At 60.6% G+C, this 55,307-nt stretch carries 58 protein-coding genes and 1 pseudogene (1 of these 59 running past the window's edge); 31 read left to right on the forward strand and 28 right to left on the reverse strand.

The features are described from left to right. Positions 1-124: 124 nt before the first annotated feature. A complete protein-coding gene (locus K9B32_RS04685) occupies positions 125-1,321 on the forward strand; it encodes a winged helix-turn-helix domain-containing protein (RefSeq protein ID WP_224560763.1) in 1,197 nt (398 codons plus the stop codon). Positions 1,322-1,341: 20 nt separating this feature from the next. Then, positions 1,342-1,911: a hypothetical protein gene (locus tag K9B32_RS04690; RefSeq protein ID WP_224560764.1), complete on the forward strand. Its 570-nt coding sequence runs from the start codon at positions 1,342-1,344 to the stop codon at positions 1,909-1,911. Between the two features lie 7 nt (positions 1,912-1,918). Here K9B32_RS04690 and ribB read toward each other — a convergent pair whose 3' ends face one another. The 3 genes from ribB to K9B32_RS04705 form a co-directional block, all read right to left on the reverse strand. Then, positions 1,919-3,022 (reverse strand): 3,4-dihydroxy-2-butanone-4-phosphate synthase, encoded by a 1,104-nt coding sequence (ribB, locus tag K9B32_RS04695; protein WP_224560765.1) that lies wholly within the window; start codon positions 3,020-3,022, stop codon positions 1,919-1,921. Positions 3,023-3,032: 10 nt separating this feature from the next. After that, positions 3,033-4,130 (reverse strand): chorismate synthase, encoded by a 1,098-nt coding sequence (gene aroC / locus K9B32_RS04700; protein WP_224560766.1) that lies wholly within the window; start codon positions 4,128-4,130, stop codon positions 3,033-3,035. 162 nt (positions 4,131-4,292) lie between these two features. Continuing rightward, complete coding sequence (locus K9B32_RS04705; RefSeq protein WP_224560767.1) at positions 4,293-7,463, reverse strand: EAL domain-containing protein; 3,171 nt, start codon at positions 7,461-7,463, stop codon at positions 4,293-4,295. 246 nt (positions 7,464-7,709) lie between these two features. On the opposite strand from K9B32_RS04705, the gene K9B32_RS04710 reads away from it, so the two are divergent. Next, entirely contained in the window at positions 7,710-7,970 is a 261-nt protein-coding gene (locus tag K9B32_RS04710; protein WP_007793168.1) for a DUF1344 domain-containing protein, read from the forward strand. Between the two features lie 6 nt (positions 7,971-7,976). Here the strand turns inward: K9B32_RS04710 and K9B32_RS04715 are convergent, their stop codons facing one another. The 4 genes from K9B32_RS04715 to K9B32_RS04730 all read right to left on the reverse strand — a co-directional run bounded on the left by K9B32_RS04715 (position 7,977) and on the right by K9B32_RS04730 (position 11,467). Continuing rightward, positions 7,977-8,567 carry a histidine phosphatase family protein gene (locus tag K9B32_RS04715; RefSeq protein WP_224560768.1) on the reverse strand — a complete coding sequence of 197 codons (591 nt, stop codon included), beginning with the start codon at positions 8,565-8,567 and terminating at the stop codon, positions 7,977-7,979. A gap of 84 nt (positions 8,568-8,651) precedes the next feature. After that, positions 8,652-9,470, reverse strand: coding sequence for an enoyl-ACP reductase FabI (gene fabI, locus K9B32_RS04720; protein ID WP_007793163.1), 819 nt, complete (start codon positions 9,468-9,470; stop codon positions 8,652-8,654). A 123-nt stretch (positions 9,471-9,593) separates the two neighbouring features. After that, a complete protein-coding gene (locus K9B32_RS04725; protein ID WP_224560769.1) occupies positions 9,594-10,763 on the reverse strand; it encodes a DnaJ C-terminal domain-containing protein in 1,170 nt (389 codons plus the stop codon). Positions 10,764-11,008: 245 nt separating this feature from the next. Next, positions 11,009-11,467, reverse strand: a complete 459-nt coding sequence (locus tag K9B32_RS04730; RefSeq protein WP_224560770.1) for an RT0821/Lpp0805 family surface protein — start codon at positions 11,465-11,467, stop codon at positions 11,009-11,011. Between the two features lie 66 nt (positions 11,468-11,533). On the opposite strand from K9B32_RS04730, the gene pdxH reads away from it, so the two are divergent. Next, the gene (gene pdxH / locus K9B32_RS04735) at positions 11,534-12,154 is read left to right on the forward strand and encodes a pyridoxamine 5'-phosphate oxidase (protein ID WP_007793154.1); all 621 of its coding nucleotides are present in this window, start codon (positions 11,534-11,536) and stop codon (positions 12,152-12,154) included. A 20-nt stretch (positions 12,155-12,174) separates the two neighbouring features. Here the strand turns inward: pdxH and K9B32_RS04740 are convergent, their stop codons facing one another. Continuing rightward, positions 12,175-13,227: a polysaccharide deacetylase family protein gene (locus K9B32_RS04740; RefSeq protein ID WP_224560771.1), complete on the reverse strand. Its 1,053-nt coding sequence runs from the start codon at positions 13,225-13,227 to the stop codon at positions 12,175-12,177. A gap of 225 nt (positions 13,228-13,452) precedes the next feature. On the opposite strand from K9B32_RS04740, the gene K9B32_RS04745 reads away from it, so the two are divergent. Together K9B32_RS04745 and K9B32_RS04750 are read left to right on the forward strand one after the other, a co-directional pair. Beyond that, positions 13,453-14,733, forward strand: coding sequence for a D-alanyl-D-alanine carboxypeptidase family protein (locus K9B32_RS04745; RefSeq protein ID WP_224560772.1), 1,281 nt, complete (start codon positions 13,453-13,455; stop codon positions 14,731-14,733). After that, positions 14,723-14,995 (forward strand): pyrophosphatase, encoded by a 273-nt coding sequence (locus K9B32_RS04750; protein ID WP_411969678.1) that lies wholly within the window; start codon positions 14,723-14,725, stop codon positions 14,993-14,995. The genes K9B32_RS04745 and K9B32_RS04750 overlap by 11 nt, the downstream gene beginning before the upstream one ends. Positions 14,996-15,003: 8 nt before the next feature. On the opposite strand, the gene K9B32_RS04755 is transcribed toward K9B32_RS04750, so the two are convergent. The 3 genes from K9B32_RS04755 to K9B32_RS04765 form a co-directional block, all read right to left on the reverse strand. After that, positions 15,004-15,501: a GNAT family N-acetyltransferase gene (locus K9B32_RS04755; RefSeq protein ID WP_224560773.1), complete on the reverse strand. Its 498-nt coding sequence runs from the start codon at positions 15,499-15,501 to the stop codon at positions 15,004-15,006. A 19-nt stretch (positions 15,502-15,520) separates the two neighbouring features. After that, positions 15,521-16,936, reverse strand: a complete 1,416-nt coding sequence (gene tldD / locus K9B32_RS04760) for a metalloprotease TldD (protein ID WP_224560774.1) — start codon at positions 16,934-16,936, stop codon at positions 15,521-15,523. Between the two features lie 85 nt (positions 16,937-17,021). Further along, positions 17,022-17,609, reverse strand: a complete 588-nt coding sequence (locus K9B32_RS04765) for an invasion associated locus B family protein (protein ID WP_007793136.1) — start codon at positions 17,607-17,609, stop codon at positions 17,022-17,024. Between K9B32_RS04765 and K9B32_RS04770 the strand changes: the two genes are divergently transcribed. The 7 genes from K9B32_RS04770 to K9B32_RS04800 all read left to right on the forward strand — a co-directional run bounded on the left by K9B32_RS04770 (position 17,608) and on the right by K9B32_RS04800 (position 23,266). After that, positions 17,608-17,949, forward strand: a complete 342-nt coding sequence (locus K9B32_RS04770) for a hypothetical protein (protein WP_224560775.1) — start codon at positions 17,608-17,610, stop codon at positions 17,947-17,949. The two genes, K9B32_RS04765 and K9B32_RS04770, sit on opposite strands and share 2 nt — an antisense overlap. Next, positions 17,946-18,839: a cytochrome c oxidase subunit II gene (gene coxB / locus K9B32_RS04775; RefSeq protein WP_224560776.1), complete on the forward strand. Its 894-nt coding sequence runs from the start codon at positions 17,946-17,948 to the stop codon at positions 18,837-18,839. Before K9B32_RS04770 ends, coxB begins: the two co-directional genes overlap by 4 nt. Before the next feature lie 18 nt (positions 18,840-18,857). After that, positions 18,858-20,561, forward strand: coding sequence for a cytochrome c oxidase subunit I (gene ctaD, locus K9B32_RS04780; RefSeq protein WP_224560777.1), 1,704 nt, complete (start codon positions 18,858-18,860; stop codon positions 20,559-20,561). Between the two features lie 69 nt (positions 20,562-20,630). Beyond that, positions 20,631-21,587, forward strand: coding sequence for a heme o synthase (locus tag K9B32_RS04785; protein ID WP_132588475.1), 957 nt, complete (start codon positions 20,631-20,633; stop codon positions 21,585-21,587). Further along, on the forward strand, positions 21,587-21,727 hold the full coding sequence (locus K9B32_RS04790; protein ID WP_224560778.1) for a hypothetical protein: 141 nt from the start codon (positions 21,587-21,589) through the stop codon (positions 21,725-21,727). The genes K9B32_RS04785 and K9B32_RS04790 overlap by 1 nt, the downstream gene beginning before the upstream one ends. Further along, positions 21,724-22,329 carry a cytochrome c oxidase assembly protein gene (locus tag K9B32_RS04795; protein WP_037082775.1) on the forward strand — a complete coding sequence of 202 codons (606 nt, stop codon included), beginning with the start codon at positions 21,724-21,726 and terminating at the stop codon, positions 22,327-22,329. The genes K9B32_RS04790 and K9B32_RS04795 overlap by 4 nt, the downstream gene beginning before the upstream one ends. Before the next feature lie 58 nt (positions 22,330-22,387). Beyond that, positions 22,388-23,266 carry a cytochrome c oxidase subunit 3 gene (locus K9B32_RS04800; protein WP_007793120.1) on the forward strand — a complete coding sequence of 293 codons (879 nt, stop codon included), beginning with the start codon at positions 22,388-22,390 and terminating at the stop codon, positions 23,264-23,266. A gap of 62 nt (positions 23,267-23,328) precedes the next feature. Here K9B32_RS04800 and K9B32_RS04805 read toward each other — a convergent pair whose 3' ends face one another. After that, a complete protein-coding gene (locus K9B32_RS04805) occupies positions 23,329-23,970 on the reverse strand; it encodes a chloramphenicol phosphotransferase CPT family protein (protein ID WP_224560779.1) in 642 nt (213 codons plus the stop codon). A 131-nt stretch (positions 23,971-24,101) separates the two neighbouring features. On the opposite strand from K9B32_RS04805, the gene K9B32_RS04810 reads away from it, so the two are divergent. The 6 genes from K9B32_RS04810 to K9B32_RS04835 all read left to right on the forward strand — a co-directional run bounded on the left by K9B32_RS04810 (position 24,102) and on the right by K9B32_RS04835 (position 28,700). Next, positions 24,102-24,485 (forward strand): DUF983 domain-containing protein, encoded by a 384-nt coding sequence (locus tag K9B32_RS04810; RefSeq protein WP_224560780.1) that lies wholly within the window; start codon positions 24,102-24,104, stop codon positions 24,483-24,485. Continuing rightward, positions 24,478-25,227 carry an SURF1 family protein gene (locus K9B32_RS04815; RefSeq protein ID WP_224560781.1) on the forward strand — a complete coding sequence of 250 codons (750 nt, stop codon included), beginning with the start codon at positions 24,478-24,480 and terminating at the stop codon, positions 25,225-25,227. The genes K9B32_RS04810 and K9B32_RS04815 overlap by 8 nt, the downstream gene beginning before the upstream one ends. Before the next feature lie 62 nt (positions 25,228-25,289). Continuing rightward, positions 25,290-26,291 (forward strand): 4-hydroxy-3-methylbut-2-enyl diphosphate reductase, encoded by a 1,002-nt coding sequence (gene ispH / locus K9B32_RS04820; protein WP_224560782.1) that lies wholly within the window; start codon positions 25,290-25,292, stop codon positions 26,289-26,291. 108 nt (positions 26,292-26,399) lie between these two features. Next, positions 26,400-27,365 carry a homoserine kinase gene (locus tag K9B32_RS04825; RefSeq protein ID WP_224560783.1) on the forward strand — a complete coding sequence of 322 codons (966 nt, stop codon included), beginning with the start codon at positions 26,400-26,402 and terminating at the stop codon, positions 27,363-27,365. Then, a complete protein-coding gene (gene rnhA, locus K9B32_RS04830) occupies positions 27,362-27,802 on the forward strand; it encodes a ribonuclease HI (protein WP_007793101.1) in 441 nt (146 codons plus the stop codon). The genes K9B32_RS04825 and rnhA overlap by 4 nt, the downstream gene beginning before the upstream one ends. A gap of 94 nt (positions 27,803-27,896) precedes the next feature. Then, positions 27,897-28,700 carry an endonuclease/exonuclease/phosphatase family protein gene (locus tag K9B32_RS04835; RefSeq protein ID WP_224560784.1) on the forward strand — a complete coding sequence of 268 codons (804 nt, stop codon included), beginning with the start codon at positions 27,897-27,899 and terminating at the stop codon, positions 28,698-28,700. A gap of 68 nt (positions 28,701-28,768) precedes the next feature. On the opposite strand, the gene fdhA is transcribed toward K9B32_RS04835, so the two are convergent. Further along, complete coding sequence (fdhA, locus tag K9B32_RS04840) at positions 28,769-29,959, reverse strand: formaldehyde dehydrogenase, glutathione-independent (protein WP_007793093.1); 1,191 nt, start codon at positions 29,957-29,959, stop codon at positions 28,769-28,771. A 256-nt stretch (positions 29,960-30,215) separates the two neighbouring features. On the opposite strand from fdhA, the gene K9B32_RS04845 reads away from it, so the two are divergent. Beyond that, positions 30,216-30,524 carry a Dabb family protein gene (locus tag K9B32_RS04845; RefSeq protein WP_007793088.1) on the forward strand — a complete coding sequence of 103 codons (309 nt, stop codon included), beginning with the start codon at positions 30,216-30,218 and terminating at the stop codon, positions 30,522-30,524. A 34-nt stretch (positions 30,525-30,558) separates the two neighbouring features. Here K9B32_RS04845 and K9B32_RS04850 read toward each other — a convergent pair whose 3' ends face one another. The 5 genes from K9B32_RS04850 to K9B32_RS04870 all read right to left on the reverse strand — a co-directional run bounded on the left by K9B32_RS04850 (position 30,559) and on the right by K9B32_RS04870 (position 34,732). Further along, on the reverse strand, positions 30,559-31,458 hold the full coding sequence (locus K9B32_RS04850) for a metal ABC transporter solute-binding protein, Zn/Mn family (RefSeq protein ID WP_224560785.1): 900 nt from the start codon (positions 31,456-31,458) through the stop codon (positions 30,559-30,561). Positions 31,459-31,475: 17 nt separating this feature from the next. Further along, positions 31,476-32,348, reverse strand: a complete 873-nt coding sequence (locus K9B32_RS04855; protein WP_224560786.1) for a metal ABC transporter permease — start codon at positions 32,346-32,348, stop codon at positions 31,476-31,478. After that, entirely contained in the window at positions 32,345-33,085 is a 741-nt protein-coding gene (locus K9B32_RS04860; protein WP_224560787.1) for a metal ABC transporter ATP-binding protein, read from the reverse strand. The genes K9B32_RS04855 and K9B32_RS04860 overlap by 4 nt, the downstream gene beginning before the upstream one ends. 260 nt (positions 33,086-33,345) lie before the next feature. After that, on the reverse strand, positions 33,346-33,831 hold the full coding sequence (locus K9B32_RS04865) for a peroxiredoxin (RefSeq protein WP_007793077.1): 486 nt from the start codon (positions 33,829-33,831) through the stop codon (positions 33,346-33,348). Between the two features lie 64 nt (positions 33,832-33,895). Continuing rightward, positions 33,896-34,732, reverse strand: coding sequence for a protein-disulfide reductase DsbD domain-containing protein (locus K9B32_RS04870; protein ID WP_224560788.1), 837 nt, complete (start codon positions 34,730-34,732; stop codon positions 33,896-33,898). A 139-nt stretch (positions 34,733-34,871) separates the two neighbouring features. Here K9B32_RS04870 and K9B32_RS04875 point away from each other — a divergent pair, with 139 nt between their 5' ends. Continuing rightward, positions 34,872-35,477, forward strand: a complete 606-nt coding sequence (locus tag K9B32_RS04875) for a YqgE/AlgH family protein (RefSeq protein ID WP_007793069.1) — start codon at positions 34,872-34,874, stop codon at positions 35,475-35,477. 134 nt (positions 35,478-35,611) lie between these two features. After that, complete coding sequence (locus K9B32_RS04880) at positions 35,612-36,667, forward strand: putative zinc-binding metallopeptidase (RefSeq protein ID WP_224560789.1); 1,056 nt, start codon at positions 35,612-35,614, stop codon at positions 36,665-36,667. Between the two features lie 14 nt (positions 36,668-36,681). On the opposite strand, the gene K9B32_RS04885 is transcribed toward K9B32_RS04880, so the two are convergent. The 4 genes and pseudogenes from K9B32_RS04885 to thrC all read right to left on the reverse strand — a co-directional run bounded on the left by K9B32_RS04885 (position 36,682) and on the right by thrC (position 42,959). Further along, a complete protein-coding gene (locus K9B32_RS04885) occupies positions 36,682-39,594 on the reverse strand; it encodes a sensor domain-containing phosphodiesterase (RefSeq protein ID WP_224560790.1) in 2,913 nt (970 codons plus the stop codon). Beyond that, positions 39,591-40,205 carry a GNAT family N-acetyltransferase gene (locus K9B32_RS04890; protein ID WP_007793062.1) on the reverse strand — a complete coding sequence of 205 codons (615 nt, stop codon included), beginning with the start codon at positions 40,203-40,205 and terminating at the stop codon, positions 39,591-39,593. The genes K9B32_RS04885 and K9B32_RS04890 overlap by 4 nt, the downstream gene beginning before the upstream one ends. 28 nt (positions 40,206-40,233) lie before the next feature. Continuing rightward, a complete protein-coding gene (locus K9B32_RS04895; RefSeq protein WP_224560791.1) occupies positions 40,234-41,532 on the reverse strand; it encodes a M16 family metallopeptidase in 1,299 nt (432 codons plus the stop codon). 3 nt (positions 41,533-41,535) lie between these two features. Next, a pseudogene (thrC, locus tag K9B32_RS04900) lies at positions 41,536-42,959 on the reverse strand (threonine synthase). 228 nt (positions 42,960-43,187) lie between these two features. On the opposite strand from thrC, the gene K9B32_RS04905 reads away from it, so the two are divergent. Further along, on the forward strand, positions 43,188-43,835 hold the full coding sequence (locus K9B32_RS04905) for a hypothetical protein (RefSeq protein WP_224560846.1): 648 nt from the start codon (positions 43,188-43,190) through the stop codon (positions 43,833-43,835). 55 nt (positions 43,836-43,890) lie between these two features. After that, entirely contained in the window at positions 43,891-44,811 is a 921-nt protein-coding gene (locus K9B32_RS04910) for a diacylglycerol/lipid kinase family protein (RefSeq protein WP_224560793.1), read from the forward strand. Between the two features lie 56 nt (positions 44,812-44,867). Here the strand turns inward: K9B32_RS04910 and K9B32_RS04915 are convergent, their stop codons facing one another. The 3 genes from K9B32_RS04915 to K9B32_RS04925 all read right to left on the reverse strand — a co-directional run bounded on the left by K9B32_RS04915 (position 44,868) and on the right by K9B32_RS04925 (position 47,437). Beyond that, positions 44,868-45,737: an MBL fold metallo-hydrolase gene (locus tag K9B32_RS04915; RefSeq protein WP_224560794.1), complete on the reverse strand. Its 870-nt coding sequence runs from the start codon at positions 45,735-45,737 to the stop codon at positions 44,868-44,870. Positions 45,738-45,940: 203 nt separating this feature from the next. After that, a complete protein-coding gene (locus K9B32_RS04920) occupies positions 45,941-46,630 on the reverse strand; it encodes an HAD family hydrolase (protein ID WP_224560795.1) in 690 nt (229 codons plus the stop codon). A gap of 120 nt (positions 46,631-46,750) precedes the next feature. Continuing rightward, complete coding sequence (locus tag K9B32_RS04925; protein ID WP_224560796.1) at positions 46,751-47,437, reverse strand: ArsR/SmtB family transcription factor; 687 nt, start codon at positions 47,435-47,437, stop codon at positions 46,751-46,753. Positions 47,438-47,509: 72 nt separating this feature from the next. Between K9B32_RS04925 and K9B32_RS04930 the strand changes: the two genes are divergently transcribed. The 4 genes from K9B32_RS04930 (at position 47,510) to K9B32_RS04945 (ending at position 50,138) form a co-directional block, all read left to right on the forward strand. Beyond that, positions 47,510-47,839, forward strand: a complete 330-nt coding sequence (locus K9B32_RS04930) for an NIPSNAP family protein (protein WP_224560797.1) — start codon at positions 47,510-47,512, stop codon at positions 47,837-47,839. Continuing rightward, complete coding sequence (locus K9B32_RS04935) at positions 47,836-48,189, forward strand: antibiotic biosynthesis monooxygenase family protein (RefSeq protein ID WP_224560798.1); 354 nt, start codon at positions 47,836-47,838, stop codon at positions 48,187-48,189. The genes K9B32_RS04930 and K9B32_RS04935 overlap by 4 nt, the downstream gene beginning before the upstream one ends. 173 nt (positions 48,190-48,362) lie before the next feature. Beyond that, positions 48,363-49,493: a site-specific DNA-methyltransferase gene (locus K9B32_RS04940; protein WP_224560799.1), complete on the forward strand. Its 1,131-nt coding sequence runs from the start codon at positions 48,363-48,365 to the stop codon at positions 49,491-49,493. A 177-nt stretch (positions 49,494-49,670) separates the two neighbouring features. Continuing rightward, complete coding sequence (locus K9B32_RS04945; protein WP_224560800.1) at positions 49,671-50,138, forward strand: DUF6790 family protein; 468 nt, start codon at positions 49,671-49,673, stop codon at positions 50,136-50,138. Here the strand turns inward: K9B32_RS04945 and K9B32_RS04950 are convergent. From K9B32_RS04950 to mutY, 3 genes are read right to left on the reverse strand one after another with little or no spacing between them, the layout of a single operon-like run. Next, positions 50,126-50,491, reverse strand: a complete 366-nt coding sequence (locus K9B32_RS04950; protein ID WP_224560801.1) for a nuclear transport factor 2 family protein — start codon at positions 50,489-50,491, stop codon at positions 50,126-50,128. The two genes, K9B32_RS04945 and K9B32_RS04950, sit on opposite strands and share 13 nt — an antisense overlap. A 2-nt stretch (positions 50,492-50,493) precedes the next feature. Continuing rightward, entirely contained in the window at positions 50,494-51,102 is a 609-nt protein-coding gene (locus K9B32_RS04955; protein WP_224560802.1) for an HAD family hydrolase, read from the reverse strand. Positions 51,103-51,105: 3 nt separating this feature from the next. Further along, the gene (gene mutY, locus K9B32_RS04960) at positions 51,106-52,197 is read right to left on the reverse strand and encodes an A/G-specific adenine glycosylase (RefSeq protein WP_224560803.1); all 1,092 of its coding nucleotides are present in this window, start codon (positions 52,195-52,197) and stop codon (positions 51,106-51,108) included. A 97-nt stretch (positions 52,198-52,294) separates the two neighbouring features. On the opposite strand from mutY, the gene K9B32_RS04965 reads away from it, so the two are divergent. The 3 genes from K9B32_RS04965 to K9B32_RS04975 all read left to right on the forward strand — a co-directional run. Continuing rightward, a complete protein-coding gene (locus tag K9B32_RS04965; protein ID WP_224560847.1) occupies positions 52,295-52,783 on the forward strand; it encodes a DUF721 domain-containing protein in 489 nt (162 codons plus the stop codon). Positions 52,784-52,950: 167 nt separating this feature from the next. Further along, entirely contained in the window at positions 52,951-53,643 is a 693-nt protein-coding gene (locus K9B32_RS04970) for a DsbA family protein (protein ID WP_224560804.1), read from the forward strand. 78 nt (positions 53,644-53,721) lie between these two features. Continuing rightward, positions 53,722-55,307, forward strand: the 5' end (the start) of a protein-coding gene (locus tag K9B32_RS04975; RefSeq protein WP_224560805.1) for a chromosome segregation SMC family protein. Its footprint extends 1,876 nt past the window's final position; the window shows 1,586 of its 3,462 coding nt (coding positions 1-1,586); the start codon lies at positions 53,722-53,724; its stop codon lies off the right edge, out of view.

A 55,307-nucleotide genomic window follows, 5' to 3' on the forward strand; every position in this document is an offset into this window, starting at 1 on the left:
CGTTCTATAACGAATTTCGCACTTTGAAAGCTCAAAATCTCGCAATGAATGCCGGCTGCTCCTACCTGATGATCGTGCCAACTTATCGGGTGGCTAGGAACATTTTCCGTTCTATGATGCGCACATGACGAATCTCATTTCGAATTCCGATGCCCGCCGCATATTCCTCGCCAAGCAGGGTCTGGGCGCGCCGCCGAACAAGGCGTTAACGAAGGCCGGCCTGCTGGAACTCATCCACGAGATCGGCTTCGTGCAGGTGGACAGCATTCAGACGGTGGAGCGGGCGCACCACCAGATCCTGTTTTCCCGCAACCAGACTTACAAGCGCGAGCATCTGACCGCACTTCTGGAGAAGGAAGGCTCGCTTTTCGAGCACTGGACGCATGACGCCTCGATCCTGCCCAGCGCCTTTTTCCGGTACTGGAAACACAAGTTTCGCCACGAGGAAGAGGTGATCGGAGAACGCTGGCGAAAATGGCAGGGCGAGGGGTTCGAACACGCCTTCGACGAGACATTTGAGCGGGTCGCTCGCGACGGAGCAATCATGGCCCGCGAGATCAAGGCGGATGGGCACGTTTCCGGCGGCTGGTGGAACTGGCATCCCAACAAGACGGCGCTCGAATATTTCTGGCGCACCGGCAAGTTCGCCATCGCCGGACGCTCCAACTTCCAGAAGATCTATGATCTGGTCGAGCGCGTCATTCCCGCCGAATTCCACGAGCCAGAAGTCAGCCGTGAGGAGTTTGTCGACTGGGCCTGCCGCAGTGCGCTGACGCGCCTGGGCTTTGCAACGCATGGCGAGATCGCCGCTTTCTGGGATCTGCTGTCGCCCGATGAAGCGAAAGCATGGGTCAACGCGCATCGCGACGAGTTGACCGAGGTTCTGATAGAGCCGGCGCTTGGCGGCAAACCGCGAGCCTCCTGGGCTTTCCTGGATCTGCTGACGAGCCTTCAGGCCTATCCCGATGCGCCGCCACGCGTTCGCGTGCTGAGCCCCTTCGATCCGATGATCCGTGACCGTAATCGCACTGAACGTCTGTTTGGTTTCTTCTATCGCATCGAGGTGTTCGTGCCCGAACCCAAGCGGGAATACGGCTACTACGTCTTCCCGCTTCTGGAAGGCGACAAGCTGATCGGTCGCATCGACATGAAGGCCGATCGCAAAGGCGGAACGCTGGACGTGAAGCGACTGTGGCTGGAGCCGGGTGTGAAGGCTGCGGCCGGGCGGCTCGAAAGGCTGGATGCCGAACTGGAGCGCGTGGCAAAGTTTGCGGGACTGGAGAAGGTCGTGCTGCTGGATGGGTGGTATACAAAGAGCTAGATGAAAGGCTAGACACAGCGATGCTCGCTTTCGTCAAGGTTCGCCGTATTCTTCGATTTTTTTCAGTGGTCGCCGCGCTGGCCGGATGCGCCGCCGCCTACGTCGCATATCTCAAGAGCTACATCACCTCGATAAGTCCCGACGGTATTGTTTCCCTGGGAAACTATCGGATGCTGCGCGATCCGCATTACGATGTCTCATTTGGGTTGCTGCACGGCCTTGAAAGATGGCCGGATGCTGAAAGCTGTGCGCAGCGAGACTCCTTCGAGATCGATTGGAGCCGTTTCCGTACGGAGTGGGATGCACAAATCTGCCTATTCCGGATACTGGATACCTTGGGAGGTCCGGAGCAAGGGGTGGCTTGGCTGAGTGCGCAGCATCTAAAATACAACGATTACACGCGCATTCTACCAAACGGTTCTGATCGCACGCTCAGCTTCGCATGCACCAAGCATACCGAGAGCTGTAGCAGCCTTATAGCGCAGTGGCGGCGCTGGTATTACATTCTGGAGCCTTATGCGTACGACTTCTCGATAACCTATCGCAACGATCGTCTCGTCAATATTGAGATCTTCGCCAACACTATCTAGATGAATCTCAGCAAATCTCCGTATTGGTGATTTTGATCCCAAAGCCCTCGAGGCCGACGTAGTGACGCTCGCGGCTGGTGAGCAGCTTGATCGACGTGACGCCGAGGTCCTTGAGGATCTGTGCGCCGAGGCCGATCTCCAGCCATTCGCTTTCGCGGCTCTTGGCTTCGGTGTGGGATTCGCGACCCTGGCTACGCGTCTTGCGGCCGTTGTCGTAATGGCCGACGCCGACGGAGCCTTCGCGGAGATAGACGATGATGCCACGGCCTTCCGCGGCGATCTTCTGCATGTAGTGATCAACCGGGCTCCGCTTCCCGAAGAGGTCCTCCGCGACGTTTTCGGGGTGTAGGCGCACTGGAATATCGATGCCGTCGCGAATGTCGCCAAAGACAACGGCGAGGTGCTGCATCGGATCCCATGGGAGCGAGTAGGTATGGGCTTTGGCCTTGCCGAAAGGTGTTTCGATATCAAAGCTGGCGCCGAGTTCGATCAGCGTTTCCTTCCGCTGGCGATAGGCGATGAGGTCGGCGACCGACACGAGCTTCAGGCCGTGCTTTTCGGCGAATTCGACCACCTGTGGTCCGCGCGTGACAGTTCCGTCATCATTGACCAGCTCGCAGATCACGCCGATCGGCGGAAGCCCGGCAAGCTTGCAGAGATCGACGGCGGCTTCGGTGTGGCCCGAGCGCATGAGCACGCCGCCTTCGCGCGCGACCAGCGGGAAGATGTGGCCCGGACGCACGAAGTCCCCGGCGCCGACATTGGGGTTGGCCAGGTTGCGAACAGTCAGCGTCCGGTCATCAGCGGAAATGCCCGTCGTCGTGCCGTGCTTGAAATCGACCGAAACGGTGAAGGCCGTCGTGTGGGCCGAGTCGTTTTCGGCAACCATCGCATTCAGATTGAGCCGGCGGGCTTCTTCCTTCGGCATCGGCGTGCAGACGATACCGGAGGTGTGACGCACGATGAAGGCCATCTTCTCCGCGCTGCAGTGAACAGCCGCAACGATCAGGTCGCCTTCGTTCTCACGGTCGTTGTCATCCATCACCACGACGATTTCGCCGGCCTCGAAGGCCCGGATCGCATCGACGACGCGCTTCTGATCGTAAGGCATGTCAGTGTTCCTATTTCAGCCGGCCGGTCTGGCCGCGGTCACGGAGATAGTGGTCGGCAATGGCGCAGGCGACCATCGCTTCGCCGATCGGCACCGCTCGGATGCCGACGCACGGATCGTGCCGTCCCTTAGTGCGGATATCAACGTTGTTACCGTCGGCATCGATCGACTGGCGCTCGGTCAGAATCGACGAGGTCGGCTTGATGGCAAAACGCGCGATAACAGGCTGGCCGGTCGAAATGCCACCGAGGATACCGCCGGCCTTGTTCGAGAGGAACAAAGGTCTGCCGTCATTGCCCATGCGCATTTCGTCGGCGTTTTCCTCGCCGGTGATTTCGGCGGCTTCGAAGCCGTTGCCGATCTCCACGCCCTTGACGGCATTGATCGACATCAGCAGCGAGGCGATATCCTGATCGAGCTTGCCGTAGATCGGCGCACCCAGACCTGCCGGTACGCCTTCGGCCACGACCTCGACAACGGCGCCGATCGACGAGCCGTTCTTGCGGATGCCGTCGAGATATTCTTCCCAGACAGGAACGATCTCAGGGTCCGGCGCAAAGAACGGGTTCTGATCGACCTGATCCCAATCCCAGTTCTGGCGGTTGATTTTGTGCTTGCCGATTTGCACCAGCGCGCCACGCACCTTGACGCCAGGCACGACGAGACGGGCAATGCCGCCGGCTGCCACGCGTGCAGCCGTTTCGCGGGCCGACGAGCGGCCGCCGCCGCGGTAGTCGCGGATGCCGTACTTTACATCGTAGGTATAGTCGGCATGGCCGGGCCGGTACTGTCGTGCGATCTCGCCGTAATCCTTGGAGCGCTGGTCGGTGTTCTCGATCATCATCGAGATCGGCGTGCCTGTTGTGATCATCGTCTCGCCGTCGGTGTCCAGCATGACGCCGGACAGCACCTGGACGAGATCGGCTTCGCGACGCTGCGTTACAAAGCGCGACTGGCCGGGCTTTCGCTTGTCGAGCCAGACCTGAATGTCCTCGAGCTTGAAACGCAGACCGGGAGGGCAGCCGTCGACGACGCAGCCCAGCGCCGGCCCGTGGCTCTCACCCCAGGTGGTTACGCGGAAGAGATGACCGAATGTGTTGTGCGACATGTGTCCCGACCGGATCACGCCAACCGGTCGTCACCGGCAGCGTCCTTCATCTGAAAAATGCGCGACACTCATAGGCCAAAAAGACGCAGCGGCAAAAGCCTTTCTTTGCTCGAAACCGTCAACGAAAGGAAATGGTGTTTCCGCTGATTGTAAACGATGGCCTCAGGAGGCGATACTCCAGGAGCTTCCGATTGCCATTTGCGCGAAGTCCGCGAAGGACAGCGGGCGCGAGAACGCGTAGCCCTGCAGAAGGTCGCAGCCGAGTTCGTGGAGCAGGGTGGCGTGAGCCGCCGTTTCGACGCCTTCTGCTACCGTCTCTACTCCGAGCGAGCGGGCGATCTCGATGATCGAGCTGACCAGCGCGCGCTCCTGCGGCGAATTCATGATCGGCTGCACCAACTGCCTGTCGATCTTGAGCCGCTTCGGTTTGAGCTTGAGGAGACTGACGATCGACGTGTGACCGGTGCCGAAATCGTCGATCTCGATGTCGATCCCAAGCGCCTTGATCCGCTCGAGGTTATGGGTGGCCACATCCTCGCTTTCGTCGAGAAAGATCGACTCGACCAATTCAAAGGAAAGTTCGCCGGGCCGGATTTGCAGGCCGCTTAATGTCTCGACCAGTGTCTCGTCATGCAGCCGTCGCGCCGAAACGTTGACCGAAATCTTCGGAACGGAGACGCCCCTTGCTGTCCAGCGCATCTTGTCCTTCAGCGCGGTGTCGAGAACGATGCGGTCAAGGGTTTGGACGACGTTGATCTCGTCGGCGATCTTCAGAAATTTGTCCGGCGTCAGCAGTCCCCGGGACGGATGTTGCCAGCGAACCAGGGCTTCGACGCCGGTGAGTTGCATCGAGCGCGCTGAGAACTGCGGCTGATACCAGGCGGTAAACTCGCCGTTCTCGATGCCGGCAAGGATCTCGTCGGCCAGGCGCTTGTTGTTTATGATGTCGGCTTGAAGATTGTGGCTGAAGAATTCGTGGCGGTTCCGCCCCTGGCTCTTGGCGCGGTAAAGGGCGATGTCGGCGTTGATCAGCACTTTGCGGGCATCGACGTGGATGCCATTGGCGAGCGCAATGCCGATGGAGACGCCGCAACGGCAGGCGAACCCTTCGAAGTCGATCGGCTGGCGCATCTGCTCGATGATGCGGTCGGCCAGCGCCGACATATCGGCATCACTGGCGTTGAGCGCCAGAATGACGAACTCGTCGCCGCCGATACGCGCGACAAGGTCACCACCGCGCAGGTTCCTCGACAGCACTCGCGACGCGTGGACCAGCATCGCATCGCCGGCGGCATGGCCGAGCGTGTCGTTGATCTCCTTGAACCTGTCGAGGTCGATGTGGAGGATGGCGAACTTCTGCCGCTCACTGCGGCCGTCGAGCGTCAGCCTTTCAAGCGCGATATCAAGTTTGCGGCGGTTGGCGAGCGCCGTCAGCGGGTCGTGCAGCGAATTGTGCTCGATGCGGTTCTTGGCGATCTCGAGCTCGATGTTCTTGGCGATCGCCTCGTCCTTGGCCGCCTCGAGCTGCGCGGTCATCAGAGCATCTTCGGTGACATCGAAGGCGACGCCGATGATCTTCAGTTTGCCGCTGGGGGTCTGGTGAACCTTGCCCGTCGAACGAACGTAGCGTATCGCGCCGTCTTCCGTCGGGACACGGCAGATCAGGGTATGAGTGTCGCCAAGTTGCTTGAAATGGCGAGCGCTCTCGACCGCCAGTCCCCTGTCTTCAGGCAAGATACAGGAAAGCCAGACCGGTTCGGTCATGAACCCGGCCCTTGGCGTCAACCCATAAAGCTCGTGCATCCGCTCGTCCCAGATCGAGCCTTCGTCGCCGAGCGTCGCTTCCCAGATGCCGCACTGATAGGAGTCGAGCGCGAGATCCAGCTTACCGGAGAGCTCGGAGAGCTCCGCCTCGCGCCGTGACAGTTCGTCCAGCGCCATTTCGAGTTCGGCATTCTTAATGTCGCTGACATCCTTCGCCTTGCGCAGCGTTTCAGCCGCTTCCGCGTCGGCGGTGACATCCCAGACGATGCCGATGGTTTTGTCGTCGCCGGCCGCGTCCGTGTAGAAGGAGCCGACGGAGCGCAGATGTCGGACAGTGCCGTCCTCGGCTACGACCCGGTATTGTGTTTCATAGGCGGAGCCGGCGACGTTATAGTTGAAGAAGTGGACTTCGGCGATGTGCCGGTCTTCGGGAACGATCGCAGCAAGCCAGTCTTCCAGCGAATGACTGCCGTCTTCTGCCGGTTTACCGTGGAGCGCTGCGGCCCGGGCATCCCAGAACAGGGTATGCCCGTGGTCATGCAGTTCCCATATGCCGATATTCGAGGATTCCAATGCTAGATTGAGGCGCTGCGACAGCTTCAGCAGCGTCGCCTCGCGCACCTTGAGCTGCTCGATGTTGCGGTTGCGCTCGCCGAGCAGCAGGGTCGCAAAGAAAACCGGGACGACCGTGATGCAGCCGGCGGCGGCGATGATCAGGCGAAGCGTTGACTGGTTCTCGGGAAGAGCATTCCAGCCGGTCTTTGGGACCGCCGCAATCTGCCAGCGCCCGCCGGCAAAGGCGATCTTTCTCGTTATCGGTTGCTTCTCGCGCAAATCCTGCGCGCCGAAGAAGGGCGTAGTCGAGTCCGCCGTAGCGAGGTCGCGTACCGCGATCGAGAGGTGGTCGAGGTGGGGATACTTCTCCTGATTCTCGCTGTTGCGCGCCGGCCGCAAGCCGGTGCTCTGATAGAACATGTCTGCGTCGATCATGACCTCGACCGCGCCCCAGACCCGGCGTTGCCCATTCTCCTTCACGAAGACAGGAAAGAAGATCGCGAAGGCTTCCGTGCCGTCGGCCACCGTGATCGGGCCAGAGAAGCGTGCCTGCTGCGGGCCGGCGGTGCGCATCACCGACTGACGCGCGGCAAGAACGTCGCGGACATCTTTCCCGATTCGGCCTTTCCCGGCCTGTGGCGGATAGACGGCGCCGACGATGAAATCCGGTGCGACGGCAATATTCAGGAAGTGGGGGTTCTGGATGAGCAGCCAGTTGATCTGCCGCTCCATCTCCTCGGCATTTACGCTCGAATTGACGGCAACCATGTTGGCCAGGTCGCGAACGACCGTGATGTCCATGTTGATCTGCGCAGTCATCCGCGCCCGAATCAAACTTACTTCGTTTTCCGTCCGTATCGTCAGTTCGCGCAGATGAGCGGCAGTATTGGCACGGTCCAGCCCGAAGCCGACGATGACAACAACAACAGCAACAAGGCTGGAAATCAGGAGGGCTAGGCGTGTATGCCTGAAGACGCGCCGCAATGTGTTGCTGTCTTTAAGGCGGAATAGCAAAACCCAGTCTCCCATGTTCGAGGACGACTGTAGAGAGAAGCCGTTAATTTACGATTGCCCGAAAATACCCGTTGCCGGACGCGGAAACGTACTGGAAATGCAATTAATGAACCGATGCCGTTACTGTTAAAATACTCTTCACCAATTTGGCGCGGCAAGTCATTCTTCAGGGCAAATTTCGCCATATTCGGGAGGTTATCTGTGCGCAGTTGGATTATCGAGTCGTGTTTTCGAGGGAATGCTGTCATGCGCTTCGTAGTAGCTACGCTTTTGGCCACTGCCAGTTTCTTGTCGCCGATCAGCGGATTTGCCGAGAGCGCGGACGTCGAGGCGACGATCAAGAAGGTCGATGTGACAAATCTCAGCCTCACGCTTGACGACGGAAAAACCTATCAGGCACCGGAAGAATTCAATTTCGAGGGGCTGAAGGCGGGCGTGAAGGTTATCGTCTTCTACACCGAGGTGGATGGCAAACGCGTCATCAACGATCTCGATATCGTCCAGTAATCAGGCCTAGATCCAGCCAATCAATCCGTTGTTCCGATCGATTTTCAGGATGCGATCCTGTGGGATCTCGCCTTCGGCGGCCTCATCCTTGGGCAAGGCGGCAATCGTCCTGAAGAGACTGCGTATGACGCCGCCGTGGGTTACGCAAACCGTCGGTTTGTCGATGGAATTCAGCCAGGATGCCACGCGCCAGGACATGATTTCGTAGCTTTCCGCGTCGTCTCCCGGCGGAATGAAATCCCATTTGTTGAGATTGCGCTCGGTGACGCGGTCCCGGGCAGTGGCCTTCAGTTCCTTGATCGTGAAGCCTTCCCAGTCCCCGAAGGACACCTCGACCAGGCGCTCGTCGGTTCGATAGTCTTTCGATGGAAGACCCATCGCCTCGCGCATGATCTCCATCGTGGCGCGGGTGCGCGCCAGCGGGCTTGCTACAAAATCGAAGGGGATTGCTTCGACCTTGAGGATTTCTGCGAGGTCGATACCGTTCTGCCACGCCTGCGCTCTGCCGATGGCGTTGAGCGGAATGTCTTTCTGCCCTTGCAGGCGGCGTTCGGCGTTCCAGTCTGTCTGGCCGTGTCTGACGACGTAGATAAGCAATGATCGGCTCCGTTTAGGGCACGCAACCCCTCAATCGCTGTCGCGAAGAAAGGGGTCGCGAGCGCGACGCAGCAAAGAGTGCGATCAGTCCTTTATGACGGAAATGTCCGGCGCGTCTACCGCCTTCATGCCGATGACGTGATAGCCGCTGTCGGCGTGGTGGACTTCGCCAGTGACCGAGCGCGACAGATCGGAAAGCAGGTAGAGGCCCACGTCGCCGACCTCTTCGATCGTTACTGTCCGACGCAGCGGCGCATTGTATTCGTTCCACTTAAGGATGTAACGGAAGTCGCCGATGCCTGATGCTGCAAGCGTCTTGATCGGGCCGGCGGAAACAGCGTTGACGCGAATGTTCTTCGGTCCGAGGTCGACGGCCAGGTACTTCACGCTCGCTTCCAGTGCTGCCTTGGCAACACCCATGACATTGTAGTTCGGCATGACCTTCTCGGCGCCATAGTAGGTGAGCGTCAGCATCGAACCGCCGTCCGTCATCAGCTTCTCGGCGCGACGCGCGACCGAGGTGAACGAATAGACGGATATCTGCATCGTCTTGGCGAAGTTGTCAGCCGACGTATCGACATAGCGGCCCGTCAGCTCGTCCTTGTCCGAGAAGCCGATCGCGTGAACGATGAAGTCGATCTTGCCCCACAGCTTTTCGACATGGTCGAAGACCGCATCGATGGTCGACTCGTCGCTGACGTCGCAATGTCCGGCAAGAACGCCGTTTACCTCCGCAACCAAGGGCTCAACGCGCTTCTTCAGTGCATCGCCCTGGTAGGTAAAGGCGATTTCGCCGCCTTGTGCATGAATAGCCTTGGCAATACCCCATGCAATCGAACGATTGTTGGCAACGCCCATGATGACGCCGCGCTTGCCTGACATGAGGCCTGTTGCCTGAGCCATATTTTGCCCCCTAAGGAATTCTGATCGGTCCTGCCTATGGCATAGGCTGCTAATCGGTTCAAGATTGGCAGCAATCATCAACTGTTAGGGACCGTAACAAAGGGTGCGCGTGTCACCAAAATTTCACAGAAACAGCCCGTTCTTCATGCTCCGCATCAGATCCGTGACTTTGTCGTCGGGTTTTTCCCACAACATAATACGCAGTTCGACGACGAGATCGCCCCTGCCGCCGTCCGTGTTCGCCAACCCCTGACCCTGAATCTGGATGGTCTTGTCGGAGCCCGACCAGGCGGGAATCGTGACGGTGACGGGACCATTGGGGCCTTCAATACGCGCTTCGGTTCCGAGCACCGCATTCTCGATCGTTACCGGCAGCACCGTGTGCAGATCGAAGCCATTGACCGTAAACCGTTCATCCGAAGCAATGTGGATGCTGACGACAGCATCGCCGCGCTGCAAACCGGCGAGCTTGTGGCCCTGACCCTTCAGACGGATCTGATGACCTTCCGTCGTGCCGGCCGCCAGCGCAAATCCGGCGTCACGACCTTCCCCGAGGTCGACGGAGACCCAGCTGCCTTTGATGACCTCATCGACTGTGACGGTCTTCGTTACGAACTGGTCTGGCGCTTTTTCCGGCGCGGCAGCGCTGCCGCCGGTAAAGCGGCGAACGAGCGATGTCAACAAGCTAAGCGGCTGCATGACCGCGGAGGCCTGAGTGGTCGCGTCCTCCGCAGCTTGCTGTTCAGCCTCGGCGTTGGCTGCATCCGGCTGTTTGTCTGCACTCGCAGTTTCCGCCTCCGGCCGCTTCGAAGCACCGGCGGCGGCAAAACCTTGGGCGCGGCCGCCACCGGCGGCAGCGCGTGCCTGCGTGCCGAAGATACGCTCGATCATTTCTTCTGGCGGCTCGGCCGTACCTGTCTTCCGCTGCTTGGCGGCGTCCGCCGCAGCCTTCTGCGCGGCGACGCGCGCAAGCTCTTCCATAACGCGCTCGGCATTGGCCTGAGCGGCCTTTGCACGTGCGGCAGCTTCGCGAGCTGCCTGACGCTGTTGCATGATCGTGTTCTCGTTGGCCTTGGCTTCTGCCATGCGCGCGGCATTGTCGAAGAGGCTCCGCTTCTTCGGATCTTTCAGCATTTCATAGGCACGGCCGATCTCGGCAAAGCGGGCGCTCGCCGTCGGGTCGCCCTGATTGTGATCAGGGTGAACCGCCTTGGCCATATTGCGCCAGGCTGCCTTGATTTCGTCCTGCCCCGCGTCCCGCTTGACGCCCAAAATCTTATAAGGATCGCGCATGTCCCAAACCGCCGGTGTCCGATGCGGTGTGCCTGTCCTCTGCCCTAGCACCCCGAAGCCTCTCACTTGGCGCCCAGCCTCATCCACAGGAAGAAACCGTGCGCACCTGAGGCGGATTGTCGATAGAAGTTGCTAATCAGTTCTTATTCGACGTGGGAGACGTCTCGCTTTTGCGCCGAATGGTTAGCCTTTTGCTAAACATCACGAGAGAACGGAGCGCGCGTTAAGCATGCTCGGCACGGCGTTCAGCTTTCCGGTTGGAAACTCATGAGCTGCCAGTTTCCGCCGCCGACCAGGCAGGTCTTGCCGTAGAAGTTTGCGATGCCGACATAGGAATGCCGCGACGTGCGGAACTGGCGGCAAACCTTGCCGGAATCCGTATTCTCGACGATCGTATCGATGACGCCGGCGCTGCCGGTGGACGCGTTTGCCCAGGGAAGGGGACGGCCCTCCAGCCGTTGGATATCAGCTGAGGTCACGGCGTTGCCGACGGTCATTTCGTCGGAGATCGAGTCGCTCGTCGGCGCGGGCTGCGGCACGGTGCCCGTTGCAACCGACCGATCGACCTTCGAGCTGCTGAATAGATCCAAACCGCTGGAAATGCAGCCGGAGAGGGAGAGCACCGCCGCACCGACAATGCAGAAGGCCGCGCTGCGACGCAGCAGACCCTTTGTATCACGATCTGACTTTGCTATGACTTCCACCCTGCGTCCTGTCCAGTAGCCAAAGGCTGGGCAAATTTCGAATAAACCCGGGGCATTCGAGCTAATATGTCGGCAAATGAGTTAACAAGCGGTGACTTCACCGAACGAAACGAACCGTTCGATCTTTTTGCCGAGTGGTTGAAGGAAGCGGAGGCTTCCGAGATCAATGACCCGAATGCGGTAGCGCTTGCGACGGTCGATGAGGACGGCCTTCCCAATGTCCGCATGGTTCTCCTTAAGGGATTCGATCATGAGGGCTTTGTCTTCTACACGAATTTCGAGAGTCAGAAAGGCCAGGAAATCCTCGGGCAGAAGAAAGCGGCCATGTGTTTTCACTGGAAAACGCTGCGGCGGCAGGTTCGTTTGCGCGGACCTGTGGAAATCGTGAGCGACGAGGAAGCCGACGCTTACTTCAAGACGCGAGCCCGCGGCAGCCGAATCGGTGCCTGGGCATCCAAGCAGTCGCGGCCGCTGGAGAGCCGATTCGCGCTGGAAAAAGCTGTAGCCGAATACACCGCCCGATATGCAATCGGGGAGATCCCGCGTCCGGCGCATTGGTCAGGCTTCCGGATCCGGCCGGTATCGATCGAATTCTGGAAGGACCAGAAATTCCGCCTGCACGACCGCATCGAGTTTCGCCGGCCTTCGCCAGAAGGCGATTGGACGAAGGTCCGCATGTATCCCTGATCAGGCATCAGCAGGAGCGTTCACGCGCTGTCTGGTATAAACCGGAACGGAATACCGGAGGCAAGGCCGGACACGTATCGCACGTTCTGATAAAGACCGTTGATCGAGAGTCTCGGCAGATAGGTGATGCTGCCGAGCGAGCGCTGGGTGACGACACCGGGTTGGGTCGTCACCGCGATATTGAAACCGACTTCGCGTGCGATGGCTGCCTGCCTCTGCGTTGCCGCCTCGCGTGTGCCGTAAGGGTAGGCGAAGGAGCTTGGTCGGTTACCGGTGATCGCAGCAACGTAGTCCCGGGACGCCTCCATCTCGTCGCGAACCTCCGGGTCGGAGAGTCGCGACATCGCCCTATGGCTGATTGTGTGCGCGCCGAGCGAGACAAGAGGGCTTGCCTCGAGGAGATTGAGTTCCGCCGGGGTCATGACGAGATCGTCGACGATTTCGTCCGGATCGATTTCGTGCTTTCGCGCCACTAGATCGATGGCTGCGACGGCGGCGCTTTCGTCATGTCGATGAAGATGGTTGGTGATGCGCGCGAAAACGCGCTCCTTTGCATCAGTCGTCGTGACGTCGAGCATCTCGTGGCCGCTGCCGAAATCGAAGCCGAGCTTCTCCTCCTTGCGTAGAAGTGCTGCAAGCGTCTCCCACCAGATCGTGTGCGTGCGTTCGGCAAGGCCCTTGGCGACGAAGACGGTAAAAGGCGCCTCATACTTTTCGAAGATCGGCAGGGCGTAGACGAGATTGTTGCGGTAACCATCATCGAGCGTGAAGGCAGCAAAGGGTTGACTGGACCCGGTTTGCGAAAGCAGTGTCGGAATCTCGGCAAGCGCCACGAAGCGATAACCGTCGCTCTTCAGGCGATCGAGGACGAGATCGAGGAATTCCGGCGTGATTTCCAGATGCGCATTGGGCTCGAACGTGGTCTCTTCGTGTGGACGGACATGGTGGAGTGTGAAGATGGCGCCAAGTCCGCGAGCGCCCCGCATCACGCCGGCTGCGCGCAGGAGATTGGCAGTCTCAAGACCGCTTGCAATCGCAATCCGCTTCGCAAGCTTTTTGACGCTCGCCGTCATCTCATTCGCCCGCTGGTTTCCGGAGCGGCGAAACTAGCAAGCCCGGGGTTAAGTCTTGCTGAATGAGGATTTTTGAGTGTCCTCTTTACGGGATTTTCACTATGAAGGATAAAACTTGTCAAAAATCATACCAGTCGCCGCAAAGTCGCGCCACATTGGCGGCTTCTGTAGCGGAACGGGACAAATCCGAATGGCGCCGGCTATTCGTTCATCGAGGGGAATTGCATGAAGAAGCTGTTGGCCGCGATTATGACCGCGACGCTCGTCGTTGCGGCGCCGTTGACGGCGATGGCCGGCAGCGCCTCCCTCATATTGGACGCCCGTACCGGCAAGGTGCTCAGCGCCGAAAATGCCGACGTCCTGAATCACCCTGCTTCGCTGACGAAGATGATGACCATCTACATGGCATTCGAGGCGATAAACCGCGGCAAGCTCAGCTGGAACACACCGCTTGTCATGTCGAAATACGCCGCCTCGCGTCCGCCGACGAAGCTTGGCGTTCGCGCGGGCGATTCCATTACGGTTCGCGATGCGATCCTCGGCATGATCACCAAGTCGGCCAACGATGCCGCCGCCGCCATGGCCGAGAAGCTCGGTGGTTCGGAAAGCAACTTTGCCCGCATGATGACGCAAAAGGCCCGGCAGCTCGGCATGAACCGCACGGCTTTCTATAATGCGTCCGGCCTTCCCGATGGCCGGCAGGTCACCACGGCGCGCGACATGTCCACGCTTGCCGTGGCGCTGATGCGGAATTATCCAAGCGAGTATCGCCTTTTCTCGACAGCCAGCTTCAATTTTCGTGGGCGCACGATCCGCGGTCATAACAACCTGATGTACCGCTACCAGGGCATGGATGGCATCAAGACCGGCTACACCAACGCATCCGGCTTCAATCTGGTCAGCGCTGTAAAGGACGGCAGCCGCCGCCTCGTCGGTGTCGTACTTGGCGGCCGCACCGCCCGCAGCCGCGACGCCAAGATGGCGGGTCTGCTCGACAAGTATCTCGGCCGTGCGTCAACCGGCGGCAAACTGGTTGCAAGCGTCAATACGCACCAGCAGGTGGAAGTTGCTTCTGCGGCTGATGACAGCGACATGCCGATCCCGGAAACTGCGCCGCGCACAAATGAACTCTCGCCCAAGGCGCTCGGCTATCTGAGCGATGCGACGGTTCCGATGGAGCGTCCGTCCGCTCTCGGAGAAATAACCAACGCCGGCAAACCCGCCGCCAAATCCGCAGGCGCGCCGTCTGCTTCCGGCGACTGGCAGATTCAGATCTCGGCCGCATCGAGCGACGATGCCGCCCGCGCCCTTCTTGCCCAGGCCAAGGCTGAAGGTGGTGCGGCGCTGAAAGCCGCGTCGCCCTATACCGAGGCTGTCGGCAATGGCGCCAACAAGGTCTATCGCGCTCGCTTCATCGGATTCCAGAGCCGTGAGGCGGCTACATCTGCCTGCGATGCCCTAAGACAGCGCTCCTACGACTGCATGCTGCTGCCCGATCACGGCTGATCCATCTCGACTTTCCAGCAGAATCAGGCGCGACGCGGACTGGTTTCTGCTGAAGCTTCAAGAGGAAATCGGCGAACTCACCCAGGCTTGGAACCGGGTCAGCGGCAGAGGGCGTCGGAAAGGCAGGTCGGATGAACAACTGGCTCGCGACCTTGCTGATGAAACGGCCGATGTCCTCGGCCACATCGTGCTTTTCGCGCACAGGAACGATCTGGATCTGGCGGCGGCGGTCAAGCGCAAATGGCTCTTCCAGCTCGAGTAGGGCCAGACCTAAGCTGCGGTGATCCCGCGCCGATAGAATTTGGTATCCACGGCCATCAGCGGAAACGATCGCGGAAGCTCGCTTTTCGAAACTTCGGAAAAGCCGTTCTTTTCGTAGAAGCGATGCGCGGCGAGGAACTTGTCGGTCGTTCCAAGGAAGATGTCCTTGATCCCATGATCTTCTGCGTGCGCCACCAGTTGCGCCAGAAGCCGTGCCGCGACGCCGTGTTCACGACCGCGCACCTCAGCCGCGACAAACATCTTGCGCAATGCCGTCTGATCGTTGCCGATGTCCTTCAGCCCGATCGTGCCGACGATCTGGCCGTCGCGTACGGCAACCCAGAACTGACCTTTTCCGGACTGATAGAAATCGGAAATGACGGCAAGATCCGGCTGATCGTCAGCCGTAATCGCAATACCGAATTCCTCGCGCTGGATCGGCAGGATCACCGAGAAAACATCATCGATATCGGAGGCGACGAAAGGTCTGATTTCGATTTGGCTCATCGCCGCTCCTCGTTCTCGACTAAGCCTTCGTGCCGCCGACGGTCACCTGATCCATTCTGAGGTGCGGTTGGCCGACGCCGACCGGAACCCACTGTCCGGCCTTGCCGCAATTGCCGATCCCGGTGTCGAGCTTCATGTCGTTGCCGACCATTGAAACGCGCTTCATCGCCTCCGGGCCGTTGCCGATCAACATTGCGCCCTTGATCGGTGCACCGATCTTGCCGTTGTCGATCAGATAGGCTTCGGTGCAGCCGAACACGAACTTGCCGGAGGTGATATCCACCTGGCCGCCCCCGAAGGAGACGGCATAGATGCCCTTCTTGACGGAAGAGATGATTTCCTCCGGCGTCTTGTCGCCGCCCAGCATGTAGGTGTTGGTCATGCGGGGCATAGGAACGTGTGCGTAGCCCTGGCGACGGCCGTTGCCGGTCGGTGTCATGCCCATCAAACGGGCATTCTGCCTGTCCTGCATGTAGCCGACGAGCTTGCCGTTTTCGATCAGCACGTTGTAGGCGGACGGTGTGCCTTCATCATCGATGGTGATCGAACCGCGGCGGTTGTCGATCGTGCCGTCGTCGACGACGGTCACGCCGGGTGCTGCAACCATCTGACCGAGAAGGCCGGCAAAGGCCGAAGTCTTCTTTCGGTTGAAATCGCCTTCCAGCCCGTGGCCGACCGCTTCGTGCAGCATGACGCCCGGCCAGCCGGAACCGAGCACGACGTCCATGGTGCCTGCCGGCGCGTCGATTGCCTCCAGATTCACGAGCGCCTGCCGCAAGGCTTCGTCTGCGCCGAATTGCCAGCTGTCCTCGGCGATGAAGTCGCCAAAGCCGATACGGCCGCCACTGCCATAGGAGCCGCTCTCCTGGCGCTCGCCTTCACCCACGATGACCGAGATATTGATGCGCGTCATCGGCCGGATATCTCGAACGCGGTGACCATCGGCGCGCAGAATGTCAACGACCTGCCAGCTGGCGGCGACCGATGCGGTCACCTGGCGCACCTTGTCGTCCTTGCCGCGCAGATAAGCGTCGATATCGGTCAGCACCTTGACCTTCTCCTCGAAGGTCGGTGCGCCGATCGGGTTTTCGTCCGAATAGAGCTTCTTGTTCGTCCGCTGGGGAGCCGCGGCATAGCTGCCGGAATAACCGCGGGTGACAGCGCCAACGGCATCAGCAGCACGTCTCAAGGCGGCGACGGAGAGGTCGCCCGCATGCGCATAGCCAACCGCTTCGCCGGCAACCGCGCGCAGGCCAAAGCCCTGCTCGGTGTTAAAGCTGCCGCCCTTCAGGCGCCCGTTGTCGAACATCAGCGATTCCGCCTGGGCGTGTTCGATGTAAAGCTCCCCGTCGTCCGCGCCCGAAAGCGCCTCGGCAACGAGCGAGCGCATCTTCGCTTCGTCGGCATCGAAAAGCGTGAGGAGATCCGTATTCATGTCTTTGTGCTCCGCTGAAGCAGGAATGCTCTCAGCCGATGTAGGTCCGGTGAACGGTTCGAGCAAGCCCCGAAAAACGAGACGATCAGGGGAGGGCGTCGTAGCCTTCGGCGAAGCCCTTGAGATCGACGGGGATGCCGATCCCTTCTTCCGGCGTCTGGAAGACGATGAAAGTGGCGCTGGCGCCGCTGCGGAAGGTCTTCAGCAGTTCATCCTCGAGAACAACCTCGGCATAGCAGCCATCGGCGAAGCAACGGACGAAATAGGCCCGACCGATGTCCTTGCCGTCGACATTGAGGCCAAGGCCGTTGGGCAACAGAACGCCGAGCGGCGCCAGAACGCGCAGAATCTTAGACTTGCGGTCGGCGGTCTTCAGTACGACGACGGAGAGACCGACCTCAGGCCGATCCTCGGCGATGACGTTCTGCATCAAGGCGCACTGCTCGGTCGAGGCGCCGGCCGGCTTGTCACACACGACTGACCATGCGCCGTGGTTCGACTTTACGGTGCCGGGTGCCTGCGGCTGCGTCTGGCCGGGTGTTGCCTGCGTCGCCGGAGCTTGCGGCGCGGGCTGCGCCGGCGCGGGTTGCTGCTGGGCGAAAGCGGGAGCAGTCGCTGCGGCCGCAATGCACGCTGTCAGCACAAACGGCCGTGCGAGGGAACGGAAACCCATGAAAACCTCTGCAATTCGAATCAGTGCCGCTAAGTTGGGGCGCGCCATCAAAAATGAAAAGCCCCACCCGCTGAAAAGCCGGGGACTACGGCGGAAATGGGACGTTTATCCGAGAATGCTGGCGGACGGCGCGGGCCGCAAGCGATATTTCACGGATTATAACGAAAAGATGGAATGTTTCGTTATGCTTGGATCAACCTGTTTGAAAGCGAAAATGCCGCACGAACAAACGCTTTGGGCTGTTGCGATCAATGACAAACTGTGGTTTGAAGCGCTGAGATGGCAAGGATTCTGTGCGCGATTTTGCACAGATCAGCGCTCGAGGGAGATTTTAAGGTGATTAAGAAGGCTTATGCAGCTCTGACCGCGCTGGTCTGTCTGCTTTTTGCTTCCGGCAGCTATGCCGACCAACCGATGCCGTGGCAGGCGACGTTGCAGCCGGCAGCCACGCCGATCATGCGGGACATTCATTGGTTCGAACAATATACCCTGTTGTTTATCGTTCCGATCACGCTCTTCGTTTTGGTCCTTCTTATCGTCGTCTGTCTCAAGTTCCGCGCCGGTGCAAACCCGGTGCCGTCCAAGACGAGCCACAATACGCTGATCGAAGTTGCCTGGACCGTGGGACCGGTCCTCGTGCTTCTTTTCCTCGCCGTGCCTTCGTTCAACCTTTTGACCGCCCAGCTGACGTTGCCGGAAAATCCGGATGTCACGATCAAGGCGACCGCCACCCAGTGGCAATGGAACTACGAATATGAAGGCTCGGGCGAAACCCCGGTCGCTTTCGATTCCTATCTCCTGAAGGATCAGGACCGCGCCGCTGCTGGCAAGGAAGACAAGTCGAAGTATCCGCGCCTTCTGGCTGTGGACAATGAACTGGTGCTGCCTGTCAACAAGACCGTTCGCGTTCTCGTGACCGCGGCCCCGAGCGACGTCATTCATGCTTTTGCGATGCCGTCCTTCGGCGTCAAGATCGATGCCGTTCCGGGTCGCCTCAACGAAACCTGGTTCCGCGCCGAGCGCGAAGGCCTGTTCTACGGCCAGTGCTCCGAGCTCTGCGGCAAGGACCACGCGTTCATGCCAATCGCCATCCGCGTCGTTTCCGAGGACAAGTACAAGCAGTGGCTCGCCGCTGCCGCCAGCGATCTGCCCGGCGCGTACAAGACACTCGTGGCCGCAACCGATGGTCCTGCAAAGACCGTCGACGTTGCCGAAAACGTCGCACAGTAAGGGAAGAGGGAACGGGACATGGCTGGACCTTCCGCACACGACGATCATCACTCGCATGATCATTCTCATGGCGCGCACGCCCATGAAGACCACCACGATCACTCGCACAAGCCGAGTTTCATCAATCGCTGGTTCTTTTCGACGAACCACAAGGACATCGGCACGCTTTACCTGATCTTCGCGATCATCGCCGGCATCATTGGCGGCGCGCTTTCCGTTGCCATGCGCATGGAGCTGCAGGAGCCTGGCATCCAGATCTTCCACGGTCTGGCATCGATGGTTTACGGCTACGAAGGCGACGCCGCCATCGACGGCGCCAAGCAGATGTTCAACATGTTCACCACCGCTCACGCGCTGATCATGATCTTCTTCATGGTCATGCCGGCGATGATCGGCGGCTTCGCCAACTGGATGGTCCCGATCATGATCGGTGCGCCTGACATGGCGTTCCCGCGTCTGAACAACATTTCCTTCTGGCTGATCGTTCCGGCCTTCCTTCTGCTCATACTGTCGATGTTCGTTGAAGGTCCCGCCGGCGCTTACGGCGCAGGCGGCGGCTGGACGATGTATCCGCCGCTGTCGAGTTCGGGCACGCCGGGTCCTGCAGTCGATCTTGCGATCTTTGCGCTCCACATTGCCGGTGCGTCCTCGATTCTTGGTGCGATCAACTTCATCACCACGATCTTGAACATGCGCGCTCCGGGCATGACGCTGCACAAGATGCCGCTCTTCGCCTGGTCGGTGCTGATCACCGCCTTCCTGCTGCTGCTGTCACTTCCGGTTCTCGCCGGCGCCATCACCATGATGCTGACCGACCGCAACTTCGGTACCTCCTTCTTCGTACCGGAAGGCGGCGGTGACCCGATCCTCTACCAGCACCTGTTCTGGTTCTTCGGTCACCCGGAAGTGTACATTCTGATCCTGCCGGGCTTCGGCATCGTCAGCCACATCATCTCGACCTTCTCGAGGAAGCCGGTCTTCGGCTATCTCGGCATGGCCTACGCCATGGTCGCGATCGGTGCCGTCGGCTTCGTCGTCTGGGCGCACCACATGTACACGGTCGGCCTGTCGCTCGATGCACAGCGCTACTTCGTGTTTGCAACGATGGTCATCGCCGTACCGACGGGCGTGAAGATCTTCTCCTGGATCGCAACGATGTGGGGTGGCTCGATCAGCTTCCGCACGCCGATGGTCTGGGCGATCGGCTTCATCTTCCTGTTCACGGTCGGTGGGGTGACGGGTGTTCAGCTCGCCAATGCCGGTCTCGATCGCTCGCTGCATGACACCTACTACGTCGTGGCTCACTTCCACTACGTTCTGTCGCTCGGCGCCGTCTTCGCCATCTTCGCTGCCTGGTACTACTGGTTCCCGAAGATGACCGGCTACATGTACAACGAGTTCCTCGGCACGCTGCACTTCTGGGTCATGTTCGTCGGCGTCAACCTGGTGTTCTTCCCGCAGCACTTCCTTGGCCTCGCCGGAATGCCGCGCCGCTACATCGACTATCCGGATGCGTTTGCTGGCTGGAACTACGTTTCCTCGATCGGCTCCTACATCTCGGCCGTCGGCGTGCTGATCTTCCTGATCGGCGTCTTCGAGGCTTTCGCCAAGAAGCGCGTTGCCGGCGACAATCCGTGGGGTGAGGGCGCAACGACGCTCGAATGGCAGCTGTCTTCGCCGCCGCCCTACCACCAGTGGGAACAGCTCCCGCGCATCAAGTAAGATGCGAGAAATTGCGACCGCCGCGTGTTACAGTGCGGCGGTCGGCTTATAGGTTTGCAGGACAAGAGAATGACAGTAATCGGCAATCGCAAAGCTCTGGCACACGACGGCGAGTTCCGCCTGTCGGAGGCGAGTGCGCGCGATTATTTCGAGCTCCTGAAGCCGCGTGTCATGTCGCTCGTGGTCTTCACGGCATTTGCCGGTCTCGTTATGGCCCCTGGGCACATCAACCCGGTACTCGGCCTCATCGCCATCCTTTGCATCGCTATCGGCGCGGGCGCCTCCGGCGCACTGAACATGTGGTACGACGCTGATATCGATGCGATCATGACCCGCACCGCCAAGCGTCCGATCCCGGCTGGCCGCATCGCTCCACGCGAGGCGCTGGCATTCGGTCTGGTACTTTCCTGTTTCTCGGTGACGATCCTCGGCCTCGCCGTCAATTGGCTCGCAGCCTCGATCCTCGCCTTCACGATTTTCTTCTACGCCGTGATCTACACGATGTGGCTGAAGCGCTCGACGCCGCAGAACATCGTCATCGGTGGAGCAGCCGGCGCCTTCCCGCCGATGATCGGTTGGGCCTGCGTGACCGGTACCGTCACGATCGAAAGCTTCGTGCTGTTCATGATCATCTTCCTGTGGACGCCTGCCCACTTCTGGGCTTTGGCTCTGTTCAAGATGGAAGACTACGAGGCGGTCGGCGTCCCGATGCTGCCTAATGTCTCGGGCGAGCGCACCACCAAGCATCAGATCGTCGCTTACGCCGTACTGACGGCGATCTGCGGCGTGCTGCCGACGGCGCTCGACTTTGCGAGCCTCGGCTATGGCCTCGTTGCCGCCGCGCTAGGCGCAATCTTTATCTACTGTTCCATCGCCGTCTGGCGGATGCCGGACGGCGATGAGAAGATGATCCCGGCGAAGAAGCTCTTCGGCTTCTCGATCCTGTATCTCTTCGCGATTTTCTCCGCCCTGATGTTCGACCGGCTTGCGGCCGTGCTCGTTTCACATGCGGGAGGCATTTTCTAATGGACGTCGTCAAGCTTACGGAAACGCAGCGCAAGTCGCGCCGCAACCGCAACGTCGCTCTCGGCCTGGTTCTGGGCGGCCTGGTCGTGCTCTTCTACGCGATTACGATCGTGAAGTTTACGTCGGGGCACATGGGATGAGCGAGATGCAGAGCGCACCGAGGAAACCGCGCAACAACGGCGCCATCGTTCTTATGTGCCTTGCCTTCGTCTTCGGCATGGGCGCAGCCAGTTATGCCGCGGTACCGCTCTACAGGATGTTCTGCCAGCTCACCGGCTACAATGGGACGACGCAGCGCGTCGAGCAGGCCTCCAGTGTGATTCTCGACCGCAAGATGCGGGTCACCTTCGATGCCAATATTGCGCCGGGTCTCGACTGGGAGTTCAAGCCGGTCGAGCGCGAGGTCAATCCGCGCATTGGCGAAACCATTCAGGTGAATTTCGTCGCCGTGAACAAGTCGAACGAGCCGCAGCGCGGCCAGGCTGTGTTCAACGTGACCCCCGGGGAGGCCGGCGCCTATTTCAACAAGGTGCAGTGCTTCTGCTTTAACGAAACCGTCCTGAAGCCGGGCGAAAAGCTCGAAATGCCCGTCGTTTTTTATATCGATCCTGATATTACCAAGGCTGTGGAATCGAAGGATATCCACACCGTTACCTTGTCCTATACGTTCTATCCCAAAGAGGGTCCGAAGCCGCTGGCTTCGAATGAGGGTAGAACGGTAAAGCTTGAAAAGAAACTTTGATTGAGGTTCGTTTCCGGCTATGCCGGAGCGGAGAGGAAGAGATCCGGGGATAGCTTACATGGCTGATGCTCATCAGAAACATCACGACTACCACATCATCGACCCAAGCCCGTGGCCGCTCTTGGCTTCGATCGGCGCGTTCGTCATTACATTCGGCGGCGTCGGCTACATGCGCTATCTCAACGGCGGCTCGCTGCACCTCTTCGGCGTCGAGTGGGCTCATCCGTGGCTGTTCTTCATCGGCCTTGCGATCATTCTCTACGTCATGTTCGGCTGGTGGTCGGACACCGTGAAGGAAGCGCATGAGGGCGCCCATACGCGCGTCGTCTCGCTGCACCTGCGCTACGGCATGATCATGTTCATCGCTTCGGAAGTGATGTTCTTCGTCGCCTGGTTCTGGGCTTATTTCGACGCGAGCCTCTTCCCGAATGAAGCGATACAGGCCTCGCGCCTCGCCTACACTGGTGGCCAGTGGCCGCCGAAAGGCATTGAGGTCCTCGATCCGTGGCACCTGCCGATCTACAACACGGTCATCCTGCTTTTGTCCGGCACGACGGTCACCTGGGCGCACCACGCACTGCTGCATAACGACCGCAGGAGCCTGATCCAGGGCCTGACGCTGACCGTTCTGCTCGGTGTCCTGTTCTCCGCCGTGCAGGCCTACGAATACGCTCACGCTCCGTTCGCCTTCAAGAACTCGATCTACGGCGCGACTTTCTTCATGGCCACCGGTTTCCATGGTTTCCACGTTTTCGTCGGTACCATCTTCCTGCTGGTCTGCCTGCTGCGCGCGATCCGCGGCGACTTCACGCCGAAGCAGCATTTCGGCTTCGAGGCGGCCGCCTGGTATTGGCACTTCGTCGATGTTGTCTGGCTGTTCCTGTTCTTCTGCATCTATGTTTGGGGCGGCTGGGGCGCGCCACTGGCTGCGGGCTGAGCTGCAGGTCACGGAACTGAAAAGGGCGGGTGCCACGGCACCCGCCCTTTTTGTTTTGTCGATCACCGCATGGCGGCGATCCGCTCGAATGCGGAGGGTTCAGGAATGCCGAGGTCGAGGCGCTGCCGGATTGCTTCGGCGCATTCCAACGGCGTCAGCACCGAGGTGTCCACCTCAAGATCGTAGATGCCGGGGATATGAACCTGCTCCTGCCAGAGTTGGACGGGATGGGGGACCGCGTCGCTTTCGGTCGCGCGGACATAAAGCGCATGCCCCCCAGGCACAGGGATGTTCCGCCTTTTCATGATGACCTTGATCGGACATCTGACGCCGACGAAAAGCACCGGCAATCCCTCAAGCCGGCGCGCGCAATCGGCGAGAATGCCGAGCGGCTGCGAGTAGCTGTCGTGATGGCCGAGGTCGGCCACCACATTGAGGCCGAGCCCGGCATGAATGGCGATCGACTCGTAGAGCGCCGCATAGAGAAACGGAACCATCTCCTCAAGATCGGGGCGTTCCCCGCCCGGGCGCAGCCCGATCCCCGGCAGATAACGTTCCGGGGTCATGTCGTTGTAGGTGTCGACGCCGAGGTTCATCCAGGGGCCGTCGAAGTGCTCCTGGATCGCGTTGGCGATCGACGATTTTCCGCTGCGCGGGGCGCCGTTCAGAATGACGATCTGTCCGGCCGAGCTGTCGTATGTCATCAGTTTTCTTCTTCTGTTTGGCGCGAATCGCTGAGGCGAAAGAGCGCAGGTATTTCCTTTCCCTCTGCGAATACTTTATGGGTGAGTTATGGCGGAGGCCCCGGTTGGCCATAGGCAATTGGAAGGATGGCATGAACGAGGACAGCGCGCATTTCCCACCGGTCGATCCGGTGAAGACAGGCATCAAGGGATGCTGCCCGCGCTGCGGCCAGGGAAAGCTCTTTAACGGCCTGCTGGCCCTGAGGCCGAGCTGCTCGGCCTGTGGTCTCGACTACGCCTTTGCCGATGCCGGCGACGGCCCAGCGGTGTTCGTCATTCTCATTGTTGGCTTTATCGTTATCGGCTCGGTGCTGTGGCTGGAGGTCAACTACGCGCCGCCGATCTGGCTGCACATTCTGCTGTTCGGCCCCCTGACCATCATTCTCTCCCTGCTTGCGCTTCGCTGGTGCAAGGGGATCCTGATCGCGATGCAGTATCGCCACAACGCCAGGGAAGGGCGTCTTTCGCGTGATTGAAATTCATGTTTCGGCGTCTCGCCGAAAGCGGTCGGTTCTCACCGGCATCGCGGTGCTTATTGCGCTCGCCATCCTCCTTTCGCTCGGCACTTGGCAGGTCGAGCGGCTGCAGTGGAAGGAAAAGCTGCTCGCCGATATCGCCGAGCGCCGCCAGGCGCCGCCGGCATCGCTTGCAGATATCGAAGCGTTGGCGGCAAAGGGCGAGGATATCGATTATCGCCACGTCACGGTCAGCGGCGAATACGTCAACAGCAAGGAGCGGCACTTCTTCGCCACCTGGCACGGCCGAACGGGCTTTTACGTTTACACGCCACTGCAGCTTGCCGATGGCCGCTATCTCTTCGTCAATCGCGGTTTCGTTCCTTACGAGAACAAGGAACCGGAAATGCGGATGCAGGGCCAGTTGACCGATCAGCAGACGGTCACCGGTCTTGCCCGCGCGAAACTAGCAGGCAAGCCATCCTGGGTCGTGCCCGATAACGACGTCACCAAGAACATCTTCTACTGGAAGGACCTCGACGTGATGGTGTCGAGCGTCGAACTCGACAAGGCTGAGGTCGTTCCCTTCTTCGTGGATGCGGACGATACCCCAAATCCGAAGGGGCTGCCGATCGGCGGTGTCACCGATGTCGATCTGCCCAACAATCATCTGCAATATGCCTTCACATGGTATGGGCTTGCAGCAACGCTCGTGATCATCGTCGGGGTCGCCCGTTTCCGTAAGCGCGGTCCAGCGCAATAGTATCGCTTCAATTCTTGCCTATATTGGGCTAGAGAGCCCTATCCCTATGAACCGGAACAGACATGAATATTGCGGCGAAACCCCCTTTGACGATCAGGCTCTGCGGACCGCGCGGCTTTTGTGCCGGCGTCGACCGCGCTATCCAGATCGTCGTGCTGGCGCTGAAATCCTATGGCGCGCCGGTCTATGTCCGCCATGAGATCGTCCACAATCGGTATGTGGTCGAAGGCCTGGAAGCCAAGGGCGCTGTCTTCGTCGAGGAGCTCGATGAGATCCCTGAAGAGCACCGCGAGCAGCCGGTCGTCTTTTCCGCCCACGGTGTTCCAAAATCCGTGCCGGAAGATGCGAGCGCCCGCAATCTCTTCTATCTCGATGCCACGTGCCCGCTGGTGTCGAAGGTTCACAAGCAGGCGATGCGCCACAACCGCCTCGGCCGCCATGTGGTGCTCATCGGCCATGCCGGTCACCCTGAAGTCATCGGGACGATGGGTCAGTTGCCCGAGGGCTCCGTGTCCCTGATCGAGACCGTCGAGGATGCCGACGCCTATGAGCCCGCAGACCCGGACAACCTGGGATTTGTGACGCAGACGACCCTGTCGGTGGACGACACCGCCGGCGTCATCGCGCGCCTGCAGGAACGCTTCCCCAACCTGACGGCGCCGGCAGCCGACTCGATCTGTTACGCCACGACCAACCGCCAGGAAGTGGTCAAGCAGGCAGCGCCCGGCTGCGACCTCTTCATCATCGTGGGAGCGCCGAATTCGTCGAATTCCAAGCGGCTCGTCGAGGTGGCGCTCAGGGCAGGGGCCAAGAAGTCGCTCCTCGTGCAACGCGCCTCGGAGCTCGATTGGGATGAGATCGGCCCGATCTCCACGCTTGGGCTTTCCGCAGGCGCATCGGCACCCGAGGTGATCGTCAACGAGATCATCGAGGCCTTCCGCGCACGCTTCGAGGCCAAGGTCGAGCTTGCTGAGACGGTTCAGGAAAACGAGCATTTCCTCGTCAACCGCGAACTGCGCAACATAGAGCTGACGCATGAGGATATGGCGTGGGTGAACGGGTGAACCGCAATCCCGCCTAGCGAGAGCAATTGGCGGGGGACGATTTGTAGCGCCTGCCAGCGCCCGGACCCGGCGGTGGCTAACTGATCAAACATTTTCGCGGGACGTAAATTGGCAGTCTATACCGATATTTCCGAAGACGATTTGAAGTGGTTCCTGACGGAGTACGATGCGGGCACGCTGCTGTCCTACAAGGGCATCGCGGAAGGCGTCGAGAACTCGAACTTCCTGCTGCACACCACCAAGGACCCGCTGATCCTCACCCTTTACGAGAAGCGCGTCGAGAAGAACGATCTGCCCTTCTTCCTGGGGCTGATGCAGCATCTGGCCGCCCGCGGTCTGTCCTGCCCGCTGCCGCTGCCCAGAAAGGACGGCGCCTTGCTCGGCACGCTTTCCGATCGCCCGGCAGCGCTGATCTCTTTCCTGGAAGGCATGTGGCTGCGCAAGCCGGAGGCCAGACATTGCCGGGAAGTTGGCAAGGCATTGGCGCAGATGCACGTCGCCGGTGAAGGCTTCGAACTGAAGCGCCCGAACGCGCTATCCGTCGATGGCTGGAAAGTGCTCTGGGAGAAGTCGGAAGCCCGCGCCGACGAGGTGGAAAAGGGGCTGAAGAACGAAATCCACAGTGAGCTCGATTTCCTCGCCGCCCATTGGCCGAAGGATCTGCCGGATGGCGTCATCCACGCCGATCTCTTCCCCGATAACGTCTTCTTCCTCGGCGACGATCTGTCAGGCCTGATCGACTTCTATTTCGCCTGCAACGACCTGCTTGCCTACGACGTCTCGATCATCCTCAACGCCTGGTGTTTCGAAAAGGACGGCGCCTACAACATCACCAAGGGGATGGCGATGTTGGAAGGCTACCAGAGCGTCCGGCCGCTGAGCGATGCCGAACTGGCCACGCTGCCGATCCTGGCTCGCGGGTCGGCGCTGCGCTTCTTCCTGACGCGCCTCTATGACTGGCTGACAACGCCCGAGGGTGCGCTGGTCACCAAGAAGGATCCGCTCGAATATCTGCGCAAGCTGCGCTTCCATCGGCAGATCGCCTCTGCCGCCGAATATGGGCTTGCAGCATGAAGCACGTCGATATCTTCACGGACGGCGCCTGCTCGGGCAATCCCGGCCCCGGCGGCTGGGGGGCGGTGCTGCGCTACGGCGAGGTGGAAAAGGAACTCTTCGGCGGCGAGGCGGAGACAACCAACAACCGTATGGAACTGCTCGCAGCGATCTCCGCCTTGTCAGCGCTAAAGACGCCCTGTGAGGTCGACCTCTACACGGACAGCGTCTATGTCAAGGACGGTATCTCCAAGTGGATCTTCGGCTGGAAGAAGAACGGCTGGAAGACCGCCGACAAGAAGCCGGTGAAGAACGCCGAGCTCTGGCAGGCGCTCGAGGAAGCCCGCAACCGGCACAAGGTCACTCTGCACTGGGTCAAGGGGCACGCCGGCCATCCGGAAAACGAGCGCGCCGACGAGCTCGCCCGCAAGGGGATGGAGCCGTTCAAGAAACGCTAGAGGCGTCGGCTCAGCCCGCGTAAAAACAGCCACATGAGGCGTTTCGCCGAATCAATCCGGCAAGCGCTTGAATCACAGCATGAGGAGGGATACGGTGCGTGTGATCTCGCTGAACGCCTGGGGCGGCAAGCTCTATGCGCCGCTAATCCGGTATCTTCGCGATGCCGATCCTGACGTCCTCTGCCTGCAGGAAGTGACCCGCTCGGTCAGCGTCGCCTCAGACTGGCTGGAATATCGCGACGGCAGCCACATCCTGCCGCAGCGCGCCAATCTCTTCGAAGAGATCAAGGCGATCCTTCCCCATCACGACGCCTTCTTCGCGCCAACGGCGCGCGGCACGCTGTTCAATGGTGATCGGCAGGTTTGGTCCGAATTCGGCCTCGCCACCTTCCTGCGCGGTACCTATCCCGCCATCGGTCACGCGATGGATTTCGTGCATGGCGATTTCTCCGCCGACGAATATGGCGAGCACCCGCGCCCGCGCAACGCCCATTGCATCAGGCTCTTCGACTACGCCGCTAACCGCCCGATCACCGTCGCACAGCTGCATGGCCTGCGTGAGCTTGCCGGCAAGGGCGACACGGCTGCACGCCGCGGGCAGGCGGATGCTTTGATTGCTCTCATCCGCCGCATATGGCGCGAAGGCGAGCCGCTGGTCGTCTGTGGCGATTTCAATGTGCTCCCCGGTAGTGCCACGTTCAGCGTACTTGCCGACCTCGGCCTCACCGACCTAGTGACCTCGCGCGGTCACGCGGATACGCGAACCTCGCACTACGTCAAGGAAGGCCGTTACGCCGACTATATGCTGATCACAGCAAACGTTGACGTCGTGGCGTTCGACGTCATTGAAGAGCCCGAGGTTTCCGACCATCGGGCCCTGTTGCTGGAGATCGCGTAGGGAACACTGCAGGATGGCGCAGCGGTGCAGGAGGCATCCGCTGCGCCGAGCCTTGGGAGGCTTGTCGACTATGCTGCCTTGGCGACTTCGCCGTGCGGGTCGAGCACGAACTTCGTTGCCGCGCCGTGGTCGAAGCTCTCGTAACCCTGCACTGCATCTTCGAGAGGAATGACCTTGGCGTTGACGATGTCGGCGATCGGCAACCGGTCGTGCAGGATCGCCTGCATGAGCTGGCGGTTGTACTTGAGCACCGGTGTCTGGCCCGTATGGAAGGACTGTGCCTTTGCCCAGCCGAGGCCGAAGCGCAGCGACAGGTTGCCGTGCTTGGCGGCATTGTCCACAGCACCGGGGTCCTCGGTCACGTAAAGGCCGGGAATGCCGATCGAGCCTGCCGCGCGAGTGATCTCCATCATCTGGTTCAGAACGATCGCCGGCTGCTCGCCGCCGCTGTGGCCGCGCGCCTCGAAGCCGACGGCGTCGATGGCGCTGTCCACTTCGTTGCTGCCGGTCACCTGCGCGATCATGTCACCAAGCCGGTCGCTCTTCGACAGGTCGATCGGCTCGAAGCCGACCTTGGCGGCATGGGCAAGGCGATCTTTGTTGAAGTCGCCGATCATCACGACGGCAGCACCGAGGATGCGGGCAGAGGCGGCCGCCGCAAGCCCGACCGGGCCGGCGCCGGCGACATAGACGGTGGATCCCACGCCAACACCAGCGCGCACCGCGCCATGGAAACCGGTTGGCAGGATATCGGAGAGCATGGTCAGATCGCGGATCTTCTCCATGGCCCTGTCGCGGTCGGGGAATTTCAGCAGATTGAAATCAGCGTAGGGAATGGTGACATAGCGGGCCTGCCCGCCGATCCAGCCGCCCATGTCCACATATCCGTAGGCGCCGCCGGCGCGCGACGGATTGACCGTCAGACACACGCCGGTGTCCTGCGACTTGCAGCAACGGCAGCGGCCGCAGGCGACGTTGAATGGCACGGAGACGATATCGCCGATCTGAAGCATCTCCACGTCGATGCCTTTTTCGATGATCTCGCCGGTAATTTCATGACCGAGGACGAGGCCAGGCATGGCAGTGGTGCGGCCGCGGACCATGTGCTGGTCCGACCCGCAGATGTTGGTGGAAATCACTTTCAGGATGACGCCGTGCTCGATGCGGCGGCCATCGGGCGCCTCAAGCTTCGGATCGTCGATGTCGTGGATTTCGACCTTGCCCGGCCGCATGTAGACGACGCCTCGGTTCTTGCTCATTTCCATCTCCTCCGTTGAAAATGTGTCTAGTGCAGGGCTCCTCTTCCCCGCACTGGATACCGACAGATTAGACGAGAATGTAGGACGCGCAGTTCCATTTACGACGGTTTACGGCGCCGAATTGGCCGCGTCTTGCGCACCGGCGTTTGCCGAGGCCATTCAGATGGGGATGTCTTCAAAACGGCACATTCTTGTCACTTGCCCCTGCGACGTTTCTCCTTATGCTCGCCTGAAAATGGATCCGGGAGGTTACCACATGATCCTGCACTGCGTGCTAATGCGGCTGAAGGCAGCCATGACAGGGGAAGAAAAGCAGTCCTTGTTTGACGCGATCGTCGCATTGAAGCAGGTGATTCCCGGCATCATCGATATCAAGTATGGCCCGAATGTCTCGCCGGAGGGGCTGCATGCGGGCTACGTCGACGGTTTTGCCGTGACCTTCGAAAGTGCGGAGGCGCGCGACGCCTACCTCGTGCATCCAGAGCATGTCGGCGTCGGCGAGCGCATCGTCTCCTCGACGGACGGCGGCTTGGGCGGCCTGATCGTATTCGATCTCAATTATTGAGACTGGGCCGCGTTGCACGGCCCAGCTTTTGTCATCAGCTAGCCTTTGCCATTGCCGCAACGAGCTGGTCGACATTGTAGCGGAACATCTTCTCGTAGGTTGATGCCGGCCCCTTGGCGTCCGAAAGAGACTCGACATAGAGCTCGCCGCCGGGTTCTGCCCCCGTCGCCCTTGCGATCTGCCTGACGAGGCGCGGATCGTTGGAGTTCTCGAAGAAATACGTCTTCACGTGCTCAGCCTTGATCTGCTCAATCAGTTTGGCAACATCTGCGGCAGAGGCTTCGCTCTCCGTCGAGACGCCGATCGGGGCGAGGAACTGCACGCTATACTCGCGACCGAAATAGCCGAAGGCGTCGTGGCTGGTCAGGACTTTGCGATGGGCGGCAGCGATGGTCTCGAGCTGCGAATGTGCGTAGGCATCGAGCGCGTCGAGCTTCTTCAGATAGGTCTCGGCATTGGTCTTGAACGCCGTAGCATCCGCCGGCGCGGCCTTCGCGAGCGCTTGCTCGATGTTGGCGACCCAGACCTTGACGTTGACCGGGCTGTTCCAGACGTGCGGATCGGTGACCGTCTGCCCGTCCTCGTCTATGGTGCGGAACTTTATCCCCTCCGAGACGACGACCGGTTTGCCCTTGTAGCCTGAGGCGGTAATCAGGCGGTCCATCCAGCCCTCCAGACCCTCGCCGCTGACGAAAGCCACCTGTGCCGCATTGAGGGTCTTCGCGTCGCTCGGCGACGGTTCAAACTCATGGGGGTCGCCGTTCGGGCCGACGAGGCTTGTGACCGTCACACGGTCGCCGCCGACCTGGCGGACCACGTCGGCAAGCACCGTAAAGGACGCGACGACCTTCAGCGTCGCGGCAGACGCCGATGTCGTCGAAAACGCCACGAGCGCGGGGAGCATCACTGAGAAAAGCAGTCTGCGGGAAATCATGAGGGTCTCCAGGGTTGTCAGCCCTTCAGGTGCGGGCGAGGGAAATACCGCCGGGCAAGGCCCGACGGGGCGAGGAAGATGGAAAGGCCATAGATCAGCGCCGCCGTCATGATGATCGTCGGGCCGGAGGCGAATTCGAGATGGTAGGAGGCGATGAGCCCGAGATAGCCGGAGGCAGTGGCGCTCGCAGCCGCAATCGCCATCATCGATGGTAGACTACGCGACCAGAGCTGGGCGATCGCCGCCGGCAGCATCATCAGCCCGACCGCCATCAGCGTTCCCAAGGCTTGAAAACTGGCGACAAGATTGAGCACCACCAATAGCAGGAAGAGAAAGTGATAGATCGGTCCATGCCCGCCGATGGCCCGGAGAAAGCCGGGATCGAAGCATTCCGCGACCAGCGGCCGGTAGATGATCGCGAGCGTCATCAGGGTCACCGTGCTGATGACGCCGATCTCATAAAGGGCAGGCGCGTCGATCGCGAGAATGGTGCCGAACAGGACGTGCAACAGGTCGATATTCGAACCGCGTAACGAAACGATGAGCACGCCGAGCGCCAGCGAGGACAGGTAGAAGCTGGCAAAGCTCGCATCCTCCTGTAAGGACGTTACGCGGCTGACCATGCCGGACAGCAGTGCAACAGAAAGCCCGGCAACAAGCCCGCCGAGGCCCATCGCCGTCAGCGAGAGCGAGCCGGCCACAAGGTAGCCGATGGCCGCGCCGGGCAGCACGGCATGGCTCATCGCATCGCCGACGAGGCTCATTCGCCGTAGCATCAGGAAGACCCCGATCGGCCCGGAGCCAAGACCCAGACATAGGCAAGCGATAAGCGCGCGGCGCATGAAGCCATAATCGGCGAAGGGCGCGAGAAGGAGATCGTAGGCGGTCATCTCGCGGGCTCGCAAACACCGGCGCTCTCGTCCCACCGCTCGGCCATCACCCGCGCTTTGCGCAGGTTCGCCGGAGACATGACATCCGCCGTTGCCCCCCAGCCGATAACTTCGCGCGCAAGCAGGAGTGTTCGCGGAAAGTGGGCACGGACCTGCTCGAAATCGTGCAGGACGGCAAGGACCGTTCGACCTTCGCCATGCCAGTCCGCAACGATCTCCAGAAGATCCCGAGTCGTGCGGCCATCGATGGCCGTGAACGGCTCGTCAAGAAGAATGGCACTCGCGTCCTGCAGGAGCAGTCGCGCAAACAGCACGCGTTGAAACTGGCCCGCCGACAGCGATGCGATGCTCCGCCGTTCAAAGCCCTCCAGCCCCACCACGCCCAGTGCGTCGTGCGCTCTGCCGCGGTCGGCCGATGAAATGTTTCCGAAGGCTCCAGCTTGCCGCCAGGATCCCAACAGAACCGTGTCGAGCACCGAGATCGGAAAGCGGCGGTTGATGTCTGCTGCCTGTGGCAGATAGCCGAAATCCGTGCGCTTCAACCGGTGCCTTATTGTGCCGGAGGAGGGACGGAGCTCTCCTATGATGGCTTTCAACAGGCTGGATTTGCCGGCTCCGTTTGGGCCGGCAATCGCAGTCAGGCTGCCGGCCGCAATCGTTCCGGAAACATGATGCACGGCGGGATGCCGTTCGTAGGCGACGGTCAGATCCTCAAGCTCAATCGCGATGTCGCTCATGGCAGCAGCGTTGCCCAATGGATCGCCGCCCAGAGCGGGATACAGATTAAAGCGACTAAGAAGACACGACGTCCGGCGGAGAGTGCCATCAGGCGCTGAGAGTTTTGAAACTTTGAGAAACGCATGCTGGTACCAAAATGTAATAACATTACGTGTTATGTTATAACAAATTGGGCGAAAAAATGGCAATGCCTGAAATTAAGCGGCGAAACAAAAAAGCGGCCGCAAGGGCCGCCTTGAGATGGTAGGGCGGTGAAGCTTTACAGCTGCTCCAGCATTGTCGCAGCACCGGAAACCGTAGCCTGGCCTGGGCTCTCTTCAACGTTCAGTGATTTCACGACGCCATCGTCGATAAGCATGGAGTAGCGCTTCGACCGAACGCCGAGGCCGCCGGCCGAAAGGTCGGCGTCAAGACCGAGCGCCTTGGTGAAGCCCGCGTCCCAATCGGCAAGGAAGTGAATCTTGCCCATGCCGCCAGAAGACTGGGCCCAGGCGCCCATCACATGCCAATCGTTGACGGCGACGACGGCGATATCGTCAACGCCCCTGGAAAGGATGGAGTCGCGGTTCTCCAGATAGCCCGGCAGGTGGTTCAGCGAGCAGGTGGGCGTAAACGCGCCGGGGACCGCAAAGAGAACAACGCGCTTGCCCTTGAAGAGCTGTTCCGTGGTGATCTCGACCGGGCCATCCGACGTCTTTTCCTTAAAGGTGGCCGGAGGAAGCTTGTCGCCGATTGCGATGGTCATGGACGTCTCCTTGTCATGTATGGCGGTGCAAATACCGCGATTTTGGCGCGACTATAGATCGCGATTACTCAAAGGCAAGCGGCGTCTCGATCGCGCGCGAGCCATCGATGACGAGCGCGCTCCATGTCTTTCCGTGGACGTTGTATCCCTTGGGAAGCTTGCCGATGGCAAGTTTTGTCGTGAATCTGTTGCCGTCGCGGTGGGTCGCCATCTGCTTGGTAAAGACGTGCCCGCTCGGGCCTGCCACAATCACCTCGGGTGCGCTTTCGCCGCTCTCCGGTAGGGTAATGCTGAGTGAGAGCTCCTTCATGTCCGCCGACAGGGTGTGGTGGTCGACTTTGAATTCGGAGGAGGCGGCTTCCGGCAAGGTGGCGGCGGCAGCCTTGAGAATTGCCTCCTCGGTCGGGCGCGATTGAGCCGACGGCTCAAAGGTCAGCGATAACTCAGCCTGAAAGGGGATGCAGATTTCCTTGCAGATGCCGATGAAGGCATTTGCCTTGATCTCGTGAATGGAGGCGTCTTTTGCGGTGAGTTGCAGCGGGAACGTCACCGACGCGTCGTAGGCGACCTCGTCGACCTTTCCATCGACGATATGCTTCGGGATCGGATAGCTCATCTTATCGAGGGAGACGGCGTCGGAGGAGAAGCTGACTTGGGGCGGGATGCCGCTATTCCCGGGCTCGCGCCAATAGGTGATCCAGCCCGGCTTCGGCTCGATTTGCAGGCCGGCGCGTATCTTCCCGCTTGCATCAGGCGAAAGCGCGATCAGCCGCATCCGGCCGCCCTCATTGTCGGCCCAGGCGCTCATCTCCGCCCGAGCCGGCGGGGAAAGCTGCAATATGACCAAGAGCAGGCACGAGGCGGGCCAGAATGAGCGAACGGCGAGTGAAATAGTCTTCATGGATCAACCATTTATTGAAAATCCTCATGCTCGGCTAGAACTCGCCATCACTTAAGTCTTCATTTTCAGTTGATTGATCTGTGACATTGGCTCATGCTCATGGTGTCGGGGCCTCGTGCGGTCTGGCAGAGGAGGAATGATGTCCTTGGCGACCCTGAAAAACAAAAGAGAACGTGGTTTCTTCGATGGCCAGTTTCTCATTGCCATGCCGGGCATGGAGGATCGCAACTTCGCCCGCACAGTGATCTATATCTGCGCCCATTCGGATGCTGGCGCGATGGGGTTCGTGATCAACCGCCCGCAGAACCTGACCTTTACCGACGTTCTCCTGCACCTCGAAATGATCAAGGACGAGGAGGCCATCGTCCTTCCCCCACATGCGCGCGATTGCCCGATCCAGACTGGCGGGCCAGTGGAAAGCGGCCGCGGCTTCGTCTTGCATTCCGATGACTATCTATGCGATTCCAGCATTCCCGTCAGTGACGATATCTGCATGACAGCGACGCTCGACATCATCCGGGCGATCTCCAAGGGCAAGGGGCCGAAGCGAGCCACCATGCTGCTCGGCTATGCCGGCTGGGGCGCAGGTCAACTGGAGGCCGAAGTCGGCAACAACGGTTGGCTGACATGCCCGGCCAGCGAAGAACTGATCTTCGACCGCAGCCTCGACGACAAGTACGAGCGTGCTCTGGCCACCATGGGTATCAATGCCGCCATGCTTTCGGCCGAGGCCGGCCACGCCTGACCCGAGGAACGATCTGCAAAAAAACGCGTTCTCCTGGCGCCGCGGTGGGCATGAACGCCGCCTGGCGGTAACTGCGCGTGCCCGCTGCATCCCGTGTCGCGGGCTTTTCGATGACGGGATCCGCGAGGAGCGCGATGCGACTGTTTGTCTGCGACAACTGCGATCAGGTTGTGCATTTCGACAACCGCCAATGCGTCCGGTGCAGCCATCGGCTCGGCTTCCTGCCGCATGACCTTGCCATGCGTGCGCTGGATGATGACGGATGGCAGCTCGCGGGCCGCCAGGATGGGCAGGTTCGCTTTTGCGCCAACGCCCGGCTCGACATCTGCAACTGGCTGATCGGTGAGGGGGATGACGGCGATTTCTGCCTCGCCTGCCGCCACAATCGACTGGTGCCGAACACCAATACGCTGGACGGCGTAGACCGCTGGCGAAACATCGGCCAAGCGCAACGGCATTTGTTTTATTCCCTCCTGCGGTTGAAGCTTCCGCATCCGGATCGGCAGCAGGATCCAGACGGGGGCCTGGTTTTCGATTTCCTCGAGGACACTGTGCAGAGCGACGGCAACGTCGTTGCCGCGATGACGGGCCACGAGGAAGGGGTGATTGCGATCCGCGCGGCGGAGGCGGACGGCGTCACCCGCGAACTGGCGCGCACGTCGATGAACGAGCCCTATCGTACGCTGCTTGGCCATTTCAGACATGAAACCGGGCACTTCATCTGGAACAAACTGGTTCGCGACCGCAACGCCTTCGACGGCTTTCGCGCGATCTTCGGCGATGAGCGCCAGGACTACGCCGCCGCGCTGCAGAATCACTATGCGAATGGCGCGCCATCAAGATGGCAGGACAACTTCATCAGCGCCTATGCGGCTGCCCATCCCTGGGAGGACTTCGCAGAATGTTTCGCCCACTATCTCCACATTGTCGACACCCTGGAGACGGCACACACCTTCGGCATTGCGATCGATCCACGTGGGCACGAGGAAATGGCGGCGGAGGTCGATTTCAATCCGTATCGGGCGCGCAGCGCCGAGCAGCTTGTCAGCGCCTGGATTCCGCTAAGCGTGGCGATCAACGCCATCCAGCGCAGCATGGGCCAGCCGGACTCCTATCCGTTCGTCCTGTCACGGCCTGTGGTGGCCAAGCTGGAATATGTGCATCAGCTTGTCCAGCAACGTGGCATCTGACGGCTGCGGGCAGCTTAGGCGCGCCTCGTCAGCGGGAACCGCTCCTTCAGCAGGCGCAAGACGGACTCCGATGCCATTGGCGGTCCGAAAAGGTAGCTTTGCCCAAAGGTGCAGCCCATCTTGGCGAGCTCAATCGCATCCTCGTTGGACTCGATCCCCTCGGCGACGACCTTCATGTCAAGCTCGCGGGCCATGGCGATCACCGAGCGGAGCACGGTCGCCTTCTTGTCGCTCGCATCGCACACCATCGTCTTGTCGAGCTTGATCGTGTCGAACGGGAAACGCGTCAGATAGGCAAGGGAGGAATAGCCGGTTCCGAAATCGTCAAGCGCAAGGCCGAGACCCATTTCTCGCAGCTTCTCGAGCACAAGGCGCGCCTGTTCCGGGTTCTCCATGACCATGGATTCCGTCAGCTCGAGCTTCAAACGCGAAGGATCGCAATGGGTCTTCGCCAGCACCGAGCGGACATCTTCATAAAGCTCGTTGTTCAGCAGCTGTGCGCTGGAGAGGTTGATCGAGACGAAGATCGGCAGCTCGCCGGTCTGGTTCTCCCAACCCATCAGGTCGTTCGTCGCCTGCTCCAGGGCAAAGATGCCCAGCATGTCGATGATATCGGATGTCTCCGCAATCGGAATGAACTCCGAAGGCGGGATGCTGCCGCGCTTCGGATGCTCCCATCGCATAAGGGCTTCGAAGCCAGCGATCTCGACGTCCTCCAGCCCGGCGATCGGCTGGTAGACCATCGACAGTTCCTTGCGCTCGATGGCGCGGCGCAGATCGGATTCGAGCTGCAGCCTGTCGGCGCCGAAATCACGGAAGGCGGGCTGGAACGGCTCAACGCGATTGCCGCCGGCGCGCTTGGCCCGGTACATCGCGAGCTCCGCATCGCTGAGCATTCCAGCGGCGCTTTCCTGCTGATCGACGAAGGAGGTAAGGCCGATCGACGCCGTCAGGATGATCTCGCGATTGGCGAAGTTGATCGGCACCATGATCGCCTTGCTGATCGCGTCGGCGAAGTCTGCCACCTTCGTCGGGTCACGCTCGGAAGTCAGGATAAGGCCGAACTGGTCGCCGGAAAGGCGTGCGAGCGTGTCCTGCGGTTTGAGAAGACGACGCAGACGGCGCGTGAGTGCGATCAGGATGTTGTCGCCGGCGGCGATCCCGAGCGTATCGTTCACCAGCTTGTAGCGATCGATATCGATCACCATCACCGTCGGGCGCAGCGTATCGCCGCCCGGTGCCAATGCAAGCACGGCCTGCAGGCGATCGAGGAACAACTGGCGGTTCGGCAAACCGGTCAGGTTGTCGTGCAGCGCGTCGTGCAGCAGTCGTTCGACTGAATTCTTCTGTTCGGTGACGTCGACGATGGTGCCGACGCAGCGGATGATCTCGCCGTTGGAGCCGAGCACCGGCCGCGCGCGGATAAGAAGCCAGTGGAAATGACCATCTTCGGCGCGGATACGGAATTCGTGGTTCAGTCGGCCGCGGCGATGTTCGAGCAGGACGTCGAGGGTTGCCCGGAAGCGGTCGCGATCGTCGGGATGGAGCCGCGGCAGCCAGTTGCGGGCAGCGCCATGCATCGCGCCGGGCGGTAGGCCGAGCTTGACGGAAACATCCGGGATCGTGACGACGCGGTCGCGCGCCACGTCCCAGTCCCAAACCATATCGCCCGAGCCTGTCAGAGCCAGCGATTGACGCTCCAGATCGGAAAACAGACCCTGCTGGAACGCGCCGCCGGCAAAGGCATGCTGCATGACGGTAAAGCCGATCAGCAGGACGATGAGAACAAGACCACCGCCGAGAGCCGGCTGGATGATGTCGTTGTCGAGCCGGCCGGTGATCGTCAGCCAGGCTCCGAAGATCCAGACGAGGATCAGCGCCCAGGCCGGCACCAGAAGAATAGCGCGGTCATAGCGGTTGAGGCCGAGATAGACGATCAGCAGAAGACCCATCGTCGCGGTCAGCGCAAACGACAGCCGCGCGATACCGGCGGCGATGGCCGGGTCATAGATCGCGACGCCGAAGAGCAGCGCCAGGCCGAGCACCCAGGCGAGCGTCAGGTAGCCGAGATGCGTGTGCCAGCGGTTCAGGTTGAGGTAAGTGAACAGGAAGATGACGAAGCTGGAGGCGAGGGCGACTTCGGCGCAGGCGCGCCATATTCGCTGGTCGGCTGAAGCGATGCTGATCAGCTTGCCGAGAAAGCCGAAGTCGACGCAGATATAGCCGAGCACCGCCCAGGCGAGCGCGGCCGTCGCCGGCAGCATCGACGTGCCCTTGACCACGAAAAGGATCGTCAGGAACACCGCGAGCAGGCCGGCAATGCCGAGCACGATGCCGCGATAGAGCGTAAACGCGTTGATCGTGTCCTTGTAGGCGTCCGGTTCCCAGAGATAGATCTGCGGCAGTTCCGGCGTCGTCAGTTCGGCAACGAAGGTGATCACCGCACCGGGGTTGAGCGTGATGCGGAACACGTCGGCCTCGTCGCTCGGCTGCCGATCGAGCGCGAAGCCTTCGCTCGGCGTAATGGCGATGATGCGTTGCGAACCGAGGTCGGGCCAGAACAGCTTCGAATTCACCAGGCGGAAATGGGGCGCCACGATCACGCGCTCAAGCTGCTCGTCGGAGACGTTGGCGAGCGCGAAGACGGCCCAGTCGCCCTGGTGGTTGTCGGAGCTGGCACGTACCTCAATACGGCGGCGGATACCGTCGGCACCGGCAGCCGTCGAGACTTGAAAGGCTTCCCCTTGGTTGGCGTAGATTTCCGTCGTGGCAGTCAGATCGAGCGCGGTATCGTCACGGGAGATCTTGACCGGTTCGGCTGCCTGAACATGGCCTGCCGCTAGCATGAAGGCTGACAGCAAGAGAGCTGCGATCACCGCGATCAATCGTCCGGCCGGTGATGAGAGCAGCATGCGATTGTTAGTCATCGGCTGTCGGTTATCCTGCCTTTATCGGTGTCAGTGGCGAGCAATGAGAACATCACATGGTCGTGCCACTGACCGTTGATTTTCAAGTATCCGCGCAGATAACCTTCCCGCTGAAACCCGGCTTTTTCAAGCAGGCGGATGCTCCGAGCATTGTCTGGAATACAGGCTGCTTCGATACGGTGCAACTCAAGCCCTGCGAAGATATAGGGTATAACCAATTGAAGTGCGGCGAACATGTGGCCCTGGCCGGCGTATGCCTCGCCCATCCAGTAGCCGATCATGCAGCTTTGTGCCGCACCGCGCCTGATGTAGCCGATCGTGATGCCGCCGAGCAGTGTCATGTTCTGCTTGTGAAAGAGGAAGAGCGGGATGGCCTGGCCGGAGGCGTATTCCTGCTTGCCGCGGATGACGCGGGCGCGGTAGGCGCCCTCGGTCAACTCGTCGCGGCGCCATGTCGGCTCCCAGGGTTCCAGAAACTGCCGGCTGGCCGCCCGCAGCTTATGCCACTGGTTGAAATCCTGGTAGCGCGGCAGGCGCAGCACATAGTGCTCGTTCTCGAGTTCCACTGAATCCGGTTGCCGCGACAGGAACCGAAAAACCGATTTTGCCATCGATCACCCCCGGCACATGGATATCAGGTCAGACGAGGGCCTGTTTACTCTGAGGAGCGGGCGAGGAAAGAGATGCGGCGATGTCTTCCATCGGAGCCAGATGTTCGAGCGGGCCGATGGCCGAGAGCGTCGGCACGGTGTCGAAGAACAGGCGTCCAGCAAGATCCGTCAGTCGCCCGACCGTGATGCCTTCCAACCGTTCCATCATCTCCTGGTTGGAGATCGGGCGGCCGTAAAGCATCATCTGCCTTGCGATCTGACCGGCGCGGGCGGCTGGACTTTCCTGACCCATCAGCAGCTGGGCGCGGATCTGGGCGCGGGCGCGTTCGATTTCCTTCTGCTCGATGGTGGCTGCCGACTTGTGAAGCTCGTCAATGATAACGGGCACCAGTTCCGGCAGGTTCTCGCCGCCGGTGGCGGCATGGATGCCGAAGATGCCGGTATCGGAAAAGCCCCAGTGGAAGGCATAGATGGAGTAGCAGAGACCTCGGATCTCGCGCACTTCCTGGAACAGGCGGGACGACATGCCGCCGCCGAGGATGTTGGCGAGAATCTGCGAACAGTAGAAGTCGCGGGCATGATAGGCCTTGCCTTCGAAGCCGAGCAAAATCTGCGCATCCATCAGGTCGCGCGTCTCGCGGATATTGCCGCCGATATATTTTGCCGGCTCCATCACGGGCGTTGCCGATGGAGAGGTGGGAAGGCTGGCGAAGCGATCCTCGACCATGCGAACGAACTCGTCGTGCTCCACAGCGCCGGTCGCGACGACGAACATCCGGTCGGTCGTGTAATTGCGGCCGAGATAGCCACGGATCTGCTGCGGCGTGAACGACACCACGGTTTGCGGCGTACCGAGGATCGCCCGGCCGAGCGTCTGGTCGCGATAAGCGGTTTCGGAGAACTTGTCGAAAACGACGTCGTCGGGCGTGTCGTTTGCGGCGTTGATTTCCTGCAGGATGACCTGCTTTTCGCGCTCGAGTTCTTCCTCCTCGAAGGCCGATTCCGTCAGGATATCGGCAAGGATGTCGACGGCAAGCGGCACATGGTCCTTGAGAACGCGGGCATAGTAGGAGGTCGTTTCCGTGGAGGTCGCGGCATTGACCTCGCCGCCGACATCCTCGATCTCTTCGGCGATTTCACGCGCGCTGCGGCGCGCCGTGCCCTTGAAGGCCATGTGCTCGAGCAGGTGGGCAATGCCATGCTCGTCTGTCGTCTCGTTGCGCGATCCTGATTTTATCCAAACTCCCAGCGCAACGCTTTCCAGATGCGGCATGGTCTGTGTGACTACTGTCAGCCCGGATTTGAGCCGGGTGCACTCAACTGTCATTGGCTATCTTTCTGCGCCTGCTTTACTTAGGCCCGATTATGCTCGCCGATGAAGGTCTCAATGGCTTTGAGCTCAGGCTTCACGATCTGAAAGCGCTCCTCCTTGTGCATCAGATCAGCAAGCCACGTCGGAAGCGCGGGGTCAATACCGGAGGCGGATTTTACGGCGGCCGGGAATTTCGCCGGGTGCGCGGTGGCAAGCGTAACCATCGGCGTGTTCGGTTTCTCGTGCTTTGCCGCCACGAAGACGCCGATCGCCGAATGCGGATCGAGGAGATAGCCGGTTTCGGCATGGATTTTCTTGATCGTTTGGGCGACCTGTTTCTCGCTGGCGCGGCCGGCGCGGAAGTCCTTCTTGATGAAGGCAAGGGCCTCCTTCGCAATCTCGAAGCCGTTGGATTGCTTCAGACTATTCATCGCCGCGCGGACCTTGGAAGCGTCGCGCTCATAGGCCTCGAACAGCAGGCGCTCGAAGTTCGAGGAGATCTGGATGTCCATCGAGGGCGAGGTTGTGGCCTTCACCGCCTTCATCTCGTAGCGGCCGGTCTTCAGCGTGCGGTCGAGGATATCGTTCTCGTTGGTGGCAACGACAAGCTTGCCGATCGGCAGGCCCATGCGCTTTGCGCAGTAACCGGCAAAGATGTCGCCGAAATTGCCGGTCGGCACGGTAAACGAAATCTTACGGTCCGGTCCGCCGAGCGCGATTGCCGTCGTGAAGTAATAGACGATCTGGGCCATGATGCGCGCCCAGTTGATCGAGTTGACGCCGGAGAGTTTGACACGATCGCGGAACGGCGCGTCGTTAAACATCGCTTTGACGAGGTTCTGGCAATCGTCGAAATTGCCTTCGACGGCAAGCGCGTGAACGTTGGAGGCGGTGGAGGTCGTCATCTGACGCTGCTGCACCGGCGACACCTTGCCGTTCGGGAAGAGAATGAAGATGTCGGTGCGTTCGCGGCCGGCAAAGGCGTCGATGGCGGCCCCCCCGGTGTCGCCGGAGGTTGCGCCGACGATGGTCGCGCGCTCGCCGCGCTTTTCGAGCGCGTAGTCCATCAGCCTGGCGAGCAGCTGCATGGCGACATCCTTGAACGCCAACGTCGTGCCGTGGAAGAGTTCCATGACGAAGCTGTTCGGACCGGTCTGCACAAGCGGGGCGATCGCCGGGTGGCGGAAAGTCCCATACGCCTCGTCGATCATTGAACGGAAGGTCTCGTCAGGAATCTCGCCATTGGTGAAGGGCAACAGGATGGCGAAGGCAACCTCCTGATAGCTCTTGCCGCGAAGCGCCCGAATTTCCTTTTTTGAGAAATGCGGCCACTTGCGCGGCACATAAAGGCCGCCATCGCGCGCCAGACCCGCCAGCAATGCATCGCAGAAACCGAGGGAAGGGGCTTCGCCGCGGGTCGAGATATAATCCACTGTCGTCATCCTTGATGTGCCGGCCGGAGAAAGTCCGGGTTGGAGGGAAAGTATGCCTCGCGCCGCATCTCGCTTGCCCTGCCGGCCATCGCCCGCAATCCCGAAATGTGCATCAAAACGGTTCTTACCCAATCGATTTTTGTTTGCGCCGCTGATATAGACCATCGCAAACTGTCACGAAAGGCCTGCCATTAAGTGATTGGGCCTGCCAAAAAACTTTGTGGAGAGGGTGGAATAATCGTGCTTGGCAAGGTCTCGCGTCTCATCGTTTCAGCTTCGCTTGCGGCAATTCTTGCCGGTTGCAACTCCCTTGGCGTCGGCGGTGGCTCGGACAGCGCAACAGCACCGGCCCAGTCGAATAGCAATGGGCAGATCATGCCGCTGGCGCCGGCCAACCCGTCGTCCAACGATCCTTCGATCGGTACCGCCAAGACCGCGTCGGGCGCCACTGCCCCGGTTGTCCAGGGCGCGTGCCCGCAGATGTTCATGAAGGACAGCGACGCAATCTTCCGGACTTATGCCGGCGGAGCCAGGACCGGTGATGCGGAGAAACTCGCCTACCAGGCATCGATCGGCGACTACAGCCGCCAGTGCAGCCTCAACGACACGAACCTGACGATGACGGTGGTTGCCCAACTTCGCGTTCTCGCTGGTCCAACCGGTTCGTCTGGCAAAGTCACGCTTCCGGTCCGTATCACGGTCTACGACGGCGAGGATGCGCTCTATTCGGAAGTGACGAACTTCCCGGTCGAGGTCGGCTCCGGCGCCACGCAAGCCCTGTTCCGCAAGGACGGCATCAAGCTTCCTGTCGGCTCTGGCGCGCTGGTGCGCGTAAACATCGGTTTCGATCAGGGACCGGTGTCGACGAAAAAGAAGAAGGCCTGAAAGACGTCCTTATTTCCGCTTCACCATGCTGGCGGGCGCGGGGAGCGCAGATCGCTTGAAAATCGGCATCGTTTTGAACCCGGCGTCCGGTGCGCGCGGAAAGAAACTGTTCTGGTCGACGCTGCGGCGCGCCATCGAGGCGAGATTCACCGATCTCAGCCTGCGTGAAACCAGGGGCTTCGGCGATGCCGAGCGCTTCGGGCGCGAACTGGCGGATGATGGCGCCGACCTTGTGATCGCCGTCGGCGGCGACGGTACGATCGGCGAGGTGGCCGGCGGCATTCTGAAATCGCAGCGGCCGGCTACGGCCTTCTCGTTCATCGCCACCGGGACCGGCTGCGACTTCGCCCGCAATTTCCCGATGTCGCGCGATCCTGCCAAGATCGCCGAAGGGCTGATGTCTCCGTCCGTGCGGCAGATCGATGCCGGGCTGCTGACCTGCGACGATGAGGACGGCGACACGCTCACCCGCCACTTTGCCAATATCGCAAGCTTTGGCGTCTCCGGCCACATCGTGCGTGCCGTCAACGAAGCGCGCAAGGGCCGGCGCCTGCCCGGGCCGATGGTATTTCTCTTCCACAGTCTGTTGCAGATCCTGCGCTACAAGCCGCGCAATATCCGGCTGAGGCTGGATGGCGAGGATGTCTATGACGGTCCGATCACGGCGGTCGCCGTTGCCAATGGCGCCTGGTTCGGCGGCGGCATGAAGGTGGCTCCCGACGCGGATGTCGCCGACGGCCTGTTCGACGTAGTCATCATCCGCGGGGCCGGCAGGCTGAAGGTGCTGTCGCTGATGAACAGCATCTATGGCGGCGGCCACGTCAGGAGCCCGCTTGTCAGCATCCATCGCGCCAGGCTCGTCGAGGCATGGCCGATCTGCAAGGAGTCGATTCCCGTCGACAGCGACGGCGAGGCACCCGGGAAACTTCCTGCGCGCTTTGAGATGCTCGCCGGCGCACTCGGCCTGAAAATCTAGCGATTGCGATGGCTAGCGAGGGAGTGATCAGCAGAGCTGTGGTGCTTGCGAGAAACTCAACCCTCTATGCGTGCTTGAACTGTCGCCCCGAGGTTGGTTCCGTGACACCTTTCATAGAATTCCACCACCCGTGGCGGCATGTCGGCCGGGATGGCCACGAAATCCTGAAGTCGAACGCCCATCAATTTGGCCAGCTCGGGGTTGGATAGCTCCCGCTCGTCTAAGTTTTCGACGCGGGCAGCCAATTCTCGGAAGTATGACAAGTTGTCGTTCACGGTGGAAGGCGAGAGCGTCCTTCCGTGGGCAGGGATGACAAATCTAGCCTCCAAGTCACGTATTCGTTCGAGGGATGAGCAGATCAGCCGGAGATCACTGGCGCTTTTGCTCCAGACTTCCGGAATGGGGTATTCCACCGCGTCGACAGCCAGGCAGACACGGATTTCCGGAATCCATACCGCAATATGGTCAGGCGTGTGCCCCGGTGTGTGAATTAGTTCGAGTGTCAGATCGCCGCCATGAAGGGTCATCGAACCTGAAAAGGTGATGTCAGGCGCTATGAGCTCGACGGTTTGAAACCGCGAATCCTCACCTATCTTCTCGTTGAGAACTTGGAGGGAGGAGGGGTCGTTCAGACGTTCACGTGCGGCAACATGGGCAACGATAGGGGCTTTCCCCGCAATCGCGCCGTTGCCCCAGAAATGATCCCAGTCCATGTGCGAATTTACGACGATCAGAGGACGAGCGCGCACGTCCTCATCAAGGAGATCCAGCGCCATCCGACATAGCTTAGGCGTTCCGAGAGTGTCGATCAGGACGTTAAATCTCTCGGTGCGCACGAAGATGGCGTCAACCTCATCTCCCGCCCTGACGATGGTGATCCGATCGTCAAGCTCGGGATAGGAGCATAATTCCACGGAAATAGTCATGCGAGACGGCCTCCATCAGACAGAGATCACTGCGATAGCTGAATGGTTCCGATCTGTCTCGGTGCAGAGAGCGAAATTCTACTGTCCGATAAGGCATCCCGTCCCATAGCAAAATCGGTGGTAGCGTTTCGACGCTGCAACCGACTTTGGATTTGGACGCCGGATAGGGCCGGGCGAGCGCCTGCGCTCGAGAGTAGCCGACGTTACAGAACGCCTTCCCACTCGGCGAGCGCGGCAACGACGCCGGGCAGGTCGCTCATGCGGGAGATGGCCGTTTCGGCGCCGGCATCGGTCAGCCTGTCGGCATGCGCGGGATAGGTGTGTGATGCGCCGGTAAAGCCGATGACGCGCATGCCTGCTGCACGCGCTGCGTGGACGCCGTGAACGGAGTCTTCGACGACGATGGCACGGTCTGGCGAAACGCCCATCTGCTTGGCGCCATGCAGGAAGATGTCCGGCTTCGGCTTCACGCGATCGGGACCAAGGTCCTTGGCCGAGAAGATATGCGGCGCAAACAGCGGCTTCAGGCCCACCTTGCCGAGCATCATGTCGAGCCGCGTGCTGCTGGAGTTGGAGCAGATGCAGCGCTTCAGCTGCAGACGCGAAAGGGCGGCTTCGACACCCGATATCGCTTGCACATCCTGCTCCAGACGCAGGTCGAGCAGCTTCTCGGACTTGTCAAGCAGAGACGCGGGGATCGGAATGCTGGCCTCGCGCTCGACCTGGAAGAGAATGTTCTGCCAGGTCATGCCCGCGAAGCGCTCGCCCATTTCCTCGATGCTGATTGGGTAGCCCGCTTCGGTCAGAAGCTTGGATTCCACCTCCGCAGCGATGATTTCCGAATCGACCAGAACGCCGTCGCAGTCGAAGATGATGAGGTCGAAGCCGTCCATTTATTCGCGCCTTGTTTGGGATGATGCCCCTTTACACGATGCCTGGGCGAAGCTCAACCGATAGCAAGGCATGGCTGGATTGCGCGCCGCGGGCGGCTTGGATTTTGCGGTCGTTCGCGGCTATTTGGTGGCAGGAAACAGCGCGAGAAACTGCCGTTCGCCTTCTGGAGAAAAAACGACGGAGCGGCTTTCGGCGGTGCGGCGAGCCCAGCCTTTGTCGAGAAAATTGGAAAGCAGGGCCTTGCCGAGGCCGCCGGCGAGATGCGCCCGTCGCTCACTCCAGTCCAGGCAGGAGCGACAAAGCGGCCGTCGCGACGATTTCAGAGCCGGCACGTCTATGCCGATGCACGTCAGCTCGCCTTCACCGGTCTCCGTCAATGCAAGGCCATCGCCGAATGCGTCGATCGCGCCTCGAGCGATCAGGTTGTCGAGCATTCGCACGCCGTAATCGCCGGCGAGGTGATCGTAGCAGATACGCGCCTTGCGCAATGCCGGCTCCCTTGGCCCCGGCTTGTGGCGCAGATGGCCGCGCCCGGCGGCAAAGCCCATGATGCTTTCCAAGAACTTGCCAACGCTGTCATCCGCCAATGTGAAGTAGCGATGGCGGCCCTGCTTGCGCTGCACTAGCAGGTTGCCGGCCTCCAGCTTGGCGAGATGCGTGCTTGCCGTCTGCACAGTGATGCCACCGGCGGCAGCGAGCTCTGTCGCCGTCAGCGCTTTACCGCCCATCAGTGCGGTCAGCATGTTGGCACGGGCGGGGTCGCCGATCAGCGCGCCGATCTGGGATATGTCAGGTCCTTCCTTCATACTTCGATCCTAACCGAAGCATAGTCGTCCGGCAATGTGCGAAAACTGTCTCCAGACAACAAGGAGATGACAATGATTACCTGCTTCATCCGCTATGAGATCGATCCGTTCAAGAAGGAGGACTTTGCCGAATATGCCCGCAATTGGGGCCAGGCGATCCCGCGCAACGGTGCCGATCTCGTCGGCTATTTCGCCCCGCATGAAGGCTCGGCAACGACCGCCTACGGCGTCTACAATATCGATAGCCTTGCGGCGTATGAAGCCTATCGCGCCCGCCTTGCTGCCGATCCGCTCGGCAAGGAAAATTACGAACTCGCCAAGCGCGAACGTTTCATCCTGAAGGAAGATCGCATCTTCCTCAAAAACGCTTCCCTTCCTCACACAAAGCTGGTGATGCCATGATCGCTGTCATCTTCGAAGTCTTGCCCTTCATGGGCGAACGCCACACCTATCTCGATCTCGCCGGTGAACTTCGCGGTGAACTGGAAATGATCGACGGCTTTATCTCGATCGAGCGCTTCGAAAGCCTGACCAATCGCGGCAAGCTGCTTTCGCTCTCCTTCTGGCGTGACGAGGAGGCGGTAAAGACGTGGCGAAACCTCGAGGCGCACCGCGCTGCCCAGCACGCCGGCCGCAACGGCGTCTTTGCGGACTATCGGCTGCGGATCGGCCACATCGTCCGCGACTACGGCATGAACGAGCGCGCCGAGGCACCGACCGACAGCCGCAAGGTGCATGACGTCGCGGCTTAGTTGCGCCAGTCGGAAAGGGTGGGGCGGGCATCGTTTGGCGGCCGACCCTTTCTACCGCCGAACCGGCGCCGCGACTTATTTTCCCGAAATCGCTCATCCCTTCAGGCTTTGGTAACCAAACTGAGTAACCATAACGGACAGTAAAAGCGTAATGTGTATGAGCGAGTTTCCAGATGGCGTCAGTATTTCCGCTTGCCGATCTCAAGGCCTCCGCAATGCCGGACTCCTGGATCGACACGATCATCAAGGGCGATTGCGTTGCTGCCCTTGAAGCCCTGCCGAACCACTCCGTAGACGTCATTTTCGCTGATCCACCGTACAACCTCCAACTTGGCGGCACGCTGCATCGCCCTGATCAGTCGCTGGTCGATGCCGTCGATGACGAGTGGGATCAATTCGCTTCCTTCGAAGCCTATGATGCTTTCACCCGCGCCTGGCTGCTCGCCTGCCGCCGCGTTCTGAAGCCGACGGGCACGATCTGGGTCATCGGCTCCTATCACAACATCTTCCGCGTCGGCGCCACGCTGCAGGATCTGAACTTCTGGATCCTCAACGACATCGTTTGGCGCAAGACCAATCCGATGCCGAACTTCAAGGGCCGTCGCTTCCAGAACGCGCATGAGACGATGATCTGGGCGAGCCCGAGCGCCAAGGCCAAGGGCTACACCTTCAACTACGATGCCATGAAGGCGGCCAACGACGACGTACAGATGCGCTCCGACTGGCTGTTCCCGATCTGCAGCGGCAATGAGCGCTTGAAGGGCGACAACGGCAAGAAAGTGCACCCGACGCAGAAGCCGGAAGCATTGCTCGCCCGCGTCATCATGGCCTCCTCGAAGCCGGGCGACGTCATCCTCGATCCGTTCTTCGGCTCGGGCACGACGGGTGCCGTCGCCAAGCGTCTCGGCCGCCACTTCGTCGGCATCGAGCGCGAGCAGGATTACATCGATGCGGCCTCCGCTCGCATCGAGGCGGTCGAGCCGCTCGGCAAGGCCGAGCTCACCGTCATGACCGGCAAGAAGCAGGAAGTCCGCGTGGCTTTCAACGTGCTAGTCGAAAGCGGCCTGATCAAGCCCGGCCAGGTGCTGACCGATGCGCGCCGTCGCTACAGCGCAATCGTTCGTGCCGACGGTACGGTGGCCTCCGGTGGCGAGGCCGGTTCCATTCATCGCCTTGGGGCAAAGGTCCAGGGCCTTGACGCATGCAACGGATGGACATTCTGGCACTTCGACGACGGGCAATCCCTGCGCCCGATCGACGAATTGCGGTCTGTGATCCGCAGTGATCTGGCAAAGGCGGAATGACGCGCGCCTTCACCTGATCGAGACTTCCTTCTTCCGGTGTTTTGTACCTCCAGTTACGGAAGAAGGCCTGGCGCCCGGGGATCAACACCCCGGGCGCTCTTCATTTTGGCTCGCGCAGCAGTGCAATTCCGTGTCATGTATCGGTGACTGATGATCCGAACAGGCAGGGAACTGGCCATGTATCTTGCGATCATACTGTTGCTGATGTTTGTTTTGCCGCTGGGCTCGGTGGTCGCCGAAGCGCAGTGGGGCACAGACGCCAACCTCGTCTTCATGATCGGAAAATGGTTCGTCTTCTGGGGCGTCGGTCTGCGATTGCTTGTGGCCAGCCTGAAGCAGATCGTCAATCCGGCCTTTACGGCCGAGACGATCTTTGGCATCACCGATCACAAGGCTCAACCACTGGTGCAGGAGATTGGCTTCGGCAACCTGTCGATCGGCATGCTTGGCCTGCTCAGTTTCTTCGAGCCGCAGTGGATTGTCCCTGCCGCGGTCACCGGTTGCCTGTTCTTCGGCCTTGCCGGTCTCAAGCACCTTCTCGAGCCAGGGAAGAACAGGTCGAGGACCATCGCGATGGTTTCCGACCTGTGGCTCTTTTTCGTGCTCGCCTTCTATCTTTCGGCAGCGTTCTTTCAGAACGCCTGATAGTCGGTTACCTCGACGTGAGTGATACGACCATCTTCATTGAAGGTGATGGTCTCTTCGCCCTCCCGCACCAGCGGTTTGCCCGTCTTGCTGTGCGTCGCACGAACCGACCAGACGGCGCGGCCGGCATTGGGGCTGATCTTCTCGACCAGTGTGTCGATCGCCGTCTGGTCCGGGTAGTCGTCGAAATACTTGCGAAAGGCGACCATGATGTCGGCGCGCCCGGACAGGCTGCCGACACCGTTGGAGACATAGGTCGCATCTTCCGCGAAGCAGTTCTCGATCGTATCGAAATCGAGCGCATTGATGGCGCCGTGGAAGCGCTTGATTTCCTCAGCCGGATCGAATGCCATGATCAGACCCTCACGCCACGCGCTGCAAGATCGGTACGCAGCTGGTCGGCGCCGGTGAAGAGAACGGCATCCCAGCCGGCGGCTTTGGCGCCCTCGACGTTGGGGGCGGAGTCGTCGATGAAGATCGTCGCCGCCGGATTGAGGCCGAAGCTCTTCGCATGCGTTTCGTAGATCGCGATATCGGGCTTGATCAGGCCGACGTCGCCGGAGACCGTGACGCCGCGCGGCTTGGTCAGGAACGGGAAGCGGACCTGCGCCTCGCGGAAGGTGTCGGATGCGAAGTTGGTCAGCATCGTCACATCCTGGCCGTCGGCAATCAGGCCTTCCATGATCGCGACGCTGTCGTCGTAGGAGTGCGGGACCATCTCGTGCCAGTGCTTCCGGAACGCGCGGATATGTTCCTCACGATCCGGATGAACCTCGATCAGCAGGGCTTCGGCATCGGCCCAGGTGCGGCCGCGGTCCTGCTCGACGTTCCAATCATGGGTGCAGACATTGTCGAAGAACCACTTGCGCTCGCCCTCATCGGGAATGAGGCGGCTGAACGGAATATTCGGATCGTAATGGACGAGAACTTTTCCGATGTCGAAAACAATATGATCAATGGGCATCGATTAATCCTTGGCATCTTTGAACGCGAGCGGAATAGCTGCGGTGATTGCTTTTTTCATGACAGTCGGCAACGCCTGCGAGTCAAGATTTGTAACCGCTTCCCACCAACCGTTATCCGTTTGAATTCGCGAGGGGATCGCGACGCGATAGATGGAAAGCCTGAGCTCGAAATGGGTGAAGACGTGGGTCACTGTCCCGCAGGGCTCCCAAGCCGCCGGGAACGGTGCAGCACTGGCCGACGTTTCTCCGTCCTGCCTCGCCGTCCAGTCGGTCGTCGGCACTTCGGTCATGCCGCCGAGCAGGCCGCTCTCGATGCGCCGCCGCAACAGAACGTCGCCATCCGGCGTGACGGCGATGAAGGCTGCGCCTCGGCGCATAGGCTTTTCCCTCTTGGCGGCCTTGACCGGAAAGTGTTCGGGATCATGCAGACGCAGCGCCTCGCAGGATCCCCTGAAGGGACAGAGTGAACAGGCGGGCCGCTTCGGTGTGCAGATCGTCGCGCCGAGATCCATCATCGCCTGGGCGAAGTCGCCGGGCCGGTCTTTCGGGGTTAGCAGAGCCACCTTCTGCTTCATCAGTGGTTTGGCAGCAGGCAGTGGGGTGGCGATCGCGTAGAGGCGCGAAATCACCCGCTCGACATTGCCGTCCATGACGGCTGCCTGCCGGTTGAAGGCGATCGCCGCCACTGCAGCGGCCGTGTAGTCGCCGATGCCGGGAAGCGATCTCAGTCCTTCCTCGGTGTTTGGAAAGACGCCGTCGTGTTCGCGCGTCACGGCCTCGGCGCATTTCTTGAGGTTGCGGGCGCGGGCGTAATATCCGAGTCCGGCCCAAGCAGCCATCACGTCTTCGCTAGCGGCGTCGGCAAGATCGCGCACCGTCGGCCAGCGCGCCAGGAAATTGGTAAAGTAGGGCTTTACCGCCGGTACCGTGGTCTGCTGCAGCATCACTTCGGAAAGCCAGACATGGTACGGATCGGCCTTGACGCCGCGCGCCGCCATCGACGGGGAAACGCGCCATGGCAGGTCGCGATGGTGGCGGTCATACCAATCGAGAAGGGGCTTGGCGGCGGGCGCGTCCAGTGTCGTCGATGTCATCATTTGCCGTCGTCAGGGGAAGTGCCCTATACTTGGCGAAGCAATGCCGCGCGATCAAGGCAGTGGTGCCGGATGGCAGCGCGATGTGAAGGTTTCGATGAGTTATCCACGCAAAGGTGAAAAGCAAATCTCCGAATTGGCGAACGGGCTGATCGATCCGGTGCTTGCAAAGCGCGCCGGCATCAATACGGCGCTGCTCGGCTCGTGGGATGAAATCGCCGGTGAGGAATTTGCCGATTGCACCCGGCCGGAAAAGATTGCCTGGGCGCGCGGCAATGATGACGGAGGCTTCCGTCCGGGCGTGCTCACCATCGCCTGCGAGGGCGCCCGAGCACTGTTTTTGACCCATGCGCAGGGTGAGTTGATCCAGCGCGTCAACAGTTTCTTCGGCTTCGCCGCTGTTCACCAGATCCGTATCGTCCAGAAGCCTGTCCATCAGGTGGTTAAGCGCTCCCGCACTCCGCCGCCATTGAAGGGCGCGGCAGCCGCAAAGTTGGAGGACATGATGGAAGGGATCGAGGGCGACAAGCTGCGCGAAGCGGTAAAGCGTCTCGGCACGGCCGTGCTGGGGAAGCGCGGCCGCTAGTGCCTTATGCCTTACAAGTATTGCCGCGGCAATTCTGTCCGCAATTTAATCTGGCGGTCCAACCAAGGTCACAATTCTTTGAAGAAAGTTGGCGAAGCGTGCCTTGTTCAGGGCTTCGAGCCGTTATATCGCACTGTCAGCCACTACACTCATTCATGGGGAACTTCATGCCGATTTCCGAAATGCAACTGACGAAACGCCAGCTTCTGGGCGGCGTGGCTGCCGCGACGGCGACCCTGGCGGTTTTCAGCACCGCGCATGCCGCCACCGAAATGCCCAAGCCCGACGGCGACGTCGACATGGCTGCCGTGCTGAAGCCAGGCGAGTTGCCGGAAATGGCGCTCGGCAAGGAAGACGCCCCGGTCACGATCGTCGAATATATGTCGATGACCTGCCCGCACTGCGCCCACTTCCACACGACGACCTTCGACGAGATCAAGAAGAAGTACGTCGATGCGGGCAAGGTGCGCTTCATCATCCGCGAATTCCCGTTTGATCCGCGTGCGGCTGCTGCCTTCATGCTGGCACGCTGCAATCCTTCCAAGCCGGAAGAATTGGGCACCGCCGAACAGTATTTTCCGATGGTGGCCATGCTGTTCAAGCAGCAGCAGACCTGGGCCGCTGCAGACGATGGCCGCGCTGCACTGCTTCAGATGTCCAAACTTGCTGGATTTACTGAGGATAGCTTCACGAAGTGCTTGACGAACCAGAAGCTGCTGGATGAAGTGAACGCAACGCGGGAAAGGGGTTCCAAGGAGTTTGGCGTCAATGCCACGCCGACTTTCCTCATCAACGGCAAGCGCTATTCTGGAGACATGACGGTTGACACCATGTCGGCCCTTATCGACAGCCTGCTCTAAACTGAACCGTATCCGATCGACGGGCGACGGCGGAGGCCGTGCGCCCGTCGTTTGCTTTGTGCGGCGCGGGGGCGCTGCATGAAGTTCAACAAGCTTCGCGTCGTCGGCTTCAAATCCTTCGTCGAACCCACCGAATTCATCATCGAGCGCGGATTGACCGGTGTCGTCGGCCCGAACGGTTGCGGCAAGTCGAACCTCGTCGAGGCGCTCCGCTGGGTGATGGGCGAGAATTCCTACAAGAACATGCGTGCCTCCGGTATGGACGACGTCATCTTCTCCGGCTCGGGGAACCGTCCCGCCCGCAACACCGCCGAAGTCGCGCTCTATCTCGACAATGCCGAGCGCACGGCGCCTGCCGCCTTCAACGATAGCGACGAAATCCAGGTCACGCGACGCATCGAGCGCGAGCAAGGGTCGATCTATCGCATCAACGGCAAGGAAAGCCGTGCCAAGGATGTGCAGCTCCTCTTCGCCGACGCCTCCACCGGCGCCCGTTCGCCCTCGATGGTGGGGCAGGGGCGGATCGGCGAGCTGATCTCGGCAAAGCCGCAGGCCCGCCGCCAGCTGCTGGAAGAGGCAGCCGGCATATCGGGCCTGCATTCGCGCCGCCACGAAGCCGAGCTTCGCCTGCGTGCCGCCGAAGGCAATCTCGAACGTCTCGACGACGTAACCTCGCAGCTCGAGAGCCAGATCGAGAGCTTGAAGCGTCAGGCGCGTCAGGCAAGTCGTTTCAAGTCGCTGTCCGCCGATATCCGCGCCCGCGAGGCAATGCTCCTGCATATCCGCTGGGTTCAGGCCAAAGAGGCAGAAGCGGAAGCCGACAGTGCGCTCAATCAGGCAACCGTCGTCGTCGCCGAAAAGGCGCAGATGCAGATGGAGGCCGCCAAGGCCCAAGGCATTGCGAGCCTCAAGCTGCCGGAGCTGCGCGAGGGCGAAGCGCGTGCCGCCGCCGCGCTGCAGCGCCTGCAGATCGCCAAGACGCAGCTGGAAGAGGATGCCAACCGCATCCTGCGCCGTCGCGACGAACTGACCCGCCGTCTTGCGCAGCTCGGCGAGGACATCCGTCGCGAGGAGCGCCTGGTTGCCGACAATGCCGCAATTCTCGCAAGGCTCGATGCCGAAGAGGCCGAGATCACGGAAATTCTTGCCGATTCCGGTCGCTTTGCCGAAGAGACCCGCGAGGCCTTCGAGGAGGCGGCTGCAAAGCTTGCCGACAGCGAGCGTATTTTTACCGCGCTGACGGCCGAACGTGCCGAGGCAGCAGCCGGGCGCAACCAGCTTGAGCGCGCCATTCGCGACCTTGCCGATCGCAAGATGCGCCTTGAACGGCAGATGGATGAGGCCAATCGCGAGCTCTCCGCAATCGGCGAGAAGATTGCCAGCCTGCCCGATCCGGACGAGAAGCGGGCCGTGGTGGAGGTAGGCGAGCAGGCTGTGGCCGAGGCGGAAGCCGCGATCCAGAGCGTCGAGCAGGCCTTGGTCGCTGCCCGCCAGGCCGAAGCTCTCTCCCGATCGCCGGTCGATCAGGCGCGTGGGAAGCTGAACGCCATCGAAACCGAAGCCCGGACCATTGCACGCATGCTCGCTGCCGGTGCCGCCGCAGGCGAATTTGCGCCGGCCGCCGATCAGCTGCGCGTCGACCGCGGCTTTGAAACGGCGCTCGG

Source organism: Rhizobium sp. 3T7 (genome assembly GCF_020166565.1).
GTDB lineage: Bacteria > Pseudomonadota > Alphaproteobacteria > Rhizobiales > Rhizobiaceae > Rhizobium.

What these genes read in the sequence shown, in the direction of transcription:
- K9B32_RS04685 (WP_224560763.1), top strand. Translation starts at nt 125, where the DNA reads ATGACGAATCTCATTTCGAATTCCGATGCCCGCCGCATATTCCTCGCC.
- K9B32_RS04690 (WP_224560764.1), top strand. Translation starts at nt 1,342, where the DNA reads ATGCTCGCTTTCGTCAAGGTTCGCCGTATTCTTCGATTTTTTTCAGTG.
- ribB (WP_224560765.1), bottom strand. Translation starts at nt 3,022, where the DNA reads ATGCCTTACGATCAGAAGCGCGTCGTCGATGCGATCCGGGCCTTCGAG.
- aroC (WP_224560766.1), bottom strand. Translation starts at nt 4,130, where the DNA reads ATGTCGCACAACACATTCGGTCATCTCTTCCGCGTAACCACCTGGGGT.
- K9B32_RS04710 (WP_007793168.1), top strand. Translation starts at nt 7,710, where the DNA reads ATGCGCTTCGTAGTAGCTACGCTTTTGGCCACTGCCAGTTTCTTGTCG.
- fabI (WP_007793163.1), bottom strand. Translation starts at nt 9,470, where the DNA reads ATGGCTCAGGCAACAGGCCTCATGTCAGGCAAGCGCGGCGTCATCATG.
- K9B32_RS04725 (WP_224560769.1), bottom strand. Translation starts at nt 10,763, where the DNA reads ATGCGCGATCCTTATAAGATTTTGGGCGTCAAGCGGGACGCGGGGCAG.
- pdxH (WP_007793154.1), top strand. Translation starts at nt 11,534, where the DNA reads ATGTCGGCAAATGAGTTAACAAGCGGTGACTTCACCGAACGAAACGAA.
- K9B32_RS04740 (WP_224560771.1), bottom strand. Translation starts at nt 13,227, where the DNA reads ATGACGGCGAGCGTCAAAAAGCTTGCGAAGCGGATTGCGATTGCAAGC.
- K9B32_RS04745 (WP_224560772.1), top strand. Translation starts at nt 13,453, where the DNA reads ATGAAGAAGCTGTTGGCCGCGATTATGACCGCGACGCTCGTCGTTGCG.
- K9B32_RS04755 (WP_224560773.1), bottom strand. Translation starts at nt 15,501, where the DNA reads ATGAGCCAAATCGAAATCAGACCTTTCGTCGCCTCCGATATCGATGAT.
- tldD (WP_224560774.1), bottom strand. Translation starts at nt 16,936, where the DNA reads ATGAATACGGATCTCCTCACGCTTTTCGATGCCGACGAAGCGAAGATG.
- K9B32_RS04770 (WP_224560775.1), top strand. Translation starts at nt 17,608, where the DNA reads ATGAAAACCTCTGCAATTCGAATCAGTGCCGCTAAGTTGGGGCGCGCC.
- K9B32_RS04765 (WP_007793136.1), bottom strand. Translation starts at nt 17,609, where the DNA reads ATGGGTTTCCGTTCCCTCGCACGGCCGTTTGTGCTGACAGCGTGCATT.
- ctaD (WP_224560777.1), top strand. Translation starts at nt 18,858, where the DNA reads ATGGCTGGACCTTCCGCACACGACGATCATCACTCGCATGATCATTCT.
- K9B32_RS04785 (WP_132588475.1), top strand. Translation starts at nt 20,631, where the DNA reads ATGACAGTAATCGGCAATCGCAAAGCTCTGGCACACGACGGCGAGTTC.
- K9B32_RS04790 (WP_224560778.1), top strand. Translation starts at nt 21,587, where the DNA reads ATGGACGTCGTCAAGCTTACGGAAACGCAGCGCAAGTCGCGCCGCAAC.
- K9B32_RS04795 (WP_037082775.1), top strand. Translation starts at nt 21,724, where the DNA reads ATGAGCGAGATGCAGAGCGCACCGAGGAAACCGCGCAACAACGGCGCC.
- K9B32_RS04800 (WP_007793120.1), top strand. Translation starts at nt 22,388, where the DNA reads ATGGCTGATGCTCATCAGAAACATCACGACTACCACATCATCGACCCA.
- K9B32_RS04805 (WP_224560779.1), bottom strand. Translation starts at nt 23,970, where the DNA reads ATGACATACGACAGCTCGGCCGGACAGATCGTCATTCTGAACGGCGCC.
- K9B32_RS04810 (WP_224560780.1), top strand. Translation starts at nt 24,102, where the DNA reads ATGAACGAGGACAGCGCGCATTTCCCACCGGTCGATCCGGTGAAGACA.
- ispH (WP_224560782.1), top strand. Translation starts at nt 25,290, where the DNA reads ATGAATATTGCGGCGAAACCCCCTTTGACGATCAGGCTCTGCGGACCG.
- rnhA (WP_007793101.1), top strand. Translation starts at nt 27,362, where the DNA reads ATGAAGCACGTCGATATCTTCACGGACGGCGCCTGCTCGGGCAATCCC.
- fdhA (WP_007793093.1), bottom strand. Translation starts at nt 29,959, where the DNA reads ATGAGCAAGAACCGAGGCGTCGTCTACATGCGGCCGGGCAAGGTCGAA.
- K9B32_RS04845 (WP_007793088.1), top strand. Translation starts at nt 30,216, where the DNA reads ATGATCCTGCACTGCGTGCTAATGCGGCTGAAGGCAGCCATGACAGGG.
- K9B32_RS04850 (WP_224560785.1), bottom strand. Translation starts at nt 31,458, where the DNA reads ATGATTTCCCGCAGACTGCTTTTCTCAGTGATGCTCCCCGCGCTCGTG.
- K9B32_RS04855 (WP_224560786.1), bottom strand. Translation starts at nt 32,348, where the DNA reads ATGACCGCCTACGATCTCCTTCTCGCGCCCTTCGCCGATTATGGCTTC.
- K9B32_RS04860 (WP_224560787.1), bottom strand. Translation starts at nt 33,085, where the DNA reads ATGAGCGACATCGCGATTGAGCTTGAGGATCTGACCGTCGCCTACGAA.
- K9B32_RS04865 (WP_007793077.1), bottom strand. Translation starts at nt 33,831, where the DNA reads ATGACCATCGCAATCGGCGACAAGCTTCCTCCGGCCACCTTTAAGGAA.
- K9B32_RS04870 (WP_224560788.1), bottom strand. Translation starts at nt 34,732, where the DNA reads ATGAAGACTATTTCACTCGCCGTTCGCTCATTCTGGCCCGCCTCGTGC.
- K9B32_RS04875 (WP_007793069.1), top strand. Translation starts at nt 34,872, where the DNA reads ATGTCCTTGGCGACCCTGAAAAACAAAAGAGAACGTGGTTTCTTCGAT.
- K9B32_RS04880 (WP_224560789.1), top strand. Translation starts at nt 35,612, where the DNA reads ATGCGACTGTTTGTCTGCGACAACTGCGATCAGGTTGTGCATTTCGAC.
- K9B32_RS04885 (WP_224560790.1), bottom strand. Translation starts at nt 39,594, where the DNA reads ATGACTAACAATCGCATGCTGCTCTCATCACCGGCCGGACGATTGATC.
- K9B32_RS04890 (WP_007793062.1), bottom strand. Translation starts at nt 40,205, where the DNA reads ATGGCAAAATCGGTTTTTCGGTTCCTGTCGCGGCAACCGGATTCAGTG.
- K9B32_RS04895 (WP_224560791.1), bottom strand. Translation starts at nt 41,532, where the DNA reads ATGACAGTTGAGTGCACCCGGCTCAAATCCGGGCTGACAGTAGTCACA.
- K9B32_RS04915 (WP_224560794.1), bottom strand. Translation starts at nt 45,737, where the DNA reads ATGACTATTTCCGTGGAATTATGCTCCTATCCCGAGCTTGACGATCGG.
- K9B32_RS04920 (WP_224560795.1), bottom strand. Translation starts at nt 46,630, where the DNA reads ATGGACGGCTTCGACCTCATCATCTTCGACTGCGACGGCGTTCTGGTC.
- K9B32_RS04925 (WP_224560796.1), bottom strand. Translation starts at nt 47,437, where the DNA reads ATGAAGGAAGGACCTGACATATCCCAGATCGGCGCGCTGATCGGCGAC.
- K9B32_RS04930 (WP_224560797.1), top strand. Translation starts at nt 47,510, where the DNA reads ATGATTACCTGCTTCATCCGCTATGAGATCGATCCGTTCAAGAAGGAG.
- K9B32_RS04935 (WP_224560798.1), top strand. Translation starts at nt 47,836, where the DNA reads ATGATCGCTGTCATCTTCGAAGTCTTGCCCTTCATGGGCGAACGCCAC.
- K9B32_RS04940 (WP_224560799.1), top strand. Translation starts at nt 48,363, where the DNA reads ATGGCGTCAGTATTTCCGCTTGCCGATCTCAAGGCCTCCGCAATGCCG.
- K9B32_RS04945 (WP_224560800.1), top strand. Translation starts at nt 49,671, where the DNA reads ATGTATCTTGCGATCATACTGTTGCTGATGTTTGTTTTGCCGCTGGGC.
- K9B32_RS04950 (WP_224560801.1), bottom strand. Translation starts at nt 50,491, where the DNA reads ATGGCATTCGATCCGGCTGAGGAAATCAAGCGCTTCCACGGCGCCATC.
- K9B32_RS04955 (WP_224560802.1), bottom strand. Translation starts at nt 51,102, where the DNA reads ATGCCCATTGATCATATTGTTTTCGACATCGGAAAAGTTCTCGTCCAT.
- mutY (WP_224560803.1), bottom strand. Translation starts at nt 52,197, where the DNA reads ATGACATCGACGACACTGGACGCGCCCGCCGCCAAGCCCCTTCTCGAT.
- K9B32_RS04965 (WP_224560847.1), top strand. Translation starts at nt 52,295, where the DNA reads ATGAGTTATCCACGCAAAGGTGAAAAGCAAATCTCCGAATTGGCGAAC.
- K9B32_RS04970 (WP_224560804.1), top strand. Translation starts at nt 52,951, where the DNA reads ATGCCGATTTCCGAAATGCAACTGACGAAACGCCAGCTTCTGGGCGGC.